Source organism: Rickettsiales bacterium, assembly GCA_035765535.1.
Classification (GTDB): domain Bacteria; phylum Pseudomonadota; class Alphaproteobacteria; order Rickettsiales; family JABCZZ01; genus JABCZZ01.
On record DASTXE010000006.1, the window covers coordinates 515,980 to 573,650 of the forward strand.

At 50.3% G+C, this 57,671-nt stretch carries 54 protein-coding genes and 1 tRNA gene (2 of these 55 only partly in view); 31 read left to right on the forward strand and 24 right to left on the reverse strand.

Annotated features, from left to right (window positions below):
- Window positions 1-271 carry the 5' end (the start) of a dihydroxy-acid dehydratase gene (gene ilvD / locus VFT64_11215; protein HEU5048397.1) on the reverse strand. 1,457 nt of this gene lie to the left of the window's left edge, so 271 of the gene's 1,728 nt are visible here — the first part of the coding sequence; it begins with the start codon at window positions 269-271; its stop codon lies beyond the left edge, outside the window.
- A 199-nt stretch (window positions 272-470) separates the two neighbouring features.
- Here ilvD and VFT64_11220 point away from each other — a divergent pair, with 199 nt between their 5' ends.
- The 14 genes from VFT64_11220 to VFT64_11285 all read left to right on the forward strand — a co-directional run bounded on the left by VFT64_11220 (window position 471) and on the right by VFT64_11285 (window position 16,730).
- Complete coding sequence (locus VFT64_11220; GenBank protein HEU5048398.1) at window positions 471-2,186, forward strand: SPOR domain-containing protein; 1,716 nt, start codon at window positions 471-473, stop codon at window positions 2,184-2,186.
- 128 nt (window positions 2,187-2,314) lie between these two features.
- Window positions 2,315-2,389 (forward strand) — tRNA-Asn (locus VFT64_11225).
- A 164-nt stretch (window positions 2,390-2,553) separates the two neighbouring features.
- On the forward strand, window positions 2,554-3,741 hold the full coding sequence (locus tag VFT64_11230; GenBank protein HEU5048399.1) for an integrase arm-type DNA-binding domain-containing protein: 1,188 nt from the start codon (window positions 2,554-2,556) through the stop codon (window positions 3,739-3,741).
- A 68-nt stretch (window positions 3,742-3,809) separates the two neighbouring features.
- Complete coding sequence (locus tag VFT64_11235; protein ID HEU5048400.1) at window positions 3,810-4,829, forward strand: hypothetical protein; 1,020 nt, start codon at window positions 3,810-3,812, stop codon at window positions 4,827-4,829.
- A gap of 98 nt (window positions 4,830-4,927) precedes the next feature.
- Window positions 4,928-5,140, forward strand: a complete 213-nt coding sequence (locus tag VFT64_11240; GenBank protein HEU5048401.1) for an AlpA family transcriptional regulator — start codon at window positions 4,928-4,930, stop codon at window positions 5,138-5,140.
- Window positions 5,141-5,152: 12 nt separating this feature from the next.
- Entirely contained in the window at window positions 5,153-5,620 is a 468-nt protein-coding gene (locus VFT64_11245) for a hypothetical protein (GenBank protein HEU5048402.1), read from the forward strand.
- 4 nt (window positions 5,621-5,624) lie between these two features.
- On the forward strand, window positions 5,625-6,716 hold the full coding sequence (locus VFT64_11250) for a site-specific integrase (protein HEU5048403.1): 1,092 nt from the start codon (window positions 5,625-5,627) through the stop codon (window positions 6,714-6,716).
- 99 nt (window positions 6,717-6,815) lie between these two features.
- A complete protein-coding gene (locus VFT64_11255; protein HEU5048404.1) occupies window positions 6,816-7,700 on the forward strand; it encodes an FRG domain-containing protein in 885 nt (294 codons plus the stop codon).
- A 647-nt stretch (window positions 7,701-8,347) separates the two neighbouring features.
- Window positions 8,348-9,910, forward strand: coding sequence for a class I SAM-dependent DNA methyltransferase (locus tag VFT64_11260; protein HEU5048405.1), 1,563 nt, complete (start codon window positions 8,348-8,350; stop codon window positions 9,908-9,910).
- Window positions 9,900-11,213: a restriction endonuclease subunit S gene (locus VFT64_11265; protein ID HEU5048406.1), complete on the forward strand. Its 1,314-nt coding sequence runs from the start codon at window positions 9,900-9,902 to the stop codon at window positions 11,211-11,213. The genes VFT64_11260 and VFT64_11265 overlap by 11 nt, the downstream gene beginning before the upstream one ends.
- Window positions 11,210-11,917: a DUF3800 domain-containing protein gene (locus VFT64_11270; protein HEU5048407.1), complete on the forward strand. Its 708-nt coding sequence runs from the start codon at window positions 11,210-11,212 to the stop codon at window positions 11,915-11,917. The genes VFT64_11265 and VFT64_11270 overlap by 4 nt, the downstream gene beginning before the upstream one ends.
- Window positions 11,914-12,429: a hypothetical protein gene (locus VFT64_11275; protein HEU5048408.1), complete on the forward strand. Its 516-nt coding sequence runs from the start codon at window positions 11,914-11,916 to the stop codon at window positions 12,427-12,429. The genes VFT64_11270 and VFT64_11275 overlap by 4 nt, the downstream gene beginning before the upstream one ends.
- 182 nt (window positions 12,430-12,611) lie before the next feature.
- Entirely contained in the window at window positions 12,612-15,704 is a 3,093-nt protein-coding gene (locus VFT64_11280) for a type I restriction endonuclease subunit R (GenBank protein HEU5048409.1), read from the forward strand.
- 12 nt (window positions 15,705-15,716) lie between these two features.
- Entirely contained in the window at window positions 15,717-16,730 is a 1,014-nt protein-coding gene (locus VFT64_11285; protein HEU5048410.1) for a restriction endonuclease, read from the forward strand.
- Window positions 16,731-16,797: 67 nt separating this feature from the next.
- On the opposite strand, the gene VFT64_11290 is transcribed toward VFT64_11285, so the two are convergent.
- Window positions 16,798-18,987 carry a CHAT domain-containing protein gene (locus VFT64_11290; GenBank protein ID HEU5048411.1) on the reverse strand — a complete coding sequence of 730 codons (2,190 nt, stop codon included), beginning with the start codon at window positions 18,985-18,987 and terminating at the stop codon, window positions 16,798-16,800.
- Between the two features lie 546 nt (window positions 18,988-19,533).
- Here VFT64_11290 and arr point away from each other — a divergent pair.
- The 4 genes from arr to VFT64_11310 all read left to right on the forward strand — a co-directional run bounded on the left by arr (window position 19,534) and on the right by VFT64_11310 (window position 23,436).
- Window positions 19,534-20,319 carry an NAD(+)--rifampin ADP-ribosyltransferase gene (gene arr / locus VFT64_11295; protein ID HEU5048412.1) on the forward strand — a complete coding sequence of 262 codons (786 nt, stop codon included), beginning with the start codon at window positions 19,534-19,536 and terminating at the stop codon, window positions 20,317-20,319.
- Window positions 20,320-20,746: 427 nt separating this feature from the next.
- On the forward strand, window positions 20,747-22,825 hold the full coding sequence (locus VFT64_11300; GenBank protein ID HEU5048413.1) for a hypothetical protein: 2,079 nt from the start codon (window positions 20,747-20,749) through the stop codon (window positions 22,823-22,825).
- 60 nt (window positions 22,826-22,885) lie between these two features.
- Window positions 22,886-23,191 (forward strand): DUF1360 domain-containing protein, encoded by a 306-nt coding sequence (locus VFT64_11305; GenBank protein ID HEU5048414.1) that lies wholly within the window; start codon window positions 22,886-22,888, stop codon window positions 23,189-23,191.
- Window positions 23,188-23,436 carry a hypothetical protein gene (locus VFT64_11310; protein ID HEU5048415.1) on the forward strand — a complete coding sequence of 83 codons (249 nt, stop codon included), beginning with the start codon at window positions 23,188-23,190 and terminating at the stop codon, window positions 23,434-23,436. The genes VFT64_11305 and VFT64_11310 overlap by 4 nt, the downstream gene beginning before the upstream one ends.
- On the opposite strand, the gene VFT64_11315 is transcribed toward VFT64_11310, so the two are convergent.
- The 6 genes from VFT64_11315 to VFT64_11340 all read right to left on the reverse strand — a co-directional run bounded on the left by VFT64_11315 (window position 23,433) and on the right by VFT64_11340 (window position 27,471).
- Window positions 23,433-24,374, reverse strand: coding sequence for a cation diffusion facilitator family transporter (locus VFT64_11315; GenBank protein ID HEU5048416.1), 942 nt, complete (start codon window positions 24,372-24,374; stop codon window positions 23,433-23,435). The two genes, VFT64_11310 and VFT64_11315, sit on opposite strands and share 4 nt — an antisense overlap.
- A gap of 56 nt (window positions 24,375-24,430) precedes the next feature.
- Window positions 24,431-24,994 carry a DUF488 domain-containing protein gene (locus VFT64_11320; GenBank protein HEU5048417.1) on the reverse strand — a complete coding sequence of 188 codons (564 nt, stop codon included), beginning with the start codon at window positions 24,992-24,994 and terminating at the stop codon, window positions 24,431-24,433.
- Window positions 24,995-25,002: 8 nt separating this feature from the next.
- Window positions 25,003-26,082, reverse strand: a complete 1,080-nt coding sequence (locus VFT64_11325; protein ID HEU5048418.1) for a DUF748 domain-containing protein — start codon at window positions 26,080-26,082, stop codon at window positions 25,003-25,005.
- Window positions 26,083-26,100: 18 nt separating this feature from the next.
- Entirely contained in the window at window positions 26,101-26,841 is a 741-nt protein-coding gene (locus tag VFT64_11330) for a DUF6655 family protein (protein ID HEU5048419.1), read from the reverse strand.
- 117 nt (window positions 26,842-26,958) lie between these two features.
- Window positions 26,959-27,147: a hypothetical protein gene (locus tag VFT64_11335; GenBank protein HEU5048420.1), complete on the reverse strand. Its 189-nt coding sequence runs from the start codon at window positions 27,145-27,147 to the stop codon at window positions 26,959-26,961.
- 114 nt (window positions 27,148-27,261) lie between these two features.
- A complete protein-coding gene (locus tag VFT64_11340; protein ID HEU5048421.1) occupies window positions 27,262-27,471 on the reverse strand; it encodes a hypothetical protein in 210 nt (69 codons plus the stop codon).
- A 159-nt stretch (window positions 27,472-27,630) separates the two neighbouring features.
- Between VFT64_11340 and VFT64_11345 the strand changes: the two genes are divergently transcribed.
- Window positions 27,631-28,470, forward strand: coding sequence for a prepilin-type N-terminal cleavage/methylation domain-containing protein (locus VFT64_11345; GenBank protein HEU5048422.1), 840 nt, complete (start codon window positions 27,631-27,633; stop codon window positions 28,468-28,470).
- Window positions 28,471-28,564: 94 nt separating this feature from the next.
- Window positions 28,565-30,448, forward strand: a complete 1,884-nt coding sequence (locus VFT64_11350) for a hypothetical protein (GenBank protein HEU5048423.1) — start codon at window positions 28,565-28,567, stop codon at window positions 30,446-30,448.
- Between the two features lie 10 nt (window positions 30,449-30,458).
- Here VFT64_11350 and VFT64_11355 read toward each other — a convergent pair whose 3' ends face one another.
- Both VFT64_11355 and VFT64_11360 read right to left on the reverse strand, forming a co-directional pair.
- Window positions 30,459-30,866: a helix-turn-helix transcriptional regulator gene (locus VFT64_11355; protein HEU5048424.1), complete on the reverse strand. Its 408-nt coding sequence runs from the start codon at window positions 30,864-30,866 to the stop codon at window positions 30,459-30,461.
- 295 nt (window positions 30,867-31,161) lie between these two features.
- Entirely contained in the window at window positions 31,162-32,094 is a 933-nt protein-coding gene (locus VFT64_11360) for a prepilin-type N-terminal cleavage/methylation domain-containing protein (protein HEU5048425.1), read from the reverse strand.
- A 346-nt stretch (window positions 32,095-32,440) separates the two neighbouring features.
- On the opposite strand from VFT64_11360, the gene wbaP reads away from it, so the two are divergent.
- The 5 genes from wbaP to VFT64_11385 all read left to right on the forward strand — a co-directional run bounded on the left by wbaP (window position 32,441) and on the right by VFT64_11385 (window position 36,958).
- Window positions 32,441-33,949 (forward strand): undecaprenyl-phosphate galactose phosphotransferase WbaP, encoded by a 1,509-nt coding sequence (gene wbaP, locus VFT64_11365; protein HEU5048426.1) that lies wholly within the window; start codon window positions 32,441-32,443, stop codon window positions 33,947-33,949.
- 99 nt (window positions 33,950-34,048) lie between these two features.
- Window positions 34,049-34,396, forward strand: a complete 348-nt coding sequence (locus VFT64_11370; protein ID HEU5048427.1) for a metalloregulator ArsR/SmtB family transcription factor — start codon at window positions 34,049-34,051, stop codon at window positions 34,394-34,396.
- Complete coding sequence (locus VFT64_11375; GenBank protein HEU5048428.1) at window positions 34,380-34,847, forward strand: SRPBCC domain-containing protein; 468 nt, start codon at window positions 34,380-34,382, stop codon at window positions 34,845-34,847. The genes VFT64_11370 and VFT64_11375 overlap by 17 nt, the downstream gene beginning before the upstream one ends.
- A 19-nt stretch (window positions 34,848-34,866) precedes the next feature.
- Window positions 34,867-35,490, forward strand: coding sequence for a glutathione S-transferase family protein (locus VFT64_11380; GenBank protein HEU5048429.1), 624 nt, complete (start codon window positions 34,867-34,869; stop codon window positions 35,488-35,490).
- 115 nt (window positions 35,491-35,605) lie between these two features.
- The gene (locus VFT64_11385; GenBank protein ID HEU5048430.1) at window positions 35,606-36,958 is read left to right on the forward strand and encodes a hypothetical protein; all 1,353 of its coding nucleotides are present in this window, start codon (window positions 35,606-35,608) and stop codon (window positions 36,956-36,958) included.
- A gap of 11 nt (window positions 36,959-36,969) precedes the next feature.
- On the opposite strand, the gene VFT64_11390 is transcribed toward VFT64_11385, so the two are convergent.
- The 10 genes from VFT64_11390 to VFT64_11435 all read right to left on the reverse strand — a co-directional run bounded on the left by VFT64_11390 (window position 36,970) and on the right by VFT64_11435 (window position 47,211).
- Window positions 36,970-38,190, reverse strand: a complete 1,221-nt coding sequence (locus tag VFT64_11390) for an acyltransferase (GenBank protein HEU5048431.1) — start codon at window positions 38,188-38,190, stop codon at window positions 36,970-36,972.
- Window positions 38,191-38,294: 104 nt separating this feature from the next.
- Window positions 38,295-39,296: a GNAT family N-acetyltransferase gene (locus VFT64_11395; GenBank protein HEU5048432.1), complete on the reverse strand. Its 1,002-nt coding sequence runs from the start codon at window positions 39,294-39,296 to the stop codon at window positions 38,295-38,297.
- Window positions 39,293-40,279 (reverse strand): UDP-glucose 4-epimerase GalE, encoded by a 987-nt coding sequence (gene galE, locus VFT64_11400; GenBank protein HEU5048433.1) that lies wholly within the window; start codon window positions 40,277-40,279, stop codon window positions 39,293-39,295. The genes VFT64_11395 and galE overlap by 4 nt, the downstream gene beginning before the upstream one ends.
- Window positions 40,280-40,390: 111 nt before the next feature.
- The gene (locus VFT64_11405) at window positions 40,391-41,626 is read right to left on the reverse strand and encodes a glycosyltransferase family 4 protein (protein ID HEU5048434.1); all 1,236 of its coding nucleotides are present in this window, start codon (window positions 41,624-41,626) and stop codon (window positions 40,391-40,393) included.
- A complete protein-coding gene (locus tag VFT64_11410) occupies window positions 41,623-42,378 on the reverse strand; it encodes a hypothetical protein (protein ID HEU5048435.1) in 756 nt (251 codons plus the stop codon). Before VFT64_11410 ends, VFT64_11405 begins: the two co-directional genes overlap by 4 nt.
- A 1-nt stretch (window position 42,379) precedes the next feature.
- The gene (locus tag VFT64_11415) at window positions 42,380-43,642 is read right to left on the reverse strand and encodes a GNVR domain-containing protein (protein HEU5048436.1); all 1,263 of its coding nucleotides are present in this window, start codon (window positions 43,640-43,642) and stop codon (window positions 42,380-42,382) included.
- A gap of 19 nt (window positions 43,643-43,661) precedes the next feature.
- A complete protein-coding gene (locus VFT64_11420; protein ID HEU5048437.1) occupies window positions 43,662-44,408 on the reverse strand; it encodes a polysaccharide biosynthesis/export family protein in 747 nt (248 codons plus the stop codon).
- 169 nt (window positions 44,409-44,577) lie between these two features.
- Window positions 44,578-44,958: a hypothetical protein gene (locus VFT64_11425; GenBank protein ID HEU5048438.1), complete on the reverse strand. Its 381-nt coding sequence runs from the start codon at window positions 44,956-44,958 to the stop codon at window positions 44,578-44,580.
- Window positions 44,936-46,264, reverse strand: coding sequence for an oligosaccharide flippase family protein (locus tag VFT64_11430; GenBank protein HEU5048439.1), 1,329 nt, complete (start codon window positions 46,262-46,264; stop codon window positions 44,936-44,938). The genes VFT64_11425 and VFT64_11430 overlap by 23 nt, the downstream gene beginning before the upstream one ends.
- A gap of 5 nt (window positions 46,265-46,269) precedes the next feature.
- A complete protein-coding gene (locus VFT64_11435) occupies window positions 46,270-47,211 on the reverse strand; it encodes a glycosyltransferase family 2 protein (GenBank protein ID HEU5048440.1) in 942 nt (313 codons plus the stop codon).
- Between the two features lie 261 nt (window positions 47,212-47,472).
- Here VFT64_11435 and VFT64_11440 point away from each other — a divergent pair, with 261 nt between their 5' ends.
- From VFT64_11440 to VFT64_11455, 4 genes are read left to right on the forward strand one after another with little or no spacing between them, the layout of a single operon-like run.
- Entirely contained in the window at window positions 47,473-48,690 is a 1,218-nt protein-coding gene (locus VFT64_11440) for a hypothetical protein (protein ID HEU5048441.1), read from the forward strand.
- A 6-nt stretch (window positions 48,691-48,696) separates the two neighbouring features.
- Complete coding sequence (locus tag VFT64_11445) at window positions 48,697-49,743, forward strand: acyltransferase (GenBank protein ID HEU5048442.1); 1,047 nt, start codon at window positions 48,697-48,699, stop codon at window positions 49,741-49,743.
- Window positions 49,716-50,954: a glycosyltransferase gene (locus tag VFT64_11450; GenBank protein ID HEU5048443.1), complete on the forward strand. Its 1,239-nt coding sequence runs from the start codon at window positions 49,716-49,718 to the stop codon at window positions 50,952-50,954. Before VFT64_11445 ends, VFT64_11450 begins: the two co-directional genes overlap by 28 nt.
- A 9-nt stretch (window positions 50,955-50,963) precedes the next feature.
- Window positions 50,964-51,383 carry a hypothetical protein gene (locus VFT64_11455; protein HEU5048444.1) on the forward strand — a complete coding sequence of 140 codons (420 nt, stop codon included), beginning with the start codon at window positions 50,964-50,966 and terminating at the stop codon, window positions 51,381-51,383.
- Here VFT64_11455 and VFT64_11460 read toward each other — a convergent pair.
- Together VFT64_11460 and VFT64_11465 are read right to left on the reverse strand one after the other, a co-directional pair.
- Window positions 51,377-52,099, reverse strand: a complete 723-nt coding sequence (locus VFT64_11460) for an HAD family hydrolase (protein HEU5048445.1) — start codon at window positions 52,097-52,099, stop codon at window positions 51,377-51,379. The two genes, VFT64_11455 and VFT64_11460, sit on opposite strands and share 7 nt — an antisense overlap.
- Window positions 52,056-52,682 carry a phosphoribosyltransferase family protein gene (locus VFT64_11465; GenBank protein HEU5048446.1) on the reverse strand — a complete coding sequence of 209 codons (627 nt, stop codon included), beginning with the start codon at window positions 52,680-52,682 and terminating at the stop codon, window positions 52,056-52,058. Before VFT64_11465 ends, VFT64_11460 begins: the two co-directional genes overlap by 44 nt.
- Before the next feature lie 100 nt (window positions 52,683-52,782).
- Here VFT64_11465 and VFT64_11470 point away from each other — a divergent pair, with 100 nt between their 5' ends.
- Both VFT64_11470 and VFT64_11475 read left to right on the forward strand, forming a co-directional pair.
- Window positions 52,783-54,681 (forward strand): glycosyl hydrolase family 28-related protein, encoded by a 1,899-nt coding sequence (locus tag VFT64_11470; GenBank protein ID HEU5048447.1) that lies wholly within the window; start codon window positions 52,783-52,785, stop codon window positions 54,679-54,681.
- Window positions 54,682-54,758: 77 nt separating this feature from the next.
- Window positions 54,759-55,265, forward strand: coding sequence for a DUF1993 domain-containing protein (locus tag VFT64_11475; protein HEU5048448.1), 507 nt, complete (start codon window positions 54,759-54,761; stop codon window positions 55,263-55,265).
- 136 nt (window positions 55,266-55,401) lie between these two features.
- Here the strand turns inward: VFT64_11475 and ovoA are convergent, their stop codons facing one another.
- Both ovoA and VFT64_11485 read right to left on the reverse strand, forming a co-directional pair.
- Window positions 55,402-57,591, reverse strand: a complete 2,190-nt coding sequence (gene ovoA / locus VFT64_11480; protein HEU5048449.1) for a 5-histidylcysteine sulfoxide synthase — start codon at window positions 57,589-57,591, stop codon at window positions 55,402-55,404.
- A gap of 19 nt (window positions 57,592-57,610) precedes the next feature.
- On the reverse strand, window positions 57,611-57,671 hold the final stretch of the coding sequence (locus VFT64_11485) for an EI24 domain-containing protein (protein ID HEU5048450.1). The gene runs 626 nt beyond the window's last position; the window shows 61 of its 687 coding nt (coding positions 627-687); its start codon lies off the right edge, out of view; it ends in the stop codon at window positions 57,611-57,613.

Consider the following 57,671-nt stretch of genomic DNA (forward strand, 5'->3'; position numbering starts at 1 on the left):
TCGCAATACCGTCGGTCACGGTGATGCTGGTGAATTCGCGCGGCGTGCCGCCTGCAGCCGCAACACCTTTTTTCACCACCTGTGCCTGGCGCGCAAGGGTAATATTGCAGGGAGCCGCTTCGTTCCAGGTCGTCACCACGCCCACAAACGGCTGCGCGATCTGCTTCTTGTCCATCCCCATGGCATAGTAATAAGAGCGGTGCGGCGCACGTTCCACCCCTTCGGTGACATGGCGGCTCGGCAGCACGGATTTTCCATAAGTTTTCGTCATAATGGCGCCTCTGATATTTCTTGTGTGTGACCCTCTTGCAACCACCGTTTCACATCGAAAACTTACGTGGCCAAAGAGTAAATTCGTATACGCATAAAAGGTTAGCAGGACTCGCGCAATAAGTTTTCCGTTGCCTTTGCATGAATTTTACTGCTATGAAGGTTGGCCTGTTATTAGGGTATCTACGAGGTTTTGAAGAATGTTTCCGCCAAAAACGACACATAAAAACTTAAGAAAGCTTGCCTTTTCAGGTTTCGCCATCGCATGTCTTACCTCGTCCGCCTACGCCGACAGCACCTATATATTGCAGCTTGGCACTGCTGATACGAAAGAAAAAGCCGAGCAGAAATGGGAAGAGCTTAAGAGCAAGAACCCGGATATTCTCGGCTCGCTGAAAGTACATATTTCCGAAGTCGCCATGGGTCAGAGCGACAAAGTCACCTACCGCACGCAGGCAGGCCCTATCGACTCTCAGGCTTCCGCCGATCAATTATGCAGCAAACTGCTGGATAAAGGAAACGAGTGCTACGTCATTGAGACGGCGATGTTCGCAAGCGACGAAGTCTCGGGAGACACCGCTGCAAACACATCCGGCAAAACCCGCCAGCCGGAAATCATAGCCCTGCCGACACATGACCTTGCGGAATCCGCTCCTTCTTCTGAAAAAACGGCCTCTGCAACTCCGCACAGGCTGATCGTTCCCGCACGCGCGCCGCGCTTCCTGGATGAAGGCGATGCCGACGCGCTGAACGCCGCCACCCAGCCGAGCGAAGCGATGGTTGCATCGGCATCCGCTCCGACTCCCGCCGCAGAGCCGTTCGCCAGCGCCAATACGGATGAAGAAAACGAAAAACCCGCCCCCCGCAAAGCACGCCGTGCAGCCAAGGCTGGACGTAAAGTGGTGGCGGATAACGACAATAAGACAACCAAGAAATCCGGCATAATTGTTCCTGACCGCGCGCCGCGCTATCTGGATGACGATGAAAGCGGTGAACAGCAGGTAGCTGCAAAAGCAGCACCGGCCGAAGCGGAAGCCACTCCGCTTGCTGTAGCTACCCCCGTCGCGCTTCCGGATGAGGCTGCCGCAACACCGACTGTCAAGGTCGCCGAAAACAAGCCGGGCTTCTTTGCCCGCCTCTTTGGCGCTTCCTCTGAAGAAAAGAAACTCCCGCCCGCTCCGCCAACGCCTGAAGCCGCAGCAGCCGAGCCTGAATCCGCTCCTGCAGCCGCTCCGGCTAAGGAGGTTGTGGGTAACGTAAGCGTAGCCGAAGCGATCCGTGTACCGCTGACCAAAGGCGACCCCTCCTCTGCCTCCGCCGCACCTATGCGTAAGCAGCTGGCGGAAGCAGGCGCTCAAGACAATAAGAACTACTGGGTGCAGATCACCTATTTCGCGGACGAACATCAGGCTCATTATTTCTATGAAAGCTTCCGCAACACCTACCCGGATATTTCCGACGATGTGCGCATGCGCATCACCCGCTCCAAAGGCGAGGAATCCGGCCAGGTAACACTGAAACTCGGCACATTCAGCAATCCGGCTTATATCAATGCCGTCTGCTCGCTGGCCGCCAAACATAGCCTGCATTGCGCAAAGATCGCAGACCGCACCCCTACTCCGAATATCTTCAATAGCGGAGCGGATGACTTCCCGGCACAGAATACGTTCTGGGTTCAGCTTGGCGCGTATACGACCTCGGAAGAAGCATGGAGCAAGTGGCAGTCCATCAAGAGCAAAAATGAAGATCTGGTCTCCGGCTCCAGCGCTATCATCACCACCCCGGCGCTTAGCAACGGCGAAGAGAAGCATTACCATCTGCGCGCTGGCCCCTTCTCCAACCAGAGCTCGGCAAATGATCTCTGCGCGAAGCTGACGCAGGCCGGTGAAAGCTGCTCGGTCGCAGGCGAACAATAATCGGCAGACGAACAGCAACGGATTTTTTGCCTGCGCTTGCAAAAATAAGCTGTACATCCAAAATCCGTTTGCTATATAAGGCATCTGCTTTAAGCAAGCAGGGCAATTTCCACAAATCGCCCTCCCGTTCCGCGGTAGCTCAGTGGTAGAGCAATCGGCTGTTAACCGATCGGTCGTAGGTTCGAATCCTACCCGCGGAGCCAGTTACTGGTTCCAGAACGTCCAAAGAAATCCACAAAAACCTAGAAAAACAGCCAACTCTGTGCTAAATACTGTCCAGAGATGTCCGATTTATACCCACAAAATCCGGCACCATTTGGGGGTATAAGTGGGGGTATCTTGAAACCCCATAACAAAAAATACCCCCATGCCCCTTACCGATATAGCAATACGCACGGCAAAACCTCAGGATAAACCCTATAAGATGGCAGACGGTGAAGGGATGTTTCTCTATATCCTCCCCTCTGGCAGTAAATACTGGCGGCTGAAATACCGTTATCTGGGCAAGGAAAAGCTTTTGTCATTTGGCACCTATCCGGAAGTCAGTCTTGCCGATGCCAGAGAACACCGTATGCAGGCTCGCAAGATCTTAGCCGCTGGCAATGATCCGGGTGAAGTTAAGAAAGAAGTAAAACGGCTGGGGCTAATAGAGAGCCAAAACACGTTTGAGACCATTGCCCGTGAATGGCATGAGAAATCCAAGCATGAATGGAAAGACCACTACGCTAACGATGTTCTCAAACGTCTTGAAACGCACATCTTCCCCAAATTGGGCAAACGCCCTATCGGTAATATCGATGCCCAGGAATATCTTTCCACCCTGCGCGTGATTGAAAAGGCTGGCGCTTTAGATATGGCACAACGCATGATGCAGACCTGCAGCCAGGTGGTCAAATACGCCATTGCCACCGGAAAGGCTAAATACAATCCCCTCACCGATCTGCGCGGTGCATTGAAATCCCCTATCCGCCAGCATCATGCTTATTTAAGGGAAGATGAACTCCCGGAATACCTGCATAAGCTGGAAACTTATGACGGGGCATTGCAAACCAAACTGGCATTGAAGCTTCTTTTGTTAACCTTTGTCCGCACAACCGAGCTACGTGCTGCAGAATGGACGGAAATCGACTGGGAGAAAGCCGAGTGGCGCATCCCTGCCCTTCGCATGAAAATGAAGGAACAGCATATTGTTCCATTATCACATCAAGCCATAGCCATATTAAAGGAGCTGCAACGGCATACAGGCAACAGACAGCACCTATTTCCGAACGAACGCAGACCGACTACCTTTATGAGTGAAAACGCCATGCTCTACGCTCTCTACCGCATGGGCTATCATTCCCGCACGACCGGACACGGTTTCCGCGCCTGCGCCAGTACTATCTTGAATGAAAACGGTTTCAAGCCGGATGTAATTGAACGCCAGCTTGCCCACGGCGAACGCAATAAAGTCCGCGCTGCTTATAACCACGCGCAATATTTGCAAGAACGCCGCAAGATGATGCAATGGTGGGCTGACTATTTAGAGACTGTTGCAAAAAATCCTCTCCTTTAAATATCATTTCTTAACCAGAATTAATATTTATTGAACATAGTTGGCAATCTGCATTATGTTGATTGCCTATGTCCCTGAATGTTCTGGAAACTGATTGGGTTTTATATCTTGTCCGTCGGAAATACCGAGGGTTTCCCTATGACGAAGATATTTTTGAAGAGGATGAATATTTTCCTGCTGCCACTCAGCAAAAAGTAAGAGGGATGAAAGAACGAGCGGATGCCTACTATAAAGAATTGGCACTGAAACCGTTAGAAGAAGTCGCAAAATTATACAAAGAAGAAAAAGAACGAGAACATCAGGAACATCTGGACCAATATATAGCAGAAGAAAAACAACGGTTCTTCAACAGGCCAGATGCTCAGACAGATTATAATCATTGGTCTAAAACTCCATATTGGAAATTGGAAGAAGCGGTAGCCCTATCTTTTGATCGGGACCCCCACATTGTTAGCTGGGATAAACTTTGTGCAGCCGAATACGACCCGCCCCCTCCATTCATAGAACGATACAGAAAAGTACGTGATCTTACCTTTAGAGCTTATGACAGCGGCCACTTAAGTAATCCAACTGCTCCAAGGTTCTATATTGCATGGGCAAAGCGCCATGATATTCCTTTTCCTGAAGCTCTTGAAGCACAAGTCATATTGTATGCTGGAAACATAGGTGATTGGAAAACGGCTCACGATAATATTCAGCAACTTCAGACAAAGACACAACAAGAATACGAAGAATATATTGCTGAAACTCAAAGAATAATTAATGAAAAAGACGCGCTATTAATAGCAGCTAATAATATGCGGGATGCTGCTCTTAAAATTTCTGAAGAATTGCAACTCAAGTTCGAAGAGCAAGCCTTACAAAACGAGAAGCCTTTAAAAACAAGAGAACGGGATACATTGTTAAAACTCATTATTGGAATGGCCGTAAAAGGATATAGATATAATCCGGGCGCATCACGAAACAGTGCTATAGCGGAAATTGAAGATGATTTAATGATACTTGGCATTCCGGTAACAGACGACACAATCCGCACCTGGCTTGGTAAAGCAGGAGAACTTTTGCCCCAAGACGCAGAGGTTGCCTAAATTATAACCGAATTCGGGAACCGCTAAACCGAATTCGGTCACAAGCATTAGCAAACTTCCTAGGTTAGCACCGTTTTTAACCAAACGGAGTTAACCTTATGCATACCTCAACATACAATACCAGCCGTATATTACGTTTACCGGAAGTCATAAAACGTACTGGCTGGAAACGTTCTAGCATCTACGCACATGAAAAAGCAGGCCAGTTTCCCAAACGAGTCAAACTTGGCTTAAGAAGCGTCGGCTGGCTGGAATCCGAAATAGACGCATGGATAGAGAACCGGATTAAGACAAGCCGGGGCAACCAGTAAACGGAGTGCCCCATGAAGCGGATCAATACACGGCGCATTAAAGCAAAAGCGTCTTATTATCTTCAACCATTAGCGGACATGCTTGGCGTTCATGTGAACACCATTCACCGCTGGATCGAAGAAGGCTTGCCACGGATAGACGACGCTTATCCTTACATGGTATACGGGGAAGAGCTGATCGATTTTCTGAATGCACGCCAGCAAAGCAAGAAAATCCCCCTGCAACCAGATGAGTTTTTCTGTTGCCGCTGCCAGAAAGCAAGACGGGCTTGGGGAGGACTTGCTGATCTAATCCCATGTACATCCAAAACCGGAAACCTGAGAGCATTATGCCCCGAATGCGGAGGAACTTTGCATAAGCTGATCTCGCTACAAAAACAGCCGGAATTAGCAAAATATCTCGAAATTCATCCGCTGCCATACCCGGTATTAATACAATCCACCCATAACAGCGTAAATATTGAAACTAAGAAGGGATAAAAACATGACACGCTACAACGCAGAAAATGAGCGCATTAAAGAGAAGTATTTTACCTATGAATTGGAGGCCAACGGCAAGAGTAAAAAGACCGTGGAAAACATCCGCAAAGCTTTAACCCGATATGAGGAATTTACGGGGCATGCAAGCTTCAAACTGTTTAACGACACCTGCGCCGTGGAATTTAAAGCCCATCTCCTGAAAGCCCAAAACAAACACGGTAAGCCCTTAAGCGCTTCCACCATTGCCCATACCCTGCTTCCGCTAATGGATTTCCTGAAATGGCTAGCCGTGCAGCCCAGTTATAAATCCCGTATACAATATGCAGATATTAATTACCTAAAGCTGAAAGATAAAGACCGTCGCAGCCTGCAACCCGTTACCCTGAAGCAATACCCCAGCTCTGCACAGATAAAAGCCGTGCTTGCTGCCATGCCAAACAATACAGACATAGAAAAGCGCAATAAAGCCATTATTGCATTTGTGTTCGCTACTGGTGTCCGGGATGGTGCGTTAATTACCCTAAAGCTGAAACACTTAAACATAGTTAAAAAGCAACTGGTGCAGAATCCTAAGGAAGTAGACACCAAGTTCGGCAAACACATCTATACCCGCTTTTATCCTGTGGGAGAGGATATCCACCAGATCATTACTGACTGGGTTTCATACATACGGGAGGTAAAACTATTTACCGATAATGACCCGCTCTTCCCCAAGGAAGAACTGATCCATGATGAAGAAATGGGATTTAAAGGCGGCACGCTCTCGCATGAACACTGGAAAAGCGCCAGCACTGTACGAGGCATTTTTAAGCAAGCATTTGCTAAAGCCACCCTACCCTATTACTCACCACACCGTTTCCGGGACACGCTTTCCGCCATTGGCCGGGAAGTCTGCACTACCACAGAAGAGCAAATGGCCTGGGCACGTAACATGGGACATGAAAACCCAGGCACGACTTTTATAACATATGGTGGTTTCACCCCTGAACAGCAGTTTGCGGCAATTGAACGGATTGGAAACAACGCCGGACAAGTTGAGAGGCTCATTGATGCTAATGCAATTGCAGAGGCTGTGGCAAAAAGGCTAGGAAAATAGAATCGATACAATTACTGGTTGATATGCTTTTTGTTTACCTATAGCGTGCTAATTCAAACACTACACTTAAAACACCATCTGAGCAAGCATAGGGATACCTTGAAGAAAACAAAAATATCTTCTATTGGCGAATTACTCGATCATGTGGACTTTCTGAGAAAAGAATGGGCTCCAGTAAATGAGGATGAACTCTGGTTCCGTGGAGAGAGTCAAGAATATCCTGATACTTTTCTACGCCCAGAGTTGTATCGTCCACAACGGGATAACCAAGGTAAGAACCTACCATTGAAAAAGATTAATGAGCTTCTCAATATAGAGAATGACTTATACAAAGAGTTTCAGCGATGCTCGCTTCAATTGCTAACTGAAGGCAACTTGACAGATGATTGGGACTGGAATGCATATTTCTTGATGCAGCATCATTCTGCTCCAACTCGTTTGTTAGATTGGTCAGATGGTGCATTAATGGCTTTGCACTTCGCGGTACGTAATCGAAATGATGATGATAAAGATGCCGTTGTATATGTACTTGCATCAGACAAGTTATTTGGAGAAATAGATAAAACAGCAGAGGTAAGGAAGGCTGAAGAGCGATGCAAGAAATATGTAAAGAAGCACCCTGAAGTAACTACTGCTGCAGATGATTATGCTGTTTTTTACTTACCTGAAGAGGATGGCAGTGATGAACGACGCTATCTTCCTAAAGCTCCTTGTGTCCTAATCTTTGATCATATTACCCGTCGCGTTGCTGCACAACGCAGTCAATTTATAGTTTTTGGAAAAAATCCAAATTGGCTGGCAGATAAATCTCAAAAACCCAATTCCTACATTAAGCCAATTATTATCGATAAAAAAGCAAGGCCTAAGATAAGACGTCAACTGCGTGATGCTGGGGTGACCGAATCCGTTATCTTTCCTGATCTAGATGGCTTAGGAAGAGAACTCAGGCAATTATGGGAAGACAAAAAGACCCCTTCCAAATAATCCCCAGATAGACACTGCACTCGCAGAAGAATAGTGACTAAGAATAAGAAAAAACTACCCCCAAATAACCCAGCCGATTCCAATCCCCATCACCAGATTCCACACCCCTACAAAAAAGTAGACTAAAATCACATCCGTCTTGGTATCTTCTTCTTGTTCCATATGCTCCCCTATAAAAATGGTGGCCGGGGAGCCGATACTTATTTCTAATTCTACCGCAGCCTTTAAGGGTAAACCCTCTGAACATACGCTACGATCTCCCCAGCCATAGAAAAATACCACCAGAACCGTTTGGAACTGATGGCCGGGGAGTTAGTAAACCTTCCATAGGAAAAGTCGCACATGCCTTTAGCTTGCGCCTGAACATACGCATATGCCTCCCCGACCGAAAGCCGAGGAGTGAGAATAACGGTCACACAAACCGCCTATGGAAGAGGTTACTACGCCCCAGAACGCTTACATTGCGTTCATGGGTAAATAATGGATTACCTTGGGTAGAGTGTCAAGAAAGGAGTATAAATTAACGTCGTAAAGCAGAAACGACTGAATAAACAGCAATTTACAACCTTAACGCTTAATTTTAGTATCTTTATTCGCAGAAACAATTTATGAATACTTTACGCACAAGAAATAGGACTGAATAAGAGATGGTTAGCCAGGAAACAAAGAAAAGATTATGGGCGGTAGCAGATAAACTCCGTTCCAATATGGATGCTGCTGAATATAAACATATCGTGCTTGGACTTATCTTCCTGAAATATGTCTCAGATACTTTTTCTGAGCACCGTAACGAATTGCAGCGTAAATTCACCAATCCGAATGATGAATATTATCTTTCCAATCAGGGCAATCTGGCGCGAGAGTTGGAAGACCGGGATTATTATACAGAAGCAAACGTATTTTGGGTTCCCGAAAATGCACGTTGGGACAGTATTCGTAACAATGCCAAGCAACCCAATTTGGGAAAATTGATTGATGAAGCTCTGCTTGCGATTGAAGCAGAAAACCCGCGCTTAAAGAATATCCTGGATAAGCGCTTTGCCCGCACCGAGTTAGAGCCGGGGAAGTTGGGGGAGTTGGTTGACGAGATTTCCAAAATCGGATTTGAAGGCAAAGAAAAAGCAAAGGATGTGTTGGGAGAAGTATATGAATATTTCCTAGGCCAGTTTGCTAATGCCGAAGGCAAGAAGGGCGGACAGTTCTATACGCCCGCTTCGGTCGTGAAAATCATTGTGGAGATCATCGCACCGCATAAGGGCAAGGTCTATGACCCGTGCTGCGGTTCTGGCGGGATGTTCGTCCAGTCCGAGAAATTCCTTGAATCGCACGGCGGTAAATTCGGCGATATCAGTATTTATGGACAAGAAGCCAACCCCACCACTTGGCGGCTGGTGGCGATGAATCTAGCGATTCGGGGAATGGACTTCAATCTGGGCAAGGAACCTGCCGACAGCTTCACCCGCAACCAGCATCCGGATTTACGGGCGGACTATATTATGGCTAACCCGCCGTTCAATATTTCCGACTGGTGGAATGAGAAACTCGCTGAGGATGTTCGCTGGGCTTACGGCACGCCGCCTGCCGGAAATGCCAACTATGCGTGGCTCTCCCATATCCTGTATCATTTGAAGCCTTCGGGTCTTGCAGGGGTGGTGCTGGCCAACGGGTCCATGTCATCAAGCCAGAATAATGAAGGCGCGATCCGCAAGGAAATGATCGAAAAGGACGTGGTAGATTGCATGATCGCGCTGCCGCCACAGCTTTTCTTCAATACCCAGATTCCGGCCTGCCTGTGGTTTCTGACGAAGGATAAAAAGGCCAACGGGCGCGACCGGCGCGGTGAAATCTTGTTCATTGACGCCCGCAAGCTGGGACGAATGGAAACCCGCGTGAACCGCGTGCTGGATGAGGCGGATATCGCAAAAATCGCCACCGCCTATCATGCCTGGCGCACGGACGGCGAAACCACGGCAAAATACGAAAACGTGCCGGGGTTTGTCTATGCCGCGAAGAAAGCGGAAGTGGCCGCCAATGATTATGTGCTGACGCCGGGCCGCTATGTCGGCGCGGAGGCGATAGAGGAAGATGACGAAGCCTTCGCCGAAAAAATGACCCGCTTGACCAGTCACCTTAAAACCCTAATGGAAGAAGGCGCAACGCTGGATAATGAAATCCGCAGACAGCTTGAGAAGGTCGGGTATGGTTTCTAAGCAAGCTTGGCGAAAGGTTTTTATTAAGAATGTGGCTCAGGTATTCGATGGGCCACATGCTACCCCCAAGACTGTTTCTGAAGGTCCGGTCTTTCTTGGGATTAACTCTCTAGATAATGGTCGACTCAATCTTGCCAACACTCGGCATGTTACAGAAGAGGATTATCTTTTATGGACACGCCGAGTCACGCCGCAAGCTAATGATATTGTATTCTCCTATGAAACTAGGATCGGTGAAGCAGCAATAATTCCTGAAGGGTTGAAATGCTGTTTAGGGCGTCGTATGGGGCTAGTGAGAGTCGATTCTAATCAGCTTGATCCAAGATTTTTTCTCTATTCTTATTTATCACCTCAATACCAAGAGTTTTTACGATCAAAAAAAATTCATGGCAGTACTGTTGAACGCCTGGCATTAACGGAATTTCCTAATTTTCCACTCGCTATTCCTGACATATCTGAGCAAAGAGAAATCATTAATATTCTAAGCTGCCTAGATAATAAAATTGAACTCAACCAGCAAATGAACAAAACGCTGGAAGCAATAGCGCGGACGTTATTCAAATCATGGTTCATAGATTTTGACCCCGTAAAAGCCAGGGCCGAAGGCCGCAAGCCTAACGGCATGGACGACGCCACCGCCACCCTGTTTCCATCCCGCTTTGTTGAATCTGAATTAGGAATGATTCCCGAGGGATGGAGCACAGCTCCTTTTGCTAGTCTTATACAGTTAATCGGTGGTGGAACCCCCAAAACAACTATAGCAGAGTATTGGAATGGTACTGTTCCTTGGTTTTCTGTGGTTGATGCGCCTGTTGAGGGTGATGTTTTTGTTATTGCAACAGAAAAAAATATTACAGAGACTGGACTAAAAAATTCATCTGCTCGTCTTTTACCTATAGGTACAACTATTATTTCTGCGCGCGGAACAGTCGGACGTATTGCACTTGTTGGTGTCCCTATGGCAATGAATCAGTCATGTTACGGAATTAGAGGATTAGATGGAATTGGCGATGCTTTTACATATTTTGCAACAAAATCTATATTATCAGAACTCAAAATACGAGCACATGGCTCTGTCTTTGATACAATCACTCGGGAAACATTTGGCAGTGTGCTTGCTATAAAGCCGTCGTTAGATAGTATTAATATTTTCGAACAACAGGTAGCGTCTCTATTCAAGCGCATCCTATCCAACTTACAGGCAACCAGAAATCTAATGGCAATCCGCGACCTCCTGCTTCCCCGACTTATCTCCGGCAAATTGCGCATTGAAACTCAGAACGATATAGAGAGCGTGGCATGACCAGTGTAATCAATGTCTATTGCGATGAATCGTGCCACCTCCAGAAGGATGACGGCAAGGCAATGGTACTCGGTGCGCTGTATTGCAATGCAGAAGAAGTAAGGATAATTGCAGATAAAGTGCGGGCGATTAAAAAGAAATATAACCTGCCGCGGTTGTTTGAAACAAAATGGACAAAAATATCCCCTTCAAAGAAAGACTATTACCTGGCTTTGGTGGATTATTTTTTTCATGAATCACCAGCGCGATTTCGTTGTGTTCTTATCCCGGATAAAACCAAACTTGATCATGCGCAGTATTACCAAACACATGATGATTGGTACTACAAAATGTATTATGTCATGTTGCAATGGCTTATTCGGCCACCAAAAAAATATCATGTTTATATTGATATAAAGGATACGAAAAGTACCCAACGGGTAAAAACACTACAGGATTATTTAGCAAATCGTATATACGATTACTCTCGCGAGTGTATCGCCCGTGTCCAGCAAGTAAGATCGCATGAAGTCGAGCTTCTTCAATTGGCTGATCTTCTGATTGGAGCTGTTGCTTACGCAAGCCGCCATCCTCATAAAACGGGTGCAAAAGCTGAAATTGTCGAACGCATATGCAAGTATTTGCCACAACAAAGCCTCTCAAAAAGCACGGCTTACAGTTATACCAAATTTAATCTGTTTGTTTGGGATGCAGGCATACAATGACGTTACCACCTCTTATCTTACTGGAAGAATATGGTGGCGATTGGCAGTGCTATCTAGAAACGGCTTATGCAATATTTTTAGAGACTGTAGTAAAAGGTGGATTAACGTTTCTTGACAAACCAATTCGTTGTGCATGGAATCCCTCACATGATAACAAGCATTTCAGTTTCTGGCATGTCATTTCCGAACGGGCAGCCTCTGGTAAAGAAGAGGATAGAATTCCCGATATGCGCAGATGCGAGCGTATTACATGGATAGCGCATATTCTTAATAATATTGCCAACAGTCAGGAAGCTTTATGTTGGGAGAATCAGCGTACCAGCAAGCGAGGAGAACAAACACATACAGTTTTGTACTTGCAGAAAGAACGATATGTTATTGTTCTACGGAATAAAGAGGATTGTTATCAACTAATTACGACGTACTGTGTACAAAGGGAGCATAAACATAAAAAGCTTATACAAGAATATGAGGAGTCTGTTGATCCCAGAAATGACAAGGGGCGCCCATAAGGACGCCCCCAGATACTCCTTCCACACTAACACCATGTTACAGGATGGTGGGTGAGCTAGACCTATATTCTCAAACTCAGAACAAAAAGTCAATAATTTTAAAACAGAAGAGAACAAATAAATGGGAAAAGTCAAGAAAAATATTGTATATTCAATAATTCTTGGTTGTTCTTAGTAGTATTATGGCGATAACTGAAGATAAATTAGAACAAGTGGCCTTGGACTGGTTCCAGGTGCTAGGCTATAAAAAGATTTATGGTCCTGACATTGCACCGCCGCCAGATGGTGAAACCCCGGAGCGTGACAATTACCGGCAGGTGATCTTGCTGGAGCGACTCAGGAATCAGTTGCAGGTCATTAATCCTACAATTCCCGTTGTAGCAATTGATGATGCCATAGGCCAGATCATGGCTCCGAACTTGCCAACCACAATTCAGATCAACCGGCAATTCCACCGCTGGCTACGTGACGGCGTAAGCGTACAGTACCAGCGTGACAGCGAAACGGTGGGCGATCTGGTATATCTGGCGGATTTCAATAATCCTGCAAACAACGACTGGCTGGCGGTCAACCAGTTTTCCATTCAGGGGCCGCACCATACGCGCCGCCCAGATATTGTGGTTTTCTTGAACGGCCTGCCGGTCGCCGTGCTGGAACTGAAAAACCCTGCCGACGAAGACGCGGATATATGGAAAGCTTTCGACCAACTCCAGACTTATAAAGAACAGATTCCCGATCTGTTCAACACCAATGAAATACTCGTTATCTCTGATGGCGTAACGGCACGTATGGGATCGCTGACCGCCGATAAGGAGCGTTTTTCCGCCTGGCGCACGATTGACGGCAAAACCAATGACCCGCTGGGGCAGATGCATGAACTGGAGACGCTTATCAAGGGCGTTTTCCATAAAGAGTTCATGCTTGATTACCTGAAAAATTACATCCTGTTTGAAGAAGACAAGGCAGAGATCATCAAGAAAATTGCCGGATACCACCAGTTCCACGCGATCCGGCTGGCAATGGCGCGGACGCTAGCGGCGTCTGCCGAAGGCGGCGACCATAAGGCCGGGGTTGTCTGGCATACGCAGGGATCGGGCAAGAGCATCTCGATGGCCTGCTATGCGGGCAAGGTCATGACGCACCCGGACATGAAGAACCCGACGATTGTTGTTGTGACCGACCGTAACGATCTGGACGGCCAGCTATTCGGCACGTTCAGCACAGCAAAAGACCTGCTGCGTGAAACGCCAAAGCAGGCGGAAAGTCGTAGCGCTTTACGAACGCTGCTGGATAACCGGCCTTCCGGCGGGATTATCTTTACTACTATCCAGAAATTCACTCCCGGCGAAGATGAAGACAGTTTCCCCGTATTGTCCGAGCGGCATAATATCGTGGTGATCTGCGATGAAGCGCACCGCACCCAATATGGGCTGGACGCTCGCATCAATAAGAAAGGCGAATATGAATATGGCTATGCCAAGCATATGCGCGACGGCCTACCCAATGCTACCTTTATTGCCTTCACCGGCACGCCTGTTTCCCAGGCCGACAAAGACACGCGGGCCGTCTTCGGGCCGGATATCCATGTGTACGATATGGAACAGGCGGAAAAAGATCAGGCCACCGTCAAAATCTACTATGAAGGCCGTCTGGCAAAGCTGGAACTGAAGGAAGACCAGAAACCCCACATAGACGGTGAAGTGGAAGAACTGACCGAAGATGAGGAAGAAAGCGCTGCCGCTAAGATAAAGTCCCGTTGGGCTGCGCTAGAAAAGCTGGTGGGGGCCGAACCGCGTATTAAACAGGTGGCCGCTGATCTGGTGCAGCATTTTGAAGAGCGGCTTAGGACGATAGACGGTAAGGCAATGATTGTCGGCATGAGCCGGGATATATGCGTACATCTTTACAACGCCATTGTTGACCTTCGCCCGGAATGGCATGACGACGATCCGAAAAAAGGCGTCATTAAAATCATCATGACGGGTTCATCCAGTGATAAGCCTATCCTGCGTCCTCATATATATTCCAAGCAGATTAAAAAAGACCTAGAAAAACGGTTTAAGAGTGTTGATGATCCATTCAAAATCGTCATCGTGCGCGATATGTGGCTGACAGGATTCGATGTGCCATGCTTGCATACGATGTATATCGACAAGCCTATGCGTGGCCATAATCTGATGCAGGCTATTGCCCGTGTGAATCGCGTATTTAAAGACAAACCCGGCGGGTTGGTGGTGGACTATATCGGCATTGCCAATGAATTGCGGGAAGCCTTGAAGGAATACACCGCCAGCGGCGGCAAGGGCAAACCTACCGAGTTTATTGAGCAAGCGTTTGATCTGTTTATGGAAAAACTCAGCGTTGCACGTGGTATGATGCATGGGTTCGATTACGCGGATTTTGAGTCCGAAGCTTTCGAACTTCTGCCCGGTGCAGCTAACCATGTTCTGGAACAGAAGGATGGCAAAAAACGCTTTGCCGATTGCATTACAGCAATGAGCCAGGCTTTCGCACTGTGCAGCACGTATGAAGATGCGCTTCCATACCGTGAGGAGGTTGCTTTCCTACAGGCGATCAAAGCGGTTATTACTAAGCACAGCACGGCTTCTAGCAAGCTTGATGATGAGAAACGAGAACATGCATTGCGACAGATCGTCAGCAAAGCTATTGCTGCTGATGGCGTCGTGGACATTTTCGCTGCAGCAGGACTCAAGAATCCCAATATAGGGCTTTTGTCGGATGAATTCTTAAATGATGTACGCCTGCTTCCGCATAAGAATTTGGCGGTTGAACTTCTGGAGAGGCTGCTGAAAAACGATATTAAGGCACGCTTCAAAAACAACGTGGTGCAAAATAAGAAATTCACCGACCTTTTGCAGCAAGCTCTTAATAAATACCGCAACCGCGCCATTGAAACTGCGCAGGTAATAGAAGAGTTGATCGCAATGGCTCAGGAATTTAGAGCAGCAGCGGAACGTGGGCAAGATTTAGGACTAAGTGCAGATGAAATAGCATTTTACGATGCATTAGAAACCAACCAAGCATCCGTTAAAGAATTAGGGGATGACATTCTCCGGCAAATTGCTGTGGAACTGACCGATCAGCTTCGTAAGAATGTATCAGTCGATTGGTCAGTGCGCGAAACTGTGCGAGCAAAGCTAAGGTTGTTGGTGAAGCGAATTTTGCGGAAATACAAATATCCGCCTGATCTTGAACAAAGAGCTATAGATTTGGTTTTGCAGCAGGCGGAGACGTTATCAGAGGCATGGGTGTAAATAGGTAATATTATGGCATTATGGTTGGCACGGGCTGGAAAACATGGTGAATTTGAACAGAAATTCTTAGAGGAAAATCGTATTTATCTTACATGGGAAGAATTAGAAGCAAGCTTAGCAAATGCTAAATCCTATGAAGATGTACGAGAGATCGTTTCCCGAACCTATACCGAGAGTCCAAAAGGCCAGATCACTAATTGGACCGGACAAATCAGCGCTTTTTCTGTATATATGCAGATAGGTGATCTTTTCGTGATGCCTCTTAAGCACCAGCCAGCTATTGCTATCGGTGTTATTGAGAGCGGATATCAATATGATGCTAAAGCCTCTATGCCATATAGGCATTATCGCAAAGTAAAATGGCTCAATAAAGGTATTCCTCGTAATAAATTCGATCAGGATTTACTATATTCCTTTGGCGCTTTTCTGACATTTTGTGAGATTAAGCGTAATAATGCCGAATCACGAGTGAAAGCTATTCTTGGCAAAGGGAAAGAAGCTGCAAAGATTGATGCCATTCCTGATGAAAATCAGGCTCAAATCAATATCGAGGAGTTAGCGCAAGATCAGCTAGCTAACTTTATTATCCGCAAATTTAAAGGATATGGACTTGAAAGACTCGTGGAAGCCATTCTAAAAGCTCAAGGCTATATTACATATCATAGCCCCAAAGGCGCGGATGGTGGTAAAGATATTCTAGCATGCTCTGGCAATCTAGGCTTTGGCGAACAGAGAATTTGCGTACAGGTAAAGTCTGGTGATGCTCCTGTAGATTCTCCTACACTGGATCAACTTATTGGTGCCATGCAAAAAGTAAATGCAACACATGGACTATTAGTGGCATGGGGCGGATTTAAACAAAGCCTGGAAAAAGAGCGCGCACGGCAATTTTTTATTGTACGTTTATGGGATCAAAATGATTTAATTCAGCAAATCCAACAGCACTATGATAAACTTGAAGATGAAATTAAGGCTGAACTGCCATTAAAGCGCATTTGGATGATAGCTGATATAGAAAAAGAATAGGAATAATAAGAAAATAATCCTTATTAGCTACTATATTCGCCAGTGCTGCAAGTTTATAGAACATTGCTCATTCTTGGTGATTATCCTTATGAATAATGATCGTCTCTGGACGACCAACCTGCAAGTAGCTAAGAGAAGTTGAATTTACTGTTGCTGCGTATAGTTCTTTGCGAGCTAAATTTTCATCAATGCTACGCTCAACAATTTTCGAAATTAATACTTCGAAAGGCCAATCTTCACCAGCATTAATAGCTATATTACCATCCAGATGAATTTCTTTATACAAGACTTCATTGATAATATTTTTATCTTCTAGTCGCGTAAGAAAGTCGGTGACCAACTGCATGCGAATCATGCCGGACATAATTTCCATCCAAGTCAGCGAACGACTAAATGCCTTATGCGCGCGAGGAATGAAGTCTGTAATTCGATACAATAGTCTAGCTACAAAGACTGCCGCGTCTCTAGCATCGATAGGGAATACAGCCCCCAGAACAGCGCGAGCACCGCAAGCCAAGAATCCATTGGCGGTTGAAGCATGATTTCTATCCGCCGCGTGAGTATCGCAAGCACTGAGAACAACAATAGGAGGAACACGGACAACTTTTGATCGCAGTTGCCATATATCGATTTCTTCTTCGAGTAATTGTAGCTTTGCAGGGCGATTACTTTCGTGACCACCGTGACCATCAAATATAACCATAGCTCCTTCAAAAGAGTTAAGAGCCTTAATTAAATCTTCTTCATTTCGAATGCGCTCAGTTTTTAAAGTTACTTTGCCAGCCAATCGCGGAGCAAAAGTTTCAATTGCTATCGCAAACCACCGGCTAATTGGATCTGTTTCTTGAAGAGCACTTAGAATCAGAATTTCACTAAAGTCCCTCTGCCTAAGATGAATGTATGGTTTTGGCGAAATTTGATCTATATACAAATTTCCGGGAGTTACAGGTATCCTAGTAACGTCTTTTTGTATACATAGTGGAAGTCCTTTAATATTTATCCACTCTAAATGGGCATCTGAAATTATTCTTATACCGTCTTCTGCAGATTCAATGAATTGAAAAAATTGCGAAGGAATTGACGCCGTAATTTTATTTTGCAGCTCTTTAAATTTCTCGATACGCTTACGCTCTGTTGTTTGCCTTGCACGGTATTGTTGAGCAAATTGACGGACTTGCCCTGACGTTCTATTTACTGCATTTGGAAGGCGTAAAACGGCAGAAATTTCTGAAACTGAAAGAGTAGCCATACATTCCGCGGCAAATTTAAGCTCTCGCGCACGTTCTTGCATCAAAAAATGCGGTTTGGGTTCCTTGTTAAGCGGACCGCCAAATAATGCTTCAGCCTTGGCCATAGTTTTTGCTTCAAATGCATAGCCCTCTTGCTGCTCCAATGCAGCACGTGCAGCTAAAAATTTTTTGCGCTCATTTATTGAGAATGGAGCATCTCCAATAGGCAATTCCTTGAAATGCGGATAGATTGCAGGGGCGAACAAGTTCAGTCCCGGAGGTCTTCTAAAATAGCGATTTACTTCACGCTCACCTATTCGATCACGCTCCTGAAGAATAGACTGAGTCGTTTTAGTAATTTCTTCTACGTAAGGCACAATCCCATTATTTATGTTTCTAAAAGGCCCATAAGCAATGTCTTTATAGCCTAACAAATTCAGTGTCAGCATGTTCGGATAATTAGCGTTATGTCCACCAACTTGGTAACTTAGTTGACGAGGTTGTGGCTCAATCCAACTAGCTAAATGCAGCCGAGCATTTACTAAATCTTCTGCATGAACCTTACCTTCTAAAGCATCGCATATTTTTAAAAATGAATTTCTTAGCTTCTCTAGGTTAAAGTCCTTGTATGCAATCGTACCTCCTGTCTCAGCTAATACTGTCAGAGGAAACGGATGCGCATTAATCCAGCTTTGATACTTTTCGATTTTATGTTCTTGCCCCAACATGAATAGAACAAAAGGTGTAAAAACCGGGGTCATCATGCTTGCGAGAGCTTTAGGCGATTGTGCATACCAGCTTACAGGTGCTTGGCCAGCCATACGCCTAGGAAGTCTAATTTCCTCCATATCCGGAGCAAGTTCATCTATTGTACTGGGCAATGTATTCGCTATTCGAACAAGCCAAGAATGATTTAATAAGCTGGGCGCAAAACCTTGAAGAAAGCTGGCTTGATGAGGGTCTCCATCCTCTACAGGGATTATAGTAATGATGTGATTAAATAAGCGCGGCAAAGTTGTGTTTGTCATACTGGTAGCCGGGTAAAGTACATTTAAGCCGAGAAACTGAAGCTGCTCTACAAAAAGCCTTAATACATCTCACCATAAACTTTTGAGCAACAGGTTTAGGCTTTCTGTTGTGATTGCTACAAGCATGCAACAGGATTCTATGAGCAGACGCTTGTTCCAATCGGAGAATGCGGTAAATATATTCATATAAGGCAAAATTACAAGGTGCTGATATTCTTGCCACCGTCATTCGTTACATACCATGCAAGGCTTGATTATATTGACTTTGGGAAATACACTAAAGTGCGAGTAGTTGTAGGAGCAGGTGGACCTGCGACCTCAGGTACTAATAAAATTATTCTGGGGGTATTTTTGGGGGTACGCAGAAAACCCACATTAAATAATATAATTATATAACAGAATATTATTTAAATAATGTTGATCCTACCCGCGCCAATTCTGCACTATATTATACCTCTATAAGCCAGCCCTATCTTGGGGGTATAAATGGAGGTATATTTTAAACCCTTGGCCCTAAATACCCCCAAGCCTTACAGACATAGCTACATGTACAACAAAACCCCGGGACAAAGTACGAAGAAAATAACAATGGAATTTGATCCCAATAATAAGGTTGTCAAAACCTGCCTTGATGCCATGACTCTGGAAGAAAAGGGCCGAACGGAAGAAGCATATGAACAATTTCGCAAGGCCTGGACCGAAGCAACATTCGATTCTGAAAAATTTATCTCAGCCTACTTTCTGGCTCGCCATCAGAAGAACGTTTCTGACAAACTGGAATGGCTCAAGATTACTCTGCAGATTGCATTGAAAATAGATGACGACACCGTCAGAAGCGCGTTCCCTGCTCTCTATTCAAACATTGCGAAATGCTACGAGGATCTGGGCAACCCGGAAAAAGCAAGACAGCATTATGAAATAGCTACTTCCTACAAGTACAACCCTTCCGACAAAGGTCCCTTCTATCATGGGACAAAAGCCGATTTACAGGTTGGAGATTTTCTGACGGCAGGTGGAAGCTCCAATTACAAGCAAAACCTCACCATGAATCACATCTATTTCACAGCACTTGCAAATGGGGCGGGTCTGGCGGCTGCACTGGCAAAAGGTGATAGAACAGAGCGTGTTTACATTGTCGAACCAACAGGGCCGTTTGAGAATGATCCCAATGTTACGGATAAAAAATTCCCCGGCAACCCAACGCGTTCATACCGCTCTGAAGCCCCGTTAAAAATTATAGGTGAATTAAAAGAATGGAAAAGACTAACACCTGAGGAAACTCAGAAATGGCGTGAGAAGCTGGCAAGCAATAAAGGGGAAATTATTAACTAACTTCATCTAGTATCCCCGCTGAACTGAACTGCGCACAGCTTATAAGAAATCTTCATATTACAGCTATTGGTTTTACAAAAACCATATACGAACGTTTCACCTGTTCACTCGTGAACCATATAGTCCCCTTATAATTTTTTTATTATAAAGACATGCAATGGAGCATGAAAAAAACCTATGTCACTGGGTAACCTTTAATTAATAAATAAAGCCTTCAGCGAGAAAAATGAAAATTCTATAAAAAGTTGAAAAGATACCCCTGGACACACAACTTAAAGTGTCATATAGACCTCCTTGGCTCTACCTATTCTTGCATAAAATCCCATCCGGAGCCACCCAAGCGATCAATCAATCTTACGGCAAACCATGCGTATTGAGCGTTGCGGCATGGCGTAGAGCGATTGTTCATAACCCATAAGGAGGAACCATGCCGACAAAAGACTCAACACCCGACCTCACAACCAGGCCGGATGACCGCAAGGTCACTTCCATTCAGGCTCAGCGGCTTGCTGCATTGTCCGGGGTAGATGCCGCACAGTTGAAAGGAACCATCTCCCAGCTGTCCGATAAACTGAAATGGAAGATCGATCCCAGCCTTTTCCTTTTCCAGAAAGTCTGCGGCAAGGTCGTCAAGAAAGACCCTGTGACCGGCGTCGAGCGTCCCGTGCCTTTTGCCACCGTCTATGTGGAAGATACCGACTGCAGCCTGATCAGCTACTTCCCCAAAGGCTGGCCTTGGGGATGGCATTTTCCGTTCAACTGCCACCGCGAGATCATTGCCACCACCAAGACGGATAAATGCGGAAATTTCTGCGTGTGGGTTCCGCGCTTCGATATTGACTGGGTACTGAGATGGCGTAAAGAACGCATCTGCTTCCCCATCATTTTCAACCGCCCCTCCATAGGAGATCTGATTCCGAAACTGCCCGGCCAGGTGGTCGGCCCGTGGCCTCCGATCCCTCAGCCTGATCCGGGTCCGCTGCGCACGCTGGCAACGTTACAGCCTTCCGTGATTCACGCCATCGCCGGACAGGCGGCTGGTAAGCTTGCGGATAGAGTCTCGAAGCTGCAGACCGTGAAAACGCTGGGCACTTCCGGCATAGAAGATCGTAACCTTCATGTGCGGGCGTTCGAAGGCGAACTGCCGCCGCCGCTTCCGCCGGAGTTCGGCGATGCGCTTACGGGCCAGAATGTCGTGGCACAGAAAGGCGCGTCGCCGCTCGACGGGGTGCGTACCGCCATCGCGCTGAAACTCGGGGTCAACGCGAAGGATATTGCCGATTTCGATCCTTCCCGCTTCGTCGGCCCGTTCTTCCGCTGCTACGATATCCTCTTGCCGGAATGGCAGCGTATTCTGGACGTGCCGGATATTACGTTCCGCGTAACGCAGGATGTGAATGGAGACGGTGTCGAAGAAAATATCTACTCGGAAAGCTATTTCGACGTACGCTGGGATGCGACGAACATTCCGGATGTCACGCTCGTGGCCAATTCCATCGCGAAGGAATCCACCCTGTGCGACGCTCCCGTCGTCCCCTGCGGCAATGTTCCGGCACTGCTCTTCGCCGGATTCATGCCGCTCGACCTGCCTGCTTACTATGATGCGACCGCAGGCTACACCGTGCGTCCCAACAGGCCGAAAAACGGTGTGGTCCGCCCTGCGGCACAAACGCCGTTCTGCGGAAACGTGCAGTTCTACGGCTGTGTGGATGTCAAGCAGGCCAAGTTCTACCGCGTGCTACAAAGCGTGGACGGAGGCACGACCTTCTCTGCGATCACCGGCGTTGCGTGGAACAACTACCGTAACACGGGCGGGGCTCCCATTGTCATCCATGCGGATGCCAGCGGATGGTATCCGGTCAATCCGGTGGACGGCATGGGCAACACGGTCAACCGCACTGATTTGGAGTTCCCGAACCTGCTGCTCGACTGGCCGACGCCGGGACTTGGCAAGAGCATATTGAAGCTGGAAATCGGCAATGCGTCGAAAGCGAATATCGCTTATTCGAACCCTGTCGCCGTCCAGACCGACAATACAGCTCCTGCGGTTATCTTCACGCAGCTTGCGTGGAAGTTCGTCGGTGAGCCGGACAGCGCACTGCGGAATCTGCTGGGCATACCCTGTCCGACGATCCACCGCGGCGCAACTCCGAAGGCAATCGAGCTTGTGTTTGAAGTGAGCGTCACCGCCCACCATCTGCGCGATGCTTCGATCGGAACGAGCGGATGCGGCGGCGGCGTGTTTGCGCCGGTTGCAGATCCGCTGAACAATCCGTCGCATTGGCATACATCCGTGCTGGATAATTCCACACTGCTGCACCAGCGCTACCAGCTGGATGCATCGGCGCTGGAAGGAGCCTATTCCTTCGGATGTACGGCCAACAGCAGGGCGATGAATCCGTCAGGCGCGGACGGTGGCAATAATGTGCCGCCGGATTGGTTCTACGATCCCGTTTACATCCATGTCGACCCGTCTATCGGGGTCGCCGTGGTGGACGTGAACTAGTCGTCAACTTTCAGGCGGGGCAGCTTTACGGCTGCCCCGTTTATAGATATAAGAAAACCTATGCTCAGTGATTATTCTTTCGAGATGCAATTCCTGCTCTGTGCGCTGGCCGTCTGGCGGCTCTCGCATTTTCTGGTCGCGGAAGACGGCCCGTGGGATATTGTGATCCGACTGCGCGCAAGTTTGGGCAACAGCATGATGGGCCAGATCATGGACTGTTTCTATTGCACGAGCATATGGATCGCCATTCCCTTCACCCTGTTAATTGCCAGAAGCTTCATCAGCGGATTTATACTCTGGCTGGCGCTTTCCGGGGCAGCATGCCTACTGGAACAAATGACGCAAAAAAAGGAATCCAAATCATGAGCTGCTGCGGACAGAAACGCCAGAACTGGCAGCATTACTCGCAAGCGCCAGTCCCGCAACCCCAGCCGCCGGAAATCAAGAACCCGAAACTGCTCTATTACATTGGCGAGACTTCCCTTGTCATCAAAGGCCCTGCCACAGGGCGCTCTTACCTGTTTGCAAGTGGAGAAGAAGGCTTGCTGGTGGATGAAAACGACATCACGCTGTTGCTGGAAATGAAATTGTTCAGCCTTGAGAAGAATTAAATCTTCTCTTCCGGAGCCGAACAATCGCTGCCAACCGCGCAAGGATGATGGCCGTCGCCCAGTTCAATCTGGATCGTGGCATGCCCGATGCCAAATTTCTCTTTAAGCATCACGGAAATATTTTCCAGGAACTCATCTCCCGGATGCCCTGCAGGCATTAGCAGATGCGTAGAGAGCGCAGATTCGGTGGTACTCATCCCCCAGACATGTAGATCATGCACTTCACTGACGCCGGGCAAGACCGCAAGCGCTTCCCTGACTTTCTGCGTATCCACATCATCCGGCGCGGCATGCAGAGCAAGATTGACCGAACTGCGCAGCAACTGCCATGTACTCCAGATAATCAGCACACAGATGATAATACTGGTGAGCGGATCAAGCCATACCCAGCCGGTCCGCATAATTATAAAACCAGCAATCACCACTCCGGCGGCAATCGCAGCATCGCCCGCCAGATGTAAAAAAGCGGCTTTGACATTCAGGTCGCGATGGCCGGAATGAAATAACCACGCCGTCGCACCGTTAACGACAATCCCCAGCGCCGCAACTCCCATGACAATACCGCCGGAAACCGCGGCCTGTTCATGCAGACGCCCGGCCGCTTCCCACATCACGCCGCCAATAGCCACCAGCAGCAGGATGGCATTGACCAGCGAAGCCATGATGGAGCTGCTGCCGAATCCGTAAGTATAGCGATCCGTTGGAGCGCGTCTGGAAAGCCACCACGCACCGCCCGCAAGCAGAAGGCCGACAACATCGCCGAAATTATGTCCTGCATCGGCAATGAGTGAGAGCGAATTAGCTTTCCAGCCATAAATCAGCTCGGCAATAATAAATGCCAGATTCGCCACCGCCGCTATGATAAACCGGCGCCCATACCGGTCGGACGCATGGCCGTCATGGGAATGATGATGATCATGGGAATGTGCGTGCGCCATCTTACTCTCCTCTGCCCTGCGCACAAGAGTAATTTATTAACGCGAGCGCCGCAAGCCTATTGAAACTGGAAAGAAGCCTGCGCAGGAGGGTAAGTAATCTGCAGCCCGGCAACATGCGCGAAGGAAGTCAACTTATGCATCTGGTGTTTGGTTTCGGATAGGATTTCCACTACCGGAATCTGCCTTACGCTTAACGCATCCGCCACCAGCGAGCGGTGACACCGCCACGGCACCGCCTCCGCGCACATAATGGCCGTGCGTTTCTGATGGCTGATCCGGATAAGCTCCTCCAGACCTTCCTCAAAAGCCTCTGTCTGCATATAGTCGGCATAACCGCGGAAACTGTCATTTCGCCAGCCCGCATTGGGAGAATCCTTATGGGCATGCCGCAAACCTCCCAGAGCCTTCATATATACATAATCGATCTGCTCTGCCGGAAGCGTTTTAGCCAGGCTTTCACCGTTATACTGCGGATTATGACGCGACTTAGGGATGGAGCGTATATCCACCAGACATTCTATCTCATAAGCCTTGAGCAGTACAACAAAGCGCTCCAGCGGGTGCGTGGAATGGCCTATGGTGAAAATCGCCTCTTTAGGCCAGTGACTAAGTTCCGACATAACAAACTCTACTTACTGTGCGTTGTGCCTTCGTCATTGGAATAATCGAGCCCCTTCTTAAGAGCCGCGACGAACGCGTTATGGAATATACCGCCGATAGTCGCCCAGCTATCGGTCTGGATATTATCCAGATTCCCTTCCAGCGGTATTTTGGTCGCGAACTGGTCGTGCTTCTGGTTGGTAAAGATATCGATGACCGCCGACACCACCGATTCCCAGACAATCTTAATCGGGTTGGAGGTTTTTCTCAGGTCGATAATAGCAATATGACGCGCCACCGGCTTGACATAACCGGTGACACGCTTGTCCTTCACGATGAATTCTGAATAAAGGTCGAAATCGCCATCCTTGAAATCGAATCCGCCATAAGCATCGCTGTAATTGCTGAGTGCCGGAAGGTGAACATTCTCCAACTCCGTCACCAGATCCATATCCGGCACTTGCTTGAGAATATTCATTCTTCCTTTAATACGCAAACTGCCGTTACCGATGGAATCCCCTTGGATGTCGAGCGTAGAAGGCAGAGGATTGGCCTTATTGACGACATTACGTAAATTGTTCACTTCCCCATGCATGTGATGCATATAGATGTCCACGTTCGGCGTCGAAGAGAAATCCCGGTACGTTATTTTACCGTCTGCAAAACGCACATGGTTGATGTCGATCGGCATGAGTTTCCTGATAGGCTTGGTCCAGTCCACATCATCACCTGCTTGTACAGCGGATTTATTGACCGCGAAATTGATAACGGGACCTGTAAGCACTGCATCCGACACAATCCTCCCATGCAGGAGCGCTCCCCACTGGATGGAAAGATCCGCAGTACGGATCGCAACGAATGGAACAGGAATCTTGCCTTCCTTTTTATTGATGACCAGCCTGTTCAGCCGATAAGCGCCGCGATACAGATCGATATCAATACTCTGCACCGAGCCTTCATAACCTTTGATGTGATGCAACACGTCGTTGACGTAATTAAGCAGCCACCCAGCCAGATAAGTATGAACAATCACGACCACGGCCAGCACCAGCGTTAAGAGCCCTCCGAGGATATAATTTCGTGTACGGTGACGGCGCTGCAGAGTCATAATATCTACACGTTGTTGTTAGTGCATGATGGAAGGAAAAGGTGAAGAAGACGGAGCCGAAGGCGCAGCGGGTGCGGAGGGCGCGCTTTCCGGCGTTCCATACCCGTTTCCGTTAATACCGATATAGGCTTTTGTCTTCTTCGGATCGTTTTCAACACTGTCCTGGTTCTCCGCGTTTTCAGGCAGATAATCGCTATCCCGCCAGGAGACAAAAATAAGAAGCGTCTTCTTGGTGTTATGGGAGAAACCGTATTGCGGATCCTGCGCCGACACCAGGGCTCCTTTCTTGGTGTCATATGCGGTAACACCGAACTTCGCGACGGCCTTCTGCTCCTCCGTGCCATACAGCGCAATCTCCGGGAACGGAAGCGGTGCCGATGCGAAAGGAACCGGTATATTGAATTGCGGAATGCCGACCATAAACGTTCGGCGATTGGTGGAAAGCGCTCCGGCGCGTGTTTCGACTACAATATCCGCATTCTTTTTATCATCCACTAGCCTCGCGCCAAGCTGCAGGAGGCGGCTGCGAATGCAGGCGATGGCATATTTACTGTCCGTTCCTTCAAAATTACTGTTATCGACAAAAACTTTCGCCCCTGGCTGAATTTCAGGCGCCAGTTTTGCCGCAGCACGCTCCGATGCCGTTGAAAGCAGCAGTTCTTCAGTGGCCGTCCTTGCAGGATCGGTTTGCACATTGGTGGTACAGGCGCCGAGTGCAAACAGCAGCACAGAACCTAGAATCGCTCTTCCTGTCATCATTACCTTCCTCATGAATGCTTGCGCATTAAGGTTAACCCTAAGCCGGTTAAAGACATATGTGAAGAAAGGGGGGATCGCATTAACATGTTATAAGTGAACAAGGAATCGCGTAGTATTTTATCCCCAGATCATCCACCCTATCCCAAGCCCAAGCAGCAGGTTCCATAACCCTATAAAGAAATAGAGCAGGATCATATCCGCCTTGGTATCTTTCTCCCGTTCCATATACATGGCGATCTCCCATAGAAAAGCATCATCAGGAACACTGATGGCCGGGTTGATAAATCGCTTGTAATGGCAGCACATGGTCTGGGCAGACAGCCCAACTGCCTGAAGTGAGGCTCAAAGCCTCGTGAACACGCTTGTTCACTTATGGATAATGGAGAAGTAAGATATGGGTGTCAAGAAAGTATCTGGCCTTTAATGGCTTTCCGTTCTCTCATACCCTTTATCTTCAAAACTCTTGGCGCATTTTTCCACTTCGGCATACGTCTCTTTGGAAGGCGTATCCGTGTCACAGCGTGCAGTATCCTTGCTGTTGGGTTTCTGGAGAATTACAACCTTATGCTCGGGTTCACCGCCGCAACCCGCAAGCAACGCAACACAAAGCGCCAGCGCTATTATACGCATACGAAAAATACCTTCTAAAGTTATAAAATGAGGAGCGCCACTATAACCTCAAGCGTTTCGCGGTGAAAGCAAAATGATCAGTATAATATTTCAATTGTGGCGCGTTGGCGGTTGCGCTAAACTTTAAGATGAATCGCACTGAAAAACACCAGCATCATTATGAAACAAACGCCACCTATCCACCCGCAAGGCTTCACACTGATCGAATTATCGATCGTGTTGGTTATTGTCGGGCTGATCGTAGGCGGTATTCTGGTCGGACAGGATCTGATCACTTCCGCATCGGTGCGCGCTCAGGTGGCGCAGATTGAGAAACTGAATACGGCCGTGCATGCCTTCCAATATAAATACGGCGGTATTCCGGGGGATTTGGAACTGAGCCAGGCCAGCAAATTCGGTTTCATCACCAATGCATGCGACGGCCGTAACGGCGGGCGGGATGGCAATGGCAAGCTGGAAGGCTATTACGGCACCCCTTATTATCTGGACCAATTCTTAGGGGAAACGGAATTATTCTGGGAAGATCTGAGCACGGCCCAGCTGGTGAGCGGCACCTATCCCGGCGGCAGCACGACGCGTGACTGCGATTACAACAATTCTAATATCCTGACACTGACGCCAGGACCGGACTATATCGGCAACTTCATTCCAGCCGGAAAAATAGGCTTCGGCAATTTCGTGCATGTCTATACGGATCTTTCCTTTAACTGGTACGGCCTTGCACAGATTACACCCAACCCCACTTACGGCTACGTTCTTGCGGCAGCACCAAGCATTCCGGTAATCTCCGCATACAACATTGACGCAAAGGCGGATGACGGCATGCCCAACACGGGTACGATTCAGGCACAATACCTGACCGGCTACGCCATTACGCTGGCCCCCAACAACACCGCTCCTAACTATGCTACCTGTTACGACACGACGTCGAAAAAATATTCTGTCGGCTACAATAACGGCACCGGCCCTAACTGTGCCCTCTCCTTCCGGTTCCAGTGACCGCAGACATTTGCCTCGCGGGTCGTAGAATCCTTATTGATCTCTTATTATTTATGTTATGAATATTGCACTGTAATCAGGCAAATTGAATATTATGCAGAAAATAGCACCTACACTTAACTGGAAAAAAATCCGCAAACATACCGGTGCCGCGTTGCTGGCGGCATGCCTTTGCGCTTCTGCGGCCAATGCAGCGAAAGACACCGCGCACCCCGCTGCCATGGAGGGCAAGGACGTACTGGCCTACCTTCAGCAGGTGATCAGCTGGCGGCATGCCATTGTGGACAGCGATCTCCCCTCCGAGGACGCACGCGTTTCCCTGCTGAAAGACGCGCTGAGAAACAACTCCCAGAAAGTGCTGAAAGACAGTTTCGATTTCGCCAATATTGAAAGTTCTTTTCTTGAGGAAGCACCTTCTGTCAATAATAACAACGAGACCCGCCACCTGACGCTGGAAAAGAAAATCGAGGAAGCGCAGCAGCGCATCGATAATCTCAACAGCCAGTTGGATGAACTTGCCAATAACGGTTCCACCGCCGCCCAGCGCGAAAAGATCAGGGGCAACCTGAAGGTGGAAGAAGCACGCCTTGAACTTCTTAATCGCTTCATGGCCGTCTTTAACACAAACGATATTGATGATACCGGACTGACCGGTAATATTCATAAACTATCCCGATCCGTGCTGGGCGACCTGACGGAACAGGTTCCGGTAACCGCAAAGCCTGCGACACAGGATGCCGTGCAGGACAGGGATGGTGGCCTTCTCACGATGATGTCCGGCCTTCTATCGCTTTCACGCAAGAAAAGCGAACTCAATGCGCTTATCTCGCAGACGAAAGAGCTTAATACGAATAACACCGCTGTCATCAATTCCATGCGCGGTTCCCTGCAGGACGTGATCAAACAGGGCTACGAGCTGGCGGATACTCCTGTCGGCAAGGACAGGAAAAGCCAGGAAGACCACAAGCGCGCGCTGGATGCCTGGACGCAGAAATATAAGAAAATGTCCGAAGCTGTTATTCCGCTGGCCGAAATCCGCAGCCTTCTGGATGCCAGCACCAACAACCTGAAAGAATGGTCGCTGATTCTGGATCAGGGATGGCTCAGCATCTTCCATCGCTTTATTATTCGCCTGGCGATTCTCGCCGTTTCGCTGGTGATTCCGTTTATCCTGATGGAGCTGGCAAACCGGGCGATCCGCCGATATGTTAAAGACTCTACCCGCCTGCGCCAGGTAAATGTCGCCAAGCAGGTGGTGTTTGTGGCACTGCTGGTGCTCATTTTCTTTCTTAATTTCTTTACGGAATTCGGATCGCTTGCAACTTATGCGGGTTTCCTCACGGCAGGTCTGGCGGTGGCGTTACAAACAGTGCTCGTCTCATTGACCGCACATTTCTTTTTCTTCGGCCGCTTTGGTGTGCGTGCCGGCGATCGCGTTACGATCTCGGGCGTTACGGGTGATGTCATCCAGGTAGGCATGCTCAGGATTTACCTGATGGAGCTTATCGGTGATAAAAGCGCGTTGCGCCCTTCCGGTAAGATCGTAGCCTTCCCCAACTCCGTCCTGTTCAGCACCACGGCATTCTCCAAACAGGTGAGCGGCACGAACTATGCGTGGAACGACTTAACCTTCATCCTGGACCCCAAAAGCGACTTCATGGCATTGAACAAAAAGATTCTTGATGTGGTTAATAGTGTGTATGGGGAATATAAGAAGACGATTGAGCGGCAGCATATCGCCCTCGAACAATCCACGCATCTATCGGTCAGCGTCCCTGCACCTCGCAGTGAAATTCGCGTAAAAGATTCAGGTCTGCTCTGCGAAGTACATTACCCCGTCATGCTCGAAAATGCGTCTACAGTATATGGACAGATGCTGGAAAAGCTGATGAAGGCTTTCGCAAACGATCCTGCATTCAAACTCGTGCTGTCAAATCCGATGAAGATCGTTCCTGTTTCGACGGAAGAATCTGCCTGAAGGTAGCAGTCTAAAGTTCTTTCAGCGACATGGTGCGCAACAGGTCGGCAACGCGCTTGCGCAGCGCATGATCCTTAATGCGGCGGAAAGACTTCATGGCCTCTATTGCCTCACGGTCGGATGCTGTTTTGCCTTCCTCGAAATCCGCACTGTTTTCCATCGCGCCGGAAGTTTTACCCTTCGTGCGTATTCCCGGCTGTTCAATACCTTCAAAGAAATAAGCGACGGGAACTTTAAGGAATTCGGCAAATTCGCACAATCTGGCCGCATTCATGGCATTGGTGCCTTTTTCATATTTCTGCACCTGCTGTGAAGCAACGCCAATACCGTTACCCACGGCCTCCTGGCTTAACCCCAGCATGGTGCGGCGTGTCCTTAATTGCTTTCCTACATGCCTGTTAATATCCTCATGCGCCATATCTAAACTTTCTCTGTATCAAAATTGGATAGTCTCAAGTTATAAAATATTCATTCCATCAGCAAGCAATAATTGAATATTTACTTTCTATACTCGCAAAAAGCTCACTACCGCCGATTTTAAATTATAAAAAAGAAACAAAGAATACGCTTTGATTTAGGTCAAATACAGCCTAACACCTTGTAAGACATTGATTACGTTAAAATAAAAGAATTTATTAAGACCAATAATATTATATACAAAGATTAGTTTTACACAAACATAGGACCACCGGACAGGCATTCCGTAATAGTACTTATTGAAATTCAAAGGAAAGGGCACAATTCAGGATCGCGCCATTCTTACTTGTGGAATATTGCTGCGTTCCACCCCCCACATTATTATTGTCAAAACAATTGGTTGTTGCATAAGGGGTTGCTGCCGTTGTGGGATTGCAGCGTTGGAAATTTACATCCCACCCCGCATCTGCACCGGCCAGATTCTTCCCTGCTGCAAAGGCAGCCTCACCGCTATACACAAAGGAGTTTTGATAACAGGCTGTTACCGCACCCGTCATAGGCAGACCGTCATCAATCTTGCTGTCGATGGAAGCGGCCTGTTGCACGCTGATGCCGGGATCAGAGGCGGAAGCAACATATGTTCTGAGTTTAGTAACAGTGGAGACACCAAAATAATTGGTGGAATTATGGCTGTGCACATAGACAAACGTGTTATTGCCGATCTTCCCTGTCGGCAGCCAGTCAGAAATGCTTGGACTGGAAGTGAGTGTAATCTGTGGCGGGATTTGGGTAGTGGAAGGATATCCGGCACCTTTCTGGTCATAACTGTAAATCGTTGCATCAATGAGCCCCGCAACCGTCAGATCCGCCCAGAATATAGGTATTTCGCCTGTTCCCATGAACGTGCCCTGATCATTCGCCCAGGTTCCCGTGTAATCGCCCTCTATCAGGCCGTTTCCATCCCCTTGCCCTGTGGCTGAGCCTCGGGCCGCAAATCCGTTCATGCTTGCAGGTGTACTGGGAATATCCCCTGGAAGATAACGGTATTTCAGTTGAAATGCATGCACTGCTGTCTGATATTTGTTAATCTGGGTGATCTGCGCTCTCTCGCCTGCGCTGTCAATCAGGCTGCGGCCCGCTACGACTGCGCCCACCAGCAGACCTATCACGACCAGCACAATGCTTACTTCAATCAGGGTGAAACCATGCTGCCGTTCTTTAATAAGCATAAGGGCGTCCGCTATAATGGCTTAAAAATTCCTTTTAGGTGAATATATTATACGCGCATCGCCTATCCGAAGGCAAGTAGCCGCTTAAACTCTATTGTCGATATATGACCTTAAGCATTAATCCATTTATAAAGAATTAAATTATTAATAAGCACTTACGATCAGCAAAGCACTGAATTTAGTGGCAAATTATAATTTGCTTCTGCAAAATATATTAACAATAATTAATTTTCTATGGCGCGAGCGGGTAAAATAGTTTATACAACCTGCGCTTTGCCGCCGGGGCTGTAATCCGCCAGGACAGGGCAATAGCAGAACCTGATATGATTTGCCAGAAGGATTTTACATGTCGCCCGCCAATACCGCATTAGATGTCATAAGCCAAACCGGTAAGGCAAAACCTATATTTTCCCAGAATTATACCACAGATAATACTGCGCATGGTGGCATTGCTCTGGACAATCCCAATCGCCGCCTGGCATGGTATGCAGTTGGCGATGCGCTGGCACTTCTCACCGGCTTCCTGCTTGCCATGGCGCTGGCAGGTGCCGTGAACCACCTTCTGTTTGACCGTGCACTGGATGCAGGACAGACCACCAGTATTTTTGAAAGACTTCTGCAGCCTGTCTTTCTTGCAGGCGGCATATTATTGTGGTTCCTGCATACCGGCCATTACCGTATGCGGATGCCCTTCTGGATGGAAAGCCGCAAAATCATTGCAGCACTCGGTTTCGCCATGATGGCGGACGGGTTCTTCCAGTTCGCCAATAAGCAGGATGCCTCCCGCCTGTGGCTTGTAGCGGGATGGGCGATGGCAGCTTTTCTTATCATGGCATTTCGTGCCGCTATACGCACCGCGCTGAGCAATCAGGGCCTGTTCCATGTGCGCACGCTGCTGGTCGGCGGCGGGGAAACGGCTGAGCATATACGCAGCGTCCTGCACTCGGAACGCGGATTCGGCTACAATGTCACCGCCCACATCAAACACCTGCCGGAAGCCTTCCTGCAGGCAGGCGCCTCATGGAAGAAACTCTGCGCTCTGCACGGGGCCGATCATATTATCATAGCACTTGACGGCTTTGAGCTGGCAAGCGCAGAACGCCCGCTCGCACAGCTGGCCCGTGAACATGTACCCTTCTCCATAACGCCGCCGCTGCGCCATCTGCCAGTAGCAGGCATGGAGCCGCAATATTTCTTCAGCCACGATGCCATGCTGATGACGCGCAGCAGCGGCCTTGACCAGCCGATCCCGCGCACGCTGAAACGCTTGCTCGATATCTGTGCCGCTGGCGGTGCATTGCTGATACTGAGCCCCCTGATGCTGATCCTTATCGCACTCGTCAAGCGTGACGGCGGCCCAGCTTTCTTCGGACATTCACGTGTAGGTAAAGACGGAAAAAGCTTCTCATGCTTGAAATTCCGCTCCATGGTCATGAACGGAGATGCTGTCCTGAAACGCTATCTTGAGCGTAATCCGCAGGCCAATAAGGAATGGCAGGAAACGCGTAAGCTGCAGAACGACCCGCGCGTGACAAAGCTCGGAAGCTTTATCCGCAAGACGAGCCTGGACGAACTGCCGCAGCTCATTAATGTGCTGCGCGGCGATATGAGCCTCGTCGGCCCCCGCCCTGTCGTCACCGCAGAATTGCCTCACTACGAAAGCGATATATCTTACTATTATCGCGTGCGCCCGGGCATCACCGGCCTGTGGCAGGTGAGCGGCCGTAATGACGTCACCTACGCCCAGCGCGTGCAGTTGGACGGCTGGTATGTGCGTAACTGGTCCCTGTGGCATGATATTGCCATTATCTGCAAGACCTTCCCCGCAATCTTCCAAAAGCGCGGCGCATACTAAGAAGCTCTAAGGACAAAGGCGTCAGACCAGAAATAGGCTTGACGCCTTTTATTTAATCCTATATATAACCATATAGATATATAACTGATTGGATATGTTATGCAGGATATGCTGAGCGCCACCTTCTCCGCCCTTGCCGACCCTACCCGTCGCGCGATGCTTGCACGGCTTGCCCAGGGCGAAAAATCGGTCAAGGAGCTGGCGGAACCGTTTAATCTAAGCCAGCCGGCTATCTCCAAACATCTCAAAGTGCTGGAGAAAGCCGGATTGGTTACAACAGGCCACCATGCCCAGCTGCGCCCGCGCAAACTGGATACAAAGCCCCTGAAACAGCTTTCCGACTGGCTGGAACATTACAAACGCTACTGGGACGAGAGTTTTGACCGTCTTGATACCTATCTGACCACATTACAACAACAGGAGAAAGACCATGACGGCAACCAATAACACAAGCGTCATCGCAGATCGCGAGCTTGTCATCACACGCATTTTCAATGCTCCCCGCACATTGGTGTTCAAAGCATGGTCAGACCCGGAACATAAAAAACACTGGCATGGGCCGGAAGGTTTCACTGTGACGGATGCTACTGCCAATTTCAAACCCGGCGGCTCCTATCGCGCCTGCCTGAACGCGCCCGACGGCACGAAGCATTTTGTATGCGGCACCTATAAGGTGATAAAAGCACCGGAGAAACTTGTCTTCACTCATGGATGGGAAGATGAAAACGGCGAGTGCCCATACGAGACGCTCGTAACGATTACATTTACCGATCTGGGTGAAAAAACGCGGATGGATTTCCATCAGGCCATCTTCCAATCGACCGAATCACGGGACGGACATAGCATGGGATGGAACAGCACGTTCGACCGTCTCGGCACTTACCTCGAAACTCTTTAATATTTAAAGGACTACACACATGAAGCTCTATTACTTCGAAGTACTGAATCCACGCAAAGCCTGCGCTGCCGCTAAATACCTGAATTCACCTGTTGAGTTCGTGCATGTCAATCTGGGCAAAGGCGAGCACAGGACGCCGGAATTTCTTGCCATGAATCCCAACGCTAAAGTGCCGGTATTGCAGGATGGGGATTACACACTATGGGAATCCAACGCTATCATATGCTATCTGTCGAATAAGGCTAAATCGGATCTGTGGCCGCAAGATGCACAGCGTCAGATCGAAGTGATAAAATGGCTGAACTGGGATAGCCAGCATTTTACCCGCGCTGCAGGAGCTCTGTATTTTGAATATTACATCAAGTCGATGTTCAATCTCGGCCCGGTGGATGAAGCACTGGCAGCCGAATCGCAAAAAGAATTCGCCTATTTTGCCGCTGTGCTGGAGCAGCATCTAAAAGATCATAAATACCTGGTGGCGGACACATTGAGTGTGGCGGATTTCGCCGTCGGCATCACCCTGCCCTACGCAGATAAGATCCACTTACCGCTGGCAGACTTCCCGGCTATTCAGCGCTGGCACGACCGGCTTAACTCGCTGCCGGCATGGCGGGAACCGTTTCCGGAGCACTCGCAAAAATAACGGCTACAACCACTTATGTACTAGCAGACTATACGACGAGGGGTAGAAAAACACTTCACAAATACCCGTAAACCATTATAGCTAATCGCTCTTTTAACGATGTAATGGATGTATAGTGGCCACCACATTGCAAGATAGCCTGTCTTCCTTTGGAATAACGCAAACAGAGCAGCAGATCGCCCTTCTCGATAATATGCTTCTTGATGGTTTGCTGCAACAAAGGGAAGTATGGGATAGCCTGCAGCGCATAAACCACCTTACCCCGATTAAACCCGGCGGTGCGGCGCAAGCGTACGACGTGCTCGCATCCGCCTTACAGGACGCCAGGGCATATAATGTCGACCATTTTGACGCACGGAAGTTATTGAGCGCCGATCTTTCGGACGGTTTCTCAAAACAGGATTTGCAGGACTGGCTGACCTACAGTCGGCAGACTGCGTTTGGCCGCAGTAACGATATGGACTACAGGCACTTACCTGAAGATACAAGGCCGGAAGAAATACAAACGCGTTACTACGCAAATTCGCGTATTCTTGGACGTGTTGACACGGTGAACGCACCGGCAGGCAAGCAATACGATGAAAGCTGGCTGCAATGCGCTTCCCGTATCCGTATTGCCAGCAGGCTGGAAAGCCTGCTCGAAGTAGATGGGGGAACAGACCAGGCAGCAGGCGACATACGTATTGCAACCGGAAAAGCGCGGGATGCGATGGTGCCCTTTGACGGTATCACGATAAAAGATGGCGACAAGGTTGTCCAAACCGCCGTTGAAGAAGGAAAGACATATCTGACCGGACTCGCCCAAAGGCTTGGCCGGCCGATGGGAAATCCGCCATTTACTCCAGTCGATCCTGCTCGACCTGACGGCCAGCAGAAAGCAAATGTGGAACCCCCTCTAACCGAAACAGATATCGCATATGACATTATCAGCGAGCGAATACCCCCTGCCCGGATCATCCAGACCGGAAACGCAAACAACATCGGCTATTCCGGCAGAATAGACACATATTACTCGACTACGCCGCTTGCGGAACAACTGGTCAAAAGAATTGTCAGCGGCCAGTTTGATGATGGGCGCACACCTGACGCGGCAGGCAAAAAGCACATCGTGATCTTAAACGTTGCAGACCAGCCATTTATTCCACGTATGGATGCACAGGTGAAGCTTCTGGTCGCCAATGCACTCAAAAACGCAGGCCTGCAGGATCAGTGGCAGGTTGACATAGATACAATCGGCAAAGGATGCAGTATAAACTCCATGCCCTTCATTCGCTCGGATGCTGCAGCATGGGCACAACAACAGCACGAAGTCATGCAAACGGGAGAGGATCGCAAACGTCCGCTGGAAGAACTCTTATTCCGAAACAAAAGCCTGCGCAATGAATGGGCACCGCCTCCATTTCCAAGCCTTGCAGAAAGAATACAATCACGTGGGCCAGGGCAAACTACCCGTGGCATAATCCGGTAGTAATAAATACCTTACACGGCTGCTGGCATGGCAGGAGCCGTTTCCGGTACGCTCACAGCAGTAGCAGTCTGAGGTTCCGCATTACGGGTCTGGCCGAGCAGCCTGCCACCGTTCATGAGCGCAAAGCAGCGTGGAGCGAATTTCGCAAGCGCAAGCCCGCCGCCCGCGCCGATGAATACGGTGATGCTGACGCTGATGAAATAATGCACCATCATCCATGCATCACTGTCACCCGGCATGAATTTCCACACAACGCTTTTGATAATGCCAAGCAGCGGCCAGTGCGCTGAATGCAGGAAGAACGCAACGCCCCCCAGGTTTGCAAGCGTTGCGCCGCGCTTCGTCTGTGCCAGGCGGTAAATAATACCCCAGCAGCCTACAACGCCCAACAGACGCATGAGGCGTGTCGCAGCGTTAAGCCAGAACGGATAGACATGCTGGCTGAAATCAACAACATACGGTGCAAGCGCGCGCAGACCAGCAAGCATGATGAAAATAACCGCAGCCGATATCGCCACTTTAAGCGGCACAGTCAAAGGCAGACGTTTCTGGTGAATGAGCGCGCCGAGATAAAAGAAGAACGGCACGTCGCTGCGCACGAAGATTACCATGTCCCAGCCGCTGATCCAGATCGCACACAGCGCAGCTGCACCAAGCCACGGTGCGCGGCTGAGCAGTATCCAGTATAACGGACTGATAAGCGCCGTCAGGAATAAATCGCGCACAAACCAGAACTGAAACGCGATCGGGCTGTTGTCGCTGATGGCGAAAATTGAATCCGCATAATTCTTCCAGTCCGCAGTGAAGAAATCGATATTGAAACGGTTTGCATGGCTGAACACAGAAGCATGCGGATTAAAATGAAATGCTGTGTAAATCAGCGCGAGGTAACCAAGATTCCATACTACCAGCGGCAGATACAAAGAGGTAAAACGGCGGCGCATCCTGCGGAAAATCGAAGGCCACGCATCTTCCGCCATAAAAGAAAAGAATAGCCAGCCGGAAACCATGCTGAGCAGCGGCACGGCGCTGAAGAAGAAAAACAGAATCGTGCTGTTGAGCCAGGTGACGAAACGATGTTCATGCACATCCAGTCCTTCGAACGGTATGGCAAGCGAATTCGGGAACAGATCGTAATGCAGGAACACCAGCCCCACAATCAGCACAATGCGCGAAAGGCCGATGGCACGCGAAATCTGCGTCATCGAAAGCCCGTGCGGTGTATCAGTCATACCATACCCAATCTTTTATAACCTAAATGTCTGCCCCCGGAGGAGCAAAGCGACGACTGGCGACCAAGCGGGAGCGCAGGCTGCGTGCCGCTTAAACGCCATTATTAATAAAAATACCGATTCTCACGGCCTCGATCTCTCCAAGCCCTCGCCAGTCCGCCCGCCAGCGTTTCGCGTGTAACGATATAACGCGGGCTGATCGTTCCGCCGAAATCGGTGAAGAACAATACGGCATTGGCATGATTAATTCCGTCGAAATCGAAGACGAGACCGCGCGAAGCGGCATCCTTGAGCGCTTCCCATACAATCAGGCTGATGGCGCCATTATGCGCCGTCATGGTGCGTGAAGACATAAAGTAGAAATACGATTTCGCATCCCAGATAAAGAACACGGCTGCTGTAAGATCGCCGTTCTGGTCCTTGGTGGCGTAAATACGTCCCTGCTTGCGGTTGATGCTGGTCTGGATCAGGTCGCAGCATAACTGCTGCTCACAGACATTTTCCGTACCGCGCTTCTGAAGGTTGCTGTCATAGAAACGCCAGAATTCCTGTGCATCCTCAATCTCGCATACCGTATGCAGCTTCTGCGCCTGGCGGATCTTCTGGCGCTTGCTGGTGCGCAACTGCTTCCACAATGCGTCTTCCGGCTGCGGAAGAATTTCATGCGTGAACTGCACATTCGTCATGAATTTTTCCTGCTGGAACGCAATCGTATCTGTAATGTCGCGGTGGCATTTATACTGGTAAAGCGAAGCCTTCGGTAATTGCGTAATCAGTTCACGCGTAATCGTAGCCTTGCGCAGGAAACGCGTAGCATAGCTTCCATCACCTTCCACAATCGCAGGACCCACAAAATGCGTCATCGGCGGCATGATGCTGTAATTCATGCCAAGGCGTTTGCGCGGAAAGTAAGGCAACCTGCCAACCACTTCGCCATGCTCGCTCGTTTCGACATAATTGAAATTACCTTTAGTCGCGATCTCAAGCCACCAGGGCTGGTGAAACACCGTCGGAGCGAGCGGATCGAAAGCAGGCACGCGCTGCTGCGGCTCTTCCTGCTGCTGCGTTGTAGGAAAGGCGATAACATTTTCAGGTTTGTTGCTCATGCGCTCCTCTGCAATTGAACGTGGTGCCAGCGATAGGCGGAACTGACGATCGTATTGATATCGGCATAGCGGGGATTCCAGCCGAGTTGCGCCTTGGCGCTTGCGCTGTCGGCCACAAGCCGCGTGGGATCTCCGGCACGACGCGGCGCAAAGCGATGCGGCACGGGCCAGCCATTATTCGCAAAGCACGCCAGCACTTCGCCAATGGAAGTCCCCACCCCATTACCGAGATTATAAGCCGCAGGCGCAGCACCTTCGAGCAACGCGCGTATAGCCAGCACATGCGCGGATGCAAGATCCTGCACATGAATATAGTCACGTAGCGCCGTGCCATCCGGCGTCGGATAATCATTGCCGAAAATTTCCAGCATCGGCCCGCGTCCGAGTGAAGCCATGCAGGCACGCGGAATCAGATGGCTTTCCGGCTCGTGCGCTTCGCCGATATCGCCGTCCAGTGACGCTCCGGCCGCATTGAAATAGCGCAACGCCATCCAGGCCGGACCGCCTGCATGGTGAAAATCCTGCAGCATGCGCTCGAATGCGCGCTTTGACCAGCCATACGGATTCTTTGGCTCCAGCGGATGGGTTTCCGCAATCGGCACCATGACGGGTTCGCCGTAAACCGCTGCTGTAGAAGAAAACACAAATGCCTTCACACCGCAGGCACGTAGCGTATGCAGGAACGGGATCTTGCGCGCGAAATTATTGTCGTAGTATTTGAGGGGATCAGCAACCGACTCCGCCACCTCGATCGAACCGGCCAGATCGATCACGGCACGAATATTATACTGGCTGACCGCCTGTTCCACCGCCTGCACATTGGAAACGCAAGCCTCGACCAGCGGCCCCCAGCGCACGAAATCGCGATAGCCGGTGCACAAATTATCCAGCACCACAGGCTTATAACCGTTAGCCGCTAGCTCCTTGCATACATGCGCGCCGATATACCCCGCACCGCCTGCAACCAGAACTGACTCAGACATGTCTTCACCCTTTCTTTTATCGTTCCTGCTCCGGCCTCCTGGCCTTCGCAATGAACCTAACGCCTTCGGCGACTGAAGAAATGCGGCCTTCTGGCCGCAATTCCTGTCCCCTTATTCTTTCTTGTTACCAGCAATGACCTTGCGGTATTGTTTCAGATAACCTTCTACCATCTGTTCAACACTCGAACGCTCCACCAGCTGTTGCGCATTCTGCGCAAATGTAGCAGGCAGCGCGTCATCATCAATGAAGCGGCGCATCGCCTGCGCCAGCGATGCAGGATTGCCCGGTTCGAATAGCAGACCCGTCTTTTCATGCGCCACGAATTCCGGTATCGCGCCGATATTGCTGCCGATCACACCGATACCGTAAGCCGCCGCTTCCACAATCACCACCGGAGCATTTTCATACCACAGCGACGGCAAGATTAAACAGTCCGCAGCACGGAAAGTCGCTGTTTTTTCTTCCCCCTGGATATACCCCAAAAGACGAATGCGCGAATCGGAAGCAGCCGCTTCGTGGAACGCAGGCTCAAGCTCACCTTTACCCGCAACGCACAGCTCAAATTTTACTTCCGGCGGCAGCAGCTTCACGGCATCCAGCAGCACCTGGCAGCCTTTTTCCGGCGTCATGCGTGCCGCAAACAAGAAACGGCGTACCGCTCCTGCTTCGCGCTGCCGCACCACCGGCGCCGGCAGAGGTATGCCGTTCGGAACAACCGCGGTCTGTGCCACAGCTAGCCCAGATTCTTTGTGCTTCTCCAGCAAAAACTGCGACGGACTGCAAAACAGATTTACATCGCGCGCCGTGCTCAAATGCCAGCTGCGAAACACGCGGCATCCTGCTTTCGGCTTCGTGCAGATCTTCAATGAGCGATCCAGCAGGACCGAGCGCGGACACAGCAGATGATAATCATGCGCCGTATGCACCACAGGAATGTTATGCTCACGCGCACGCCGCCAGATGGCAGCCGACAGCCCGTCAATCAGATGGGAATGCACCACATCCGGTTTGCGTTCCTGCAGGATGGCATTAAAACGCTTTCCCGCATCAAGATTCCATGCGTCACGTAAATGCCATAACGCTTTTTGCCAGCCGGGGCGCTTTCCACGCGTCCAGTGCCAGTAGAGATTCTTCGGAAAGAAACGGATAACTTCCACCCCATTGCGCGTCTCCACCGGATAAGGCTCCATCTCCGGCCCACAGGTAGAAACCACAGTGACTCTGTTTCCCCGCTTCGCCAGTCCTTCCGCCAGATACTGCACGATCAGCTCCGCCCCACCTGCCATGATCGGCGGGTAGATATTATTCGCGATCAGGATATGGAGTCCGCTGTCCTGCTGCATCATACTTCGTCATGCGGATACAGAATGCGGTAAAGGAACTTGGGAATATAGAAACGACGTTTGCTAAGCACCGAACCGATCACATTGCCGCCACCCGATTCCAGCATACGTTTGGTTTCCAGTACCACCGGTGCGCGCGTGCGCTCGGCTTCAACCACGAGAATCGAACCATCAGCAAGTTTCGCAAATGCGATGCCGAACGCGTCTTTCAGCACACCCTGCGAATCAATCACAATAAAATCGAACATCGGCTTCATATGCTCGATCGCTTCTTCCATCACATTCAGCGACGCGGGCGGCAGTTCATTCTCGCCGCGCTCATGCAGCCTTGCGAGATAAAGCTCCGTGCCATTCGCCTGCGCCAGCGCCTCATAAGGCGGGCGACCGCTGAGCAGCATCGTTTCCAGCGGAATACCTACATCTTCCGGAAGTATAGCCGATGTGCTGGCCTGGCTCGCGCTGGTGTCGATAAATAATACGCGTTTGCCCATCATGCGCGCGGCAATCACAGCCATCTCAAACGCAACGGTGCTTGCACCTTCACCTTTATAAGCGCTTACAAACTGAATTACACGGCATTGACGGTCCGGCAGAGCCGTTTCGATATTGCGGTAAAGCTTGGCCAGCTCACCATATGGCAGGCTGAGCCCAAGGTCGATAATAGTGGAATTGACATTATGCGGAACGATCGAATTGCCCGGCATGTGATCCTGATCATTATTGTTAGCAACTGTCATTCGGATAGGCATCGGCATATTACATCCTTCCTTTACGATTGCGGCGAGCATTGAAGGTCGCCATCACTGGCACACCAACGGCCTGCGCAAGCTGTTCCGGCGTTGTAAAGCGTGCATCATAAGCTTCGAGCGTCAGTGCAATGCCGATGCTTGCTACAATTCCCGTAAGCAGACTGAGAATTAGCACAAGACCTTTGCGCGGATAAGCGGGCTTCAGCGGAACCACCGGCTCATCCACCACCGATACCGAAGTAATGTTCTTGCGGCTGAGCTTGTCGTTAATACGCGCTTCTTCGCTATGGGCTTCATAGTTCTTATAGTTTCTTTCATCGATCTCTACCTGGCGGGTCAGATCGTCATATTGTTTGCGCTGGCTCTCCAGCTGGGTGATACGCTTATCGAGTGCGCCTGTAGCTCTCGCAGACTTGGCATGAATCTCTGCCTGACGCATGTGCAGCTGCTGTTGTGCCAATTCCACTGCCGCATGCGCTTTCAGCACCTGCGGGCTGTCGGGGCGGTACACCATGCGCAGCCTTTTTTCTTCCGACTGCAGATCGGACAATTTGTCCCATGCGTCGTCGGTAGGTTCAAGCGCCACGGTGCCTGCATCGCTGCGCTGGCGCAGCAGCTCTTCAAGCTCACCGTTCATGGAAGAAATACCCTTCTGGGCTTTAAATGTTTCAAGCGCGCGCTGCGATGCTTCCAGCTTCACACGCGCCTGCTTGGTTTGTTCTTCCAGGAATACAGTCTGCGGATTGTTATAGATTCCCGACTGTTTTGCGATAAAAGCTTCCATGAGCTTATGCACGAACTGCGCCGCCACTTCCGGGTTACGGTTGTCGAGCTTAATATCGATCACGTTGCTCATCTGGCCGGATTTGATAATCAGGTCACCCTTGGCAAGCTTGCGCACGGCAACTTCCACAGGCAAATCCTTCCCCATCACCTGCGCGGTAATGCCGGGATAAAGATTTTCTGCTCCAACATCCTTCACCACGGAAGCAATCAGGTCGTGACTTTGCAGAATATCCATATCCGACTGCATGATCTCGCGCCGGTCGTCCTGCGAAATCACACCGCCATCATTGTCGGTGCTGCTGATCTGCGAAGACATGCTGCGACCGAATTTCACCAGTACGCTGCCGCCAACTTCATAAACCGGTTTGGCAAGAAAAGCGTAAGTAGCACCGCCCAGCACAATCGTCAGGAACAGCACGCTGCACTTTCCGCCCTGCCGGAAGAAATTGCTCAGCAGGCCGCGTGTGGTGAATTCTATCTGCATAGCAAACCTATGTTAAGAATTAATGGTTGACGGTCGTGGTCGGATTAATCTGGTAATTCAGGCCGAACGAAACCGGAACAAACTGCTGTACATACTGCTGGAAGTACAGGTAAGCATTGCCGACGCCGCTGCGCGGAACATACACCACGTCAAACGGAGCAAGGCGTACGTCGCTTGCCGGGTCCTTACCCGAAACCGCTGCCAGATAGTTAGCAGCGTATGCAATCGGTTTGTCGCCCTGGCCACGGCGCAGGATGATAAGATCCGTGCTTGCGTCATTCTTTACGCCACCCGCACGCGCAATTGCCTGCAGAAGTGTGAGTTCGGGACCGACAGTCACAAATTCGCCCGGTGTATTCACTTCGCCCGTCACATAAATACGTTCCGGTGCAAACGAGCGCAGAATGACAGATACTTGCGGATTCAGCAGCTGCTTGCTGTAGACATTTTCAAGTTCTTCGCGCAGTTCAGCGGGTGTTTTTCCGTAAGCCTGAACGTCATGCGCAATGGTAGTGGAAATCATACCGTCCGGACGTACAACGACCTGGTCGTTCAATTCGGGACTCATCAGCACTTTAATATCCATGACGTCACCGACCTGGAAATGGTACGGCTGCGGTTTGGCCATCGGAAGCTGCGCCAGGGAATAGCTGGCCGGAGCTGCCGGAAGATTCGGAGCCTGAGGCTGGGTAATACAGCCGGAGAGAACCACACAGGCCACGCCTGCTACCAAATATTTAACCGTGCTAAATGTCGAGATGCTCACGTTCACCATCCATTCCAAGTTTATTAACTATTACTAAGGCCGAAAATCATCCTGAACATACCGGCTCTCTCCATTTCTGCATCACAAAAAAGCCGCAGAAACCTAGCCTTCAGGCTTAAATTGCGGGCTATGTACACTATCGGAGATTGAATTTCAAGTTAAATGTTAATTAATATTTACTATTTGGGTCCTGATGATACGGATCCGGCTGCACCTCGGAAGACGGAGATTCCATACAGACTGCGCCGTTTCGGGCCGCTTCGGCATCGCAACTGTTTCTATCATGATAAATGCAGTTACTAACCCGGCTTGAGTAAACAAGGCAATATTTCCCGATGCCGGGCTGCAAGTGAAACTCTGCGTTATTGGGCGTGCAGAGCCCGTTAAGCTGCTGAGCACGCTGGCGGCATTCCATGACATCCGTATAAATGCACTCAGGCGTCATTCCCTGCACACTGACACAGAAGGGCGAGGCATAAAGCGGCGAGGCATAGAGACTGCCAAGCAGGAAAGAGACAGCTAAGCCTTTATATTTCTGCAATTTCTTCATCAGGAGACACTTTCTGGAGCGACTGGATGGACTTATACATCAGTATAAACAGCAGCAAATGCGCCGCTGCCTGCACTATACTATACGCCAGCAACGCGTGCAATGCGTCAAACCCCAGCCGGTAGCTTATGAAAAATGCTCCTATGAGCGCTATAAGCCTTCCCGCTTCCCACAAAGCCGATAACATCTGCTTCTCAAGCACTTGGAGTGTATGCGTAATCGCATGCAACACCATTCTGGGTAAATAAGCAATGCTGAGCACACGCAGGTAAGGCACCGTTCCGGCCCATGCTTCGCCGAATACCAGCGGAATGACATACGGCGCGACCACGTTAACCAATAGCAGCCAGCCCGCCACAATCACAAACTGCTGCCCCGCCATCTGCAGAAAACGCCTGCGCACAGCCCCGGGGTCGGTCGCAATGCTGCGCGAAACATCGCCCACATACACCTGCAATATGGAAGTGCTGATGAGCAGCAACGGCCTACCGATAATACGATCCGTGAGAAAAATGAATCCGACCGCCGTGCTGGAATAAAGCACCGGCATCACCATCAGCAGCAGATAACCATTGCCCGCTTCTTCGATAATACCCGCCCAGCTCGAAACCAGAAAGAAATGACGGAACCGCTTGGCAATTGCGCCCATGCCCGCCATCGATGCACCGGCCAGCGCGCGCGGAGCCACCAGCAGGCGCGACGTCATATAGCCAATTCCGGCCGACTGACCGAGGATTGACCCCGTTACCAGTCCGCCAATCCCTGCCCCCATAAGGCCGAGCACTATCTGGGACACCGGCCCTACCCCCCCCTGATAAAGCTTCGTGCGGGCGATAACACGGAAGTCATGCTGGCGGGTCGCATAATATAAGAGTACGTTATAGGCACCGATACACAAAAGCCCCAGCGGCATAAACCAGCGGTAAGGTGCAACCACGCCGAATACGGAAGCAGCCGCTCCGGCAATGGAAATTCCCCCTACGACCGCAGCCGCTGTTGTCACGGTAATGACGAGCGCGGCAATACATACGGCCAGCAGGTTCGCCGCATCCGTCTGCGTGCGCACAAGCGGCAGCGCCATTTCATAACGTAGCGTCGCTACAGTGGAAAGAATCCCGACGACTGCTGTGAAGACACCCAGCACGCCAAACATTTCGGGAGAATAAATGCGCGTGAGCAGTGGCGAAAGCAGCACGGAGCAGAACTGCCCAAGCGCCGTGCCGGTAAACATCACGAGCACATTGCGAGCAAAATCGTCACGCTTGAGCTTGGCGAGATAGCGTTGAATGAAGGAAAATATGGCCATAGGCTTTAGGCAGCCAGCCTGGCCAGCCCGCGTTTCACCACCTGCAGCCAGAACGCAGGTGGAGCTGTCAGCGCATGCTGAACCGCACCGGCAACATTATTGGCTGCAAGTTCCTCGCGCACTTTGTGCAAGCGGGCCATGACCTCGAACCCTTTGCCACGCCTGAGCATGGCCTGGATCTGCTCCGGTGTCATGTCGAACTGACGCTTCAGAATTACTTTGTCGTTATATAGTTTAATTTTTTCAAATGGATAACGCTTTCTTTCCACCTGCGCCCATTGCTTGGAAACGGAACCGAAAGGCTGGAGATAATAATAAAGCGGTTCATCCACCAGCAACGCCTTTCCGCCCGCGAGGAAATAATCGAACAGCATGAAATAATCGAATCCGTCGCGGAATTCCTCCTGGTAACGGATACCATGCCCCTGCAGGAAAGCCTTTCTGAACATCGGCTTTAACTGGCCGTAATCGAAGGCTGCAGTCGGGTCCGTATGCTGCAGGAAATCATTCACATTGATCGTGCGGTTGTGATAAGTGCGGGCAAACGCCGTACGTACGCTGCGTCCTAACCTTGCATCCACAAAATGCTGGTTGTCGGCCACCATGTCCACACCTGCCCACTCAGCAGCTGTCAGGAGCTTTTCGATACGGGTGGGTTCATACCAGTCATCCGCGTCAAGCACCGCCACCCATTCACCCTGCGCCGCATCAATCGCGCGATTAAGCGCTCCCGCCCCGCCGACATTTTTGGGCAAAGCAACAACATGCACGCGAGCATCTTCTGCTGCGAGTTTATGGGCTATCGCACAAGTCGCATCAGGCGAGCAGTCATCGACGATGACCACTTCAATATCCTGCTCCGTCTGCGTTAATGCAGAACGCACCGCTTTTTCAAGATAATCCGCGGCCTTATACGCGGCTATCGCTATCGATACCCGAACGGTCACACCGCCTCCTTCGAATTTTATTGCCCAATCCCAGACTGGGTCGGGAAGGTGTATATAGAAAAATAGTATATTGTCAATATCTTAATATTTTGCTCGTTTTATTTGTGCACAAAAATATTAACACATATAAACCAATTGTTGTATATTCTGTAGCTTAGCATATGTACATTCTGTCCCAACTATGCTACATAGCCTCCCGCTTAGAGACTGTTTCCGGAATCCGCTGTCATTGTAATCGATGCTAAAGTAATGCAAGAGCTCTTGTCTATACCCATAGTCATCTATCTGCTGTGTTACGTCTTTGAAGGCGCGTTGCGCTATGGACTGCACCTGGCAGGCGCAGATGCAATGATCTTCCTGCGCGATGCTCTGCTGTTGCTTCCGCTGGCTATTATATTCCTTCATCAGTTGCTGCACAAGAAACTCCATCCTGCTTTCCTGATATTTTTTGCCGTGATCGTACTGCATGGCTTTGTGATATTGGTAAATATGAAAAGCGCACAGGCTATTGCTTACGGGGCCAAGATACTCATCACAATGGTCGCCGGTGCATTGGGCATGCGCCCGCTGCTTGCCCCCAGTCGCAAAGTGCTGATGCTTCTGCTGCTCGTCTGGGCCGTTAGCCTCGGAGCCATTTGCGCAGATAAATATTTCGTGCAGATGCCATGGGTAGGTATGGAAACCCAGATCGAAGGCGTCAAAGTAGATATCAGCCGTGACTGGCAAGTCAGCGGCGCGGAAAAGCGCGCGGCGGGATTAATGCGCGATTCCATCCATGCCGCGATGGTGATGCCGCTGATGGCGCTGGTGCTGATCTTTAACCTTCAGAACCTACCGCTGCGCCTCTTTGTCGCGCTCGGAACACTTCCCGCACTCGTCTGGACGACGCAGAAAGGCGCAATCATCGCCTATCTTATCACGCTCGGCCTGATGGCGCTTAATCCCAAACGTCCAATCAACATGCTGCGCCTCGGTGTCTGCTTCACGATTGCGCTCTGTATAGCATTACCCCTCGTCTTTCAGGATTACACGATGCCTAACGCAGACGGCGTATTCAGTTTCTATTCCTTTTACCTGCGCATCGAATGGATGTGGCCGGATGCCTGGAAATGGATCCACGCACATGATGCGTTTCCGTTCGGCGTAGGGCTTGGCGGCATTGGCGGTGCGCAACGCGTCTATGCGCCGGACGATGTTAACGCAGCCGATAACCTCTTTATATTAATGTATGCCTATTTCGGTGTAATGACCTTTGTTTATCTGGCGGGCGTATTGGCAGCCGTCGCAAAAATCGGAAGCAATGCAAGCAAACTCGCAACAGAAGCAACGGCAATGCTGGTCTTCCTGTTCGGCTATGGCTGCGTGATCTCGTTGATTGAAGACCAGATGGGGTCGCTTTATATGGGCGCGGCGCTCGCCTGTGTGTGTCATGAAATCAAACGCGTTTCCAAGGAAAGATTGCAAGTTCAGGCTCAGTAATAGACGATGAAACACACAGAAAATAATTTTACCCTCCTGCGCCTGGTGCTGGCTTTACTTGTCGTATGCGGGCATTTCAAAGTATTGCCCGGCAATCACGCAACCAATTTCTGGGAAAGCCATGCCGATTTCGCCGTGGATGCGTTCTTTGTCGTCAGCGGTTACCTGATCTTTGCAAGCTACGACCGCAGACCCGAAACGGGTAGCTTTTACCTGCGCCGGTTTTTCAGGATTTACCCGCTCTATTTTGTCATCATCATGCTGCAGGGCCTGGCAATGGCCCTCGTCGCTGGCGATATCGCCTCCCATGCCGGAGAGCTCGCGCATTATATTGGCTTCAATCTGATTATGGCGAACTTCATGGCGTATGGGCTGGGCGACCTGCTGCATTCACTGCATGATCCGGGTATAAACCCGAGCCTCTGGACATTAAAGATCGAAGTGGCCTTCTATCTCCTGCTTCCACTGGCGTGGCAGCTGACGCGCCGTTTCGGTGATAAACCGCTTATTGCCTTATATATAGCCTCCGTTTTATTCGAATACGCAGCAATGCATTACGGTGACATAACGATCGGCAAACAGCTGCCGGGCAAGATGCGCTTCTTTATCATAGGCATCATGCTCTACCGCCACCGGGGTGTCATTCACCTGCCGCCGCTGCATGCTTTCATAACCGCTGGCGTGCTGCTTGCCGTCTGCTCCTTGCGTGACGAACTCTGGATGCTGCCGTTTTACCCAATCTGCATCGGTCTGTTCGTAGTCATATGCGCACTGCGCCTGCCCGCATTCGACCTTAAGCACGATATCTCTTATGGCATTTACTTGGTGCACGGTCCTCTGATACAGTTCGCGCTGCTGCTCGGCCTGTTCGAGAACAACACGCATTTCCTTATCCTGCTGCTTCTGGCGGCAACGGCAATCGCGCTGCTTGCGGAACGGTTCATCGAGCGTCCGGGCATCGCCGCCGGAAAACGGCTCTGCCTGTTATGGCTTAAACTGGCGTCACGGAAAGAAAAAGAACCTGTATGGCCGACCGCACCATTGTCATCCTGAACGATTATTGCCATATCAATGGCGGTGCCAGCCGTATTGCCATCGATGAAGCGGTAAGCCTCGCTGCTGCCGGTGAAAAAGTTATTTTCTTCGGTGCCTGCGGTCCGGTCTGCCCGGAGCTGCAGAATGCTCCACTGGAAACAATCTGCCTGAACCAGCCGGAATTGATCGAGGCAGGCAAGAACCCTGCCGTGCTGCTGCAGGGAATATGGAACCTGTCCGCTTACCGCAGGATGATCGCACTGCTTTCCACGCTCGATCCGGCGCGCACCGTCATCCATCTGCACGGCTACACTAAGGCGCTCACCACGAGCCCCGTGCGCGCAGCGGTAAAACGCGATTTCAAAGTCGTCTGTACATTACACGATTTCTTCCCTGCCTGCCCGAACGGCGCATTCTTTGATTACGTCAAAAACACCCCCTGCCCTAAGCGCGGGCTGTCGATGAGCTGCATCGGCACGAACTGCGACAAACGCCGCTATCACCATAAGCTTTACCGCGTCGTCCGTTCTGCCGTGCAAAGAACCGCAGGGTTACTGCCTTCCGGAATCATGGATTACATCACTTTATCCCGTCACTCCGTAGAACTGCTGCGTCCGTATCTTCCTGCAAATGCACGTCTGTACCCGCTGGAGAACCTGATAGAGACCGTAAAATCCGCGCCGGTAGACGTCGCCGCAAACCGTACGGTTGTCGCTGTCGGCAGACTGGATGTAGAAAAAGGTATCGAAGTGCTGCTTGAGGCAGCAAAGCGCACTGGCACGCAATTGACTCTGGTAGGCGACGGACCTTTACGCGCATTGGCCGAGACTTATCCGAATTGCCGCGTCACGGGCTGGTTGCCGCCGAAAGAAGTGTTTGCGGAACTCGCCAAGGCGCGCTGCCTTGCATTTCCAAGCCTCTGGTATGAAACTTACGGGTTGGTAGTGACGGAAGCCGCCGCACGGGGAATCCCTGCAATCGTCAGCGCCATCTCCGCCGCATCCGAACGCGTGAATGACGGAATGGAAGGCTGGCATGTCCGCGCAGGCGATGTAGATCATTTAGCCAAACGGCTTGAACTCGCGAAAGATGACGCCAACATCCGCCGTATGGGACAGGCTGCCTATGAGCGCTTCTGGAACAAACCGCCGACACGCGACTATCATACAAAAGGATTGCTTGCGATTTACAAAAGGATATTGGATAGTAGGGAGAAAGTCCAAGCATAGGGTCATGCCATGCGTATCCAATTAAAGGCCGTTTTGTTTTCCGCACTGATGGCAATGTCGCTTTCAGCCTGCAATACGTCTTATCCCCTTGCAGGCAAAGTCCCCAATACGAACGAGCATTTCACCGGCAGCGTCACCACATTCACGCTCAATAACAACGCGACGATTCTCTTTACGACCGACCGCGGCACACGGTGCTACGGTGTGTACCCGCTTCCGCTCTCCGGCGGTGACCGCAGCATGTCCGGCAGCGGTACGTTCAAATGCAATGACGGCAGGCTCGGCATTTTCGCCTTCAGCGGAACAATCTATAAAGGAACGGGCATCGGAAAATTCAATAATGGCAATAAATTCACCTTTGCCTACGGCACCAACCTGCCGGAAGAAACCGACGGCGTGACCTCTCCCGCTCTGTGGAAAGACTACTGAAGCAAAGCTTCTATCTGAGCTGCTGTCATATCTCGGCAGGCAACGATTCTCACCCCAGCCTGAGCCTGTAGCCCCTCAACATCTTCCGGTTTACCGAACCAGAGCACAAGATGGCTTTCCTTCATAAAAGGCATGTCTTCTTCATGATCGGTCAGAAAGATGCGCTTACGACCGCTTAATCCTTGCGCCTTGAGCCAGGCAAGCACGCGGTCGCGCTTTTCCTGGCCACGGAATTCCACTGCTTCCTGTCCACTGCGCGGTGTCGCCAGCACATGCCTGAACCCTAAACTGTGACCGAAAGGTTCGGCATATTCTGCCGCTGCCGCCGAAGCAAGCACAGACTCCACTTTGCCATCGGCAATCATTTTGAGAATGCCCGCCAGTCCCGGCCTCAGATGCGGACGCAGCCCATCGAAGAAGGATTGCAGCGCAGCCGCTTCCGTTTCCCCTTTTAAGGCTTCCGTCCAGATTCCCTGCAACCGTCGCTTCATGGCATAGTGGCTGCAGAACTTCGCCTTGCGCCAGGCAAGCGCAGATCCGGCACGCAGCGACAAGGCAAGCCGCCCCCCAGTGCCGAGCCCGGCAATCTGACCGTTGAGCATAAAACGCACCCAGCGCGGAAAGCTGTTGCAATCCAGCAGCGTTTCATCCAGGTCGCAGACCAGGACAATATCATTTACGGGAATCGAGCGACCAGGGGAATCGGCAGAGGACATAGCGGTACAATGAGAAATCGGGCTCCGTAACAGGAGAAGCCGTGGTGACGGTAATGGCGGCCATCTTAACTGCCGCGGATGGATTGGCAATAGCATTCACAAGTGTGCGCACATACGCCATGGTCGCACCGCTGTCGATAGCATCATCCACGATGAGCACGCGCGCTCCTTCTTTGCGCTGCATAAGCTCGCGTTCGATCTCGGAAAGCTCGGACGCATCGGGAATGACGGTACTCACCTTCGCAGGCCGCAGCTGGGTCAGAACAATATGTTCAAGAACACGCAGCCTGTCGGTAATCTGATGGGGTAGTTTGCGCAGCAAACGTTTCAGAAGACTGGATTTCTGCTTCTTGCTCGTTCCCGGCCTGCGGCAGGTGATGCCGAGTAATGTGCAGCCCTGCATGGATTCCGCCATCAGCTGCGCCACATGGTAACCACCGGAACGTATACCAATCAGCATGTTGGGCTGAAATCCGGATACCGACGCCGCCAGCGCATGCGCCGTTTGCTTCAGGCCCTGCTGATCAAGGGTCAACACACTGAATTTACGCCAGGTCTTAAAATCTACCAACGCGGCCGCCATCGCTGAAATTCTTTCCGGGGATTACTTGGGGAACATTTTATTTATGGTTTATTTATACCAGTTAATGGCATAATAGCCTACTATTTTTGAAAGCTCCCTCATGAAACTGCATTTTTCCTTTATCATACTGGCAGTTACCACTCTTCCCGCTTATGCCGCCGCGGCCTCCGAACGTTTTCCCGCTGATGCCGGAGCATTGAACGTGCGCGACTTTGGCGCTAAAGGCGACGGCATAACGGACGACACCGCCGCCATTAACGCAGCCCTCACCGCCAGCGGCACGGACACAGGTGAAAAATTCTGGCAGGACCGGATTGTATATCTCCCGCAAGGAACATATCTCGTTTCCGCCCCCATCATGAAACGTTATGCGAATGGCAAATATGGCAGCGGTTCGATCCTGATCGGACAGGACCGCAAAAAGACCGTCATTAAGCTGAAAGATAATACGGATGGTTATGGCGATCCCGCTCATCCCAAACCCGTTATCTTCACCACCGCAAAATTGCTGGACGGGACACCGAACAGCGGCGGTAAGGATTATCTTGGCAAAGGCGAAGGCAATGATGCTTTCATGAATTTCATCGAGAACATGACGATTGAAACAGGCAAAGGCAACTCCGGTGCAATCGGCATCGACTATCTGGCTAATAATATGGGCGCGGTGCGCAATGTCACCGTTCATGGTAACGGCACGACGGGAATTGCCATGACGCGCAAATGGCCTGGCCCTGCTCTTCTGGAAAATGTTGCTGTGGAAGGCTTCAGCACCGGTATCGATATCGGCAATACGGAATACGGCGTGACGCTCGAAAATATTACTATAAGCAATGCTCACACAGGCCTGCGCAACGATCATAATGCAGTTTCAATCCATAATATTGATATTGAAGGAACCGCACAGCCAATCATCAATAACTCGTCAGACGGGCTGATGGTTATCTACGACGCAAAACTGATGCGCTCCAGCCTGAAAACCACTGGCGAAGCGATTGAGAATCATGGCTACATGAACTTGTATGCCTTGCACACCGCCGGATACGCTACCACGCTCGGCCAGCCGAAGATGGATATCACCGGCGTATTTGAAGGCAATACGCAACTCAAAACAGCCGCTACCTGGTCACTGCCTGTAGCGGACGCCCCCATGATACCCGAAGAAGCCCCGGAAAAATGGGTGAGCGTCACGAAATACGGTGCAGAACCGGATTCAGGAAAAGATGCAACTGAGGCTATCCGCAAGGCTTTCAATTCCGGCGCAGCCACCATTTATTTTCCGCATGGCACATATCTTATCAGTGAAAACATTGCTATTCCTGCAAGTGTAAGGCGTATCGAAGGAATGACTTCCACTATCCATTCCGTTGAGAATCGTTCCGACTCCTTCCGTCGCGACCAGGGAATGTTTCGCGCTACGAATAATAAGCGCTCGCTGCTGATCGAGCGCATCGCATTTGATAACAGCTATCTGGGCGATCAGGCAGGCGTGGAAGCTGCAGGTACGCAGCCGCTCATCCTGCGCGATGTTGTAGGTGCCGGCGTCATCACCCTGCTCCGCCCGGAAAACGGTGGCAAAGCCTTCCTTGAAAACACCTGCTGCGGCACGATGTCCATCGCCGGAAAGCAAGGCGTCTGGGCACGCCAGTTCAACAGCGAAGGTGGCGGCATACGAATTGAGAATAAGGGCGCACCACTCTGGATATTAGGTGTCAAAACCGAGCAGGATTGCACGGTGCTGGATAACAAAGACGGCGCACAATCTGAAATACTGGGCGGACTGCTTTACATTACAGGCAATCATGCCGATCCGAAAATCCCGGCTTTCCGCAATACGCATTCGCGCCTGCTGATGTCTTATGCGGAAGAATCCTTCAACCGCGATGCAACTTACGCCATCCACCTGGAAGATACTCAGCATGGCCAGGTAAAAACTACCCCGGCTACATCGCTGCCCGAGCGCAACCTCGCCCGCGTAGTACCGCAGCTTGAAGGCAAGTAACGCCAAAACCATACTTGACAGTCTAACGGAGCAGGCATAGGCTCGCCTCCATTCATACCATAACAGGAGCTTTCCTTATGTCCCTTTCCATGTACGATGCCTCTATCCCCGTGCTGATCCGCGGCCTGAATAATCTCGCTACGATTCTGACCAAAGCCGCTGCTTATGCTGAAGCAAAGAAGATTGCGCCGGAAGTGCTGGTGAATGCGCGCCTCGCACCGGATATGTACCCTCTGTCCCGCCAGATACAGATTGCAACCGACATGGCCAAGGGCTGCGGCGCCCGTCTTGCCAAACTGGAAGTACCGAGCTTCGCCGATACGGAAACCACCTTCCCCGAATTACAGGAACGTATTGCGAAAACCATAGCTTTCCTGAAAACCATTCAGCATGCGCAGGTGGAAGGCAGCGAAGAACGTGATGTGGTCGTGAAAACGCGCGGCCGCGAACATACCTTTAAAGGCAAGGATTATCTGCTGAACTTCGTCCTGCCAAACTTCTATTTCCACACCACCACTACCTACGCCATCCTGCGCCATAACGGCCTGGAGATCGGCAAGGCGGATTTCATCGGCAGCCTGTAAATAAGATCGTTTCTAACATTTCCGTCATCCCGTTGCTTGACAGCGGGATCTCAGTAACTCGCCTGAGATACCGTGGTCAAGCCACGGTATGACGAAAGATAGATCATTCTTCGCAGCAAGGCATAGAGGCTTTTGATTACTTTCGTTTCCACACCGTTGCTTGCGTCACAATATACTCGAACTTGCGGCGGTGTTCGCGGATCATGAACGGCAGCTCGCACTGGCCGACAAGCGTAAACTCTGTCAGCACCTTCTGGATAGCCTCAGGTCCCTCTAGCCAGTTTTCACGCGGAGTATATTCCTCCAACCAAGACAGCGGCGTCGTCATAACCACTACACCGCCACGTTTAACAAGAGCATCCTTTCCCTGCAGACGCTGCAGGCACTGCTTCGGATCGCGCAGGCGGCAAAGCAGGTTAGCCAGTACGACAGCATCAAACTGCCCCAGCGCTTCCGGCAAATTGCAGGCATCACCCTGCTGGAAACTTACACGGCTGCGGTCAATCGCAGAATCCACTTTCGCTGTCAGATAGGTTCCCTGCGCTCCCTGATCTTTACGCCAGTAACCTAGCTCACCACGCTGCTGCAATGCGCAAGCAGCATCCACGAAGGACTGGCTCCAGTCGATACCGATCGTTTCCGTAAACTCGCGCGCCATTTCAAAACTGGCACGTCCGACCGCACATCCGATATCCAAGGCGCGCCCCCTGCCCTGAGCATGGGCAGCAGCCAGTTTAGCCACCGCCAGCGGCAGCTCCACAATATCCGGAATGGCACCTTTGCCGAAAATGCTGCTATCGTAAATCTCATCTCTTTTTCCCCAATGCATCAGCATGTAGGTATTGAGCATTGACTCCGTATCGTACACAGAGGTATCCCGTCGCTTCAGAAGCTTAGGATTGCCGCTGATCGCACCTTCCACACTCTGCGCCAGCCGGAACCCTGCATGCTGGAAGAAATGCGGGCGGAAATGAAAGCGCGCCCATGGCCCCGCCTCATCGCCGGTGCTTGCGAACGAGCCGCCCATGATCATCTGGTGTTCGCCGTCATAGCAGGGATCGCTGAAATCCGTGTAGAGCGGATGCACCTTACCACCGCTTAAGGGATGGAAATGATCCTCCAGCCACTGCCAGACATTGCCAAAGACATCAAAAAATCCTGCCTTATTAGCCGGCAACGCCCGCACCGGGGATTCGCTTCCGCTGATAAGCCCGCTATTAACCTTGGCTACCTCTCCATCTGCACGCAGCGCATGGTGCTCCGCTTCCGTCAGCAACCGGTAGGGAATCTGCACATTGTCGCGACGCGTCTTCCATGCAGCATAGGCCTTGGCTTCGTAGTAGTTTACGCAGACCGGCCAGTCCCACTGCATATCCAGCACTTCAAAGCAGGTGCGCAGCTTGTAATGATGCAACCCGGCAGGGCCGTCTTGTATCCAGAAGGTCGGCCACTTGGTGTTGCGGAAACTGCGCCATTGCCAGCCTTCATGCGACCATAATTCCGCATCATGGTAGCCACCACCCGTAACGAATTCATAAAACTCACCGTTACTGATAAGCGTATCCCCCGCCCTGAACGCATCCACATGGCGCGATTCATGTCCGTATTCATTATCCCAGCCGAAAGAAGGATAATCTCTTGGTTTTCCGATCTCAACCGATTGCGCCGCAACACCATGCATGACATGCGGCTGATAATCCTTGCCACTGAGTGGAACTTTAGGCGTCCCGCTATGCAACCGGATGCTCTGCGGCCAGTTTTCCGGCGTCTGTACATATTCCGGTGGCAACTCACGCATCAGCACGCTGGAAGTCTCCAGATGAATGCGCTCATGCTCGAACCCCATGACAAGCGCCCATAACGGGCTATCCTGCGTGATAGACGGATGACCGTCAGCCAGCAGCGGCGAAGTCAGAATGATATCCTTGACCATGGCATATACCTTCTCGCGGTACTCCCGCACCTGCTCTACAGTCGGCCACACATCATCCTTCTCATGAAGCTGATCCCAGCGCATTTCATCCACACCGGTTTCAAACAAAAGCTCATACGCCTCATCTACCGGACCGTCGACCAACCCGGCCAGCCGCAATTTATTGACATAAAGCACAGCAGGATGCGCGTAATAGAAAATCATAGGATGGCGCAGTTTATGGTATGGCCGGACTATATAGGCCGCTTCGTTCTTAAGAGCGCTGAATAGCATCTCCGTAAGCGCCCAGCCATTATCAAAATAGGCCAGAAATTCTCCGCGCGAAGCTCCCAGATCAAGCTGTGGCAGTGAGTGAAGCTGCGCAGTTACCGCACGTTGACAGGCCTGGTTCATATTAACCTTTTTCGTTATATTATTGCTCCGGCAGCAGCACCTGCTGCTTCTTAGTGCCGCGCAGCGCATGGAAAAGATGT

Excerpts from the sequence above, each read along its gene's own strand:
- VFT64_11340 (HEU5048421.1), bottom strand. The coding sequence starts at position 27,471 with ATGCGTATAATAGCGCTGGCGCTTTGTGTTGCGTTGCTTGCGGGTTGC.
- VFT64_11240 (HEU5048401.1), top strand. The coding sequence starts at position 4,928 with ATGCATACCTCAACATACAATACCAGCCGTATATTACGTTTACCGGAA.
- ovoA (HEU5048449.1), bottom strand. The coding sequence starts at position 57,591 with ATGAACCAGGCCTGTCAACGTGCGGTAACTGCGCAGCTTCACTCACTG.
- VFT64_11410 (HEU5048435.1), bottom strand. The coding sequence starts at position 42,378 with ATGCCGATGCCTATCCGAATGACAGTTGCTAACAATAATGATCAGGAT.
- VFT64_11470 (HEU5048447.1), top strand. The coding sequence starts at position 52,783 with ATGAAACTGCATTTTTCCTTTATCATACTGGCAGTTACCACTCTTCCC.
- VFT64_11300 (HEU5048413.1), top strand. The coding sequence starts at position 20,747 with ATGCCGACAAAAGACTCAACACCCGACCTCACAACCAGGCCGGATGAC.
- wbaP (HEU5048426.1), top strand. The coding sequence starts at position 32,441 with ATGTCGCCCGCCAATACCGCATTAGATGTCATAAGCCAAACCGGTAAG.
- VFT64_11280 (HEU5048409.1), top strand. The coding sequence starts at position 12,612 with ATGGCGATAACTGAAGATAAATTAGAACAAGTGGCCTTGGACTGGTTC.
- VFT64_11390 (HEU5048431.1), bottom strand. The coding sequence starts at position 38,190 with ATGACTGATACACCGCACGGGCTTTCGATGACGCAGATTTCGCGTGCC.
- VFT64_11360 (HEU5048425.1), bottom strand. The coding sequence starts at position 32,094 with ATGCTTATTAAAGAACGGCAGCATGGTTTCACCCTGATTGAAGTAAGC.
- VFT64_11330 (HEU5048419.1), bottom strand. The coding sequence starts at position 26,841 with ATGATGACAGGAAGAGCGATTCTAGGTTCTGTGCTGCTGTTTGCACTC.
- VFT64_11355 (HEU5048424.1), bottom strand. The coding sequence starts at position 30,866 with ATGGCGCATGAGGATATTAACAGGCATGTAGGAAAGCAATTAAGGACA.
- VFT64_11230 (HEU5048399.1), top strand. The coding sequence starts at position 2,554 with ATGCCCCTTACCGATATAGCAATACGCACGGCAAAACCTCAGGATAAA.
- VFT64_11460 (HEU5048445.1), bottom strand. The coding sequence starts at position 52,099 with ATGTCCTCTGCCGATTCCCCTGGTCGCTCGATTCCCGTAAATGATATT.
- VFT64_11310 (HEU5048415.1), top strand. The coding sequence starts at position 23,188 with ATGAGCTGCTGCGGACAGAAACGCCAGAACTGGCAGCATTACTCGCAA.
- VFT64_11260 (HEU5048405.1), top strand. The coding sequence starts at position 8,348 with ATGGTTAGCCAGGAAACAAAGAAAAGATTATGGGCGGTAGCAGATAAA.
- VFT64_11430 (HEU5048439.1), bottom strand. The coding sequence starts at position 46,264 with ATGGCCATATTTTCCTTCATTCAACGCTATCTCGCCAAGCTCAAGCGT.
- VFT64_11415 (HEU5048436.1), bottom strand. The coding sequence starts at position 43,642 with ATGCAGATAGAATTCACCACACGCGGCCTGCTGAGCAATTTCTTCCGG.
- VFT64_11245 (HEU5048402.1), top strand. The coding sequence starts at position 5,153 with ATGAAGCGGATCAATACACGGCGCATTAAAGCAAAAGCGTCTTATTAT.
- VFT64_11325 (HEU5048418.1), bottom strand. The coding sequence starts at position 26,082 with ATGACTCTGCAGCGCCGTCACCGTACACGAAATTATATCCTCGGAGGG.
- VFT64_11445 (HEU5048442.1), top strand. The coding sequence starts at position 48,697 with ATGAAACACACAGAAAATAATTTTACCCTCCTGCGCCTGGTGCTGGCT.
- VFT64_11315 (HEU5048416.1), bottom strand. The coding sequence starts at position 24,374 with ATGGCGCACGCACATTCCCATGATCATCATCATTCCCATGACGGCCAT.
- VFT64_11250 (HEU5048403.1), top strand. The coding sequence starts at position 5,625 with ATGACACGCTACAACGCAGAAAATGAGCGCATTAAAGAGAAGTATTTT.
- VFT64_11335 (HEU5048420.1), bottom strand. The coding sequence starts at position 27,147 with ATGTGCTGCCATTACAAGCGATTTATCAACCCGGCCATCAGTGTTCCT.
- VFT64_11425 (HEU5048438.1), bottom strand. The coding sequence starts at position 44,958 with ATGAAGAAATTGCAGAAATATAAAGGCTTAGCTGTCTCTTTCCTGCTT.
- VFT64_11395 (HEU5048432.1), bottom strand. The coding sequence starts at position 39,296 with ATGAGCAACAAACCTGAAAATGTTATCGCCTTTCCTACAACGCAGCAG.
- VFT64_11320 (HEU5048417.1), bottom strand. The coding sequence starts at position 24,994 with ATGTCGGAACTTAGTCACTGGCCTAAAGAGGCGATTTTCACCATAGGC.
- VFT64_11345 (HEU5048422.1), top strand. The coding sequence starts at position 27,631 with ATGAAACAAACGCCACCTATCCACCCGCAAGGCTTCACACTGATCGAA.
- VFT64_11405 (HEU5048434.1), bottom strand. The coding sequence starts at position 41,626 with ATGATGCAGCAGGACAGCGGACTCCATATCCTGATCGCGAATAATATC.
- VFT64_11370 (HEU5048427.1), top strand. The coding sequence starts at position 34,049 with ATGCAGGATATGCTGAGCGCCACCTTCTCCGCCCTTGCCGACCCTACC.
- arr (HEU5048412.1), top strand. The coding sequence starts at position 19,534 with ATGTACAACAAAACCCCGGGACAAAGTACGAAGAAAATAACAATGGAA.
- VFT64_11270 (HEU5048407.1), top strand. The coding sequence starts at position 11,210 with ATGACCAGTGTAATCAATGTCTATTGCGATGAATCGTGCCACCTCCAG.
- VFT64_11475 (HEU5048448.1), top strand. The coding sequence starts at position 54,759 with ATGTCCCTTTCCATGTACGATGCCTCTATCCCCGTGCTGATCCGCGGC.
- VFT64_11265 (HEU5048406.1), top strand. The coding sequence starts at position 9,900 with ATGGTTTCTAAGCAAGCTTGGCGAAAGGTTTTTATTAAGAATGTGGCT.
- VFT64_11220 (HEU5048398.1), top strand. The coding sequence starts at position 471 with ATGTTTCCGCCAAAAACGACACATAAAAACTTAAGAAAGCTTGCCTTT.
- VFT64_11455 (HEU5048444.1), top strand. The coding sequence starts at position 50,964 with ATGCGTATCCAATTAAAGGCCGTTTTGTTTTCCGCACTGATGGCAATG.
- VFT64_11305 (HEU5048414.1), top strand. The coding sequence starts at position 22,886 with ATGCTCAGTGATTATTCTTTCGAGATGCAATTCCTGCTCTGTGCGCTG.
- VFT64_11450 (HEU5048443.1), top strand. The coding sequence starts at position 49,716 with ATGGCCGACCGCACCATTGTCATCCTGAACGATTATTGCCATATCAAT.
- galE (HEU5048433.1), bottom strand. The coding sequence starts at position 40,279 with ATGTCTGAGTCAGTTCTGGTTGCAGGCGGTGCGGGGTATATCGGCGCG.
- VFT64_11375 (HEU5048428.1), top strand. The coding sequence starts at position 34,380 with ATGACGGCAACCAATAACACAAGCGTCATCGCAGATCGCGAGCTTGTC.
- VFT64_11380 (HEU5048429.1), top strand. The coding sequence starts at position 34,867 with ATGAAGCTCTATTACTTCGAAGTACTGAATCCACGCAAAGCCTGCGCT.
- VFT64_11465 (HEU5048446.1), bottom strand. The coding sequence starts at position 52,682 with ATGGCGGCCGCGTTGGTAGATTTTAAGACCTGGCGTAAATTCAGTGTG.
- VFT64_11275 (HEU5048408.1), top strand. The coding sequence starts at position 11,914 with ATGACGTTACCACCTCTTATCTTACTGGAAGAATATGGTGGCGATTGG.
- VFT64_11350 (HEU5048423.1), top strand. The coding sequence starts at position 28,565 with ATGCAGAAAATAGCACCTACACTTAACTGGAAAAAAATCCGCAAACAT.
- VFT64_11285 (HEU5048410.1), top strand. The coding sequence starts at position 15,717 with ATGGCATTATGGTTGGCACGGGCTGGAAAACATGGTGAATTTGAACAG.
- VFT64_11290 (HEU5048411.1), bottom strand. The coding sequence starts at position 18,987 with ATGACAAACACAACTTTGCCGCGCTTATTTAATCACATCATTACTATA.
- VFT64_11235 (HEU5048400.1), top strand. The coding sequence starts at position 3,810 with ATGTCCCTGAATGTTCTGGAAACTGATTGGGTTTTATATCTTGTCCGT.